This is a genomic window from Acetonema longum DSM 6540 (genome assembly GCF_000219125.1).
In the GTDB taxonomy this organism is placed as follows: domain Bacteria; phylum Bacillota; class Negativicutes; order Sporomusales; family Acetonemataceae; genus Acetonema; species Acetonema longum.
In genome coordinates this window covers 1-57,671 of record NZ_AFGF01000119.1, presented here as the reverse complement: position 1 = coordinate 57,671, position 57,671 = coordinate 1, and the positions used below count along the sequence as shown (strand labels likewise).

Below are 57,671 nucleotides of genomic sequence, written 5' to 3'. Positions count from 1 at the left end.
CTGGCCCGGCCCCGGGCTTCTGAGGCTGAACTGGCTGCGGCGGTAAGCCTGGCGTCTCTTGACGGCCTGGTGGCCCGTCTGCCCCGGGGATTGGACACCGTGCCGGGGCAAAATGGCCGGACCCTGTCAGGCGGCGAGAGGCAGAGAGTGGCTATTGCCCGGGCTTATCTGAAGGCGGCGCCGGTCTGGCTCCTGGATGAGCCGACGAACGGCCTGGATGCCGCTACGGCGGCTGCGATTATGCACTCCATTCTGACTCTGGCCGGCGATAAAACCGTATTAATGGCCACCCATCGCCTGGTTGAGACCAAATTGATGGATGAGATCCTGGTTCTGGACGGGGGAAGAGTGGCCGAGAAGGGAAATTTTCAAAGCCTGACGGCCACAGGCGGCCTGTTTGGCCGACTGTGGCGGCTGGAACAGGATCGTCTGCAGTGATAAGCGGCGTTTGAATAGAAAGGTATGGCGAAGTTACCGCTAAAATGCTCTTGTTAGGCTTCAATAAATTCAATTAACTCCTGATTGAATTTATCACGCTGATCATAGAGCAAGCCGTGGCCGCTGTATTTGAAAGGCACCAGCCTGGAATTTCTGATCCCCTCGTTTTGGGCAATGGCCAGCGGGAACAGGCAAACCCGATCATGATGACCATGGAGAATCAGGGTGGGAACGTGTATTTCCGCTAAATCAGAGAATAATTTTTCCTCGTCCAACCAGGAATTTGCCACGGCTGCCGTAGCCCAGCCCGCAGCCTGCAGGCCCATTTGAAAAAACCAGTCTGAGAAAGGCTGAGTTATATACTGAAAGAAAAACATCTCGGAAAATCCCCGCAGCATTTTAGGCCGGTCGGTCAAGGTCTCCTGAATAATGTTTTCTACAGCTTCCGCCGGCAAGCCATAGGGAAAATAGGGCCGCTGAATCAGGCTGGGAGCGGCGGCGGCAAACAGGGCGAGTTTGGATACTCCGTAGCCTTTATGGCGTGCCATATAGCGAATGGCAATCGCCCCTCCGGTGGAATGCCCTCCTAGTGTGACATCTTCTAAACCCATTGCCTCCATCACGCAGCGGATATCGTCGGCCAGCCGGTCATAGTCATACCCTTCCCAGGGCTTATCCGAATTCCCGAATCCTCTGACGTCAATGCCGACACAGCGGTATCCCCGGCAGGGAAACTGATTGAACTGATACTCAAACATACGATGGCTGGCCGGCCAGCCGTGTATGAATACAATAGTCTTACAGCCTTGTGGATTCACATCTTCCACGTAAAGATTTACGTTGGGCTGTACGCTGATATAGTATCCCATGGGAATCACTCCTGCTCATAAAGTCTCTCTAGTGGCAATATATTCACCGGAAAGCAAAAAGGAAAATAAGTCAGATTTCCGGCCCCGTTATACGGCGGCTTGCACAGCTTTACCATCGGCTCCAAGCAATATGATCCGCTAAATGTGAATCCAGCCGGAATCCCTGTACTGGACATCCGCTGCCATAACCGGGAAATCCAGAAAAGCTGCTTCGCGCTGCCCAATTTGTACAAGATTTGCTGAAATAAAACGGAGGAGTGTGCCGCAGGCATTTATAAAAGCAGGTGGCACGCTCCTTTTTCATGCAACGAATATTAGCTGTAGACGAACATGGAGTCTACAGTCTTTTATGGTTAGCAACTTTTAAAGCCGTATTTGCGGTAAAATAAATGTGGTTGAAGGCTTCCCGCTGCCGTCGCTCAGAGTCTGCCGCTTGCGGTCAAAGCAGGAGAGCGTATTGCAGCGCATAAGCTTCTAGGTCTATGAGACGGCCTGGCAAGCGGGACGGAGCCTTCGCGGTTGTGATTACACGCGCGGATGTCTTTGTTTTACAGCCCTCAAATCCTGTCAGCCATTGCCGTAGAGCGATATCTGGACTTGTCTGTTGTCGTCCACGGCGGCAAAGAAAACCGTTGTGGTGTTATTGATTCCTTGGCTTTTTAACTGAACAGAGAGCCAGTCTTCGGTTAAGCCGAGGCCATTTAACGTATGCTGTACTATCTTACCTTCCACAATGACCGGATGAGCAATGCCGCTGCTTGTTTTGGCGATTTCTAAATCCTGCGGACTTACCGGCGCCGTTTCCGGTTTTTTGTAAACCGATAATCGTCCATTGGCTTCTATAAGCGCCAAGCCCACTTCGTTTATATTAAAGATCCCTTCTTCTCTTAAAAATTCCAGGATATTTTCCAATGAATATTTAACTTTTTTAATATTTTTTACAATAAAGACCCCATCTTTGATCACAATTACAGGCTCGAAGGTTGTTAGCTTTTTAAATTGCTGATTTCTAATCGTCAGTTCGGAGAAAAGTTTCTGCAGGACTCCGATCGCTATAATAGCAAATGCAATATAGATGTGGTTTACTTCCGGCTCGGCGATATCTGCGCCCACGACCGACCCTAAGGTTAAAACGATGAGAAAGTCAAAAACAGGCAATTCTCCGACTGCCCGCCTCCCCATAAACAGGGCTACTAATAGCATCAACGGCAGAATCGTTAAAACCCGCCCCAGTATCTTGAGCAAATCCGCTGCAATTTCCATCGCTATGGCTTCCTTCCCGGCAGTAAGTATCACAAGCCAAATTATAGTTCTGGAATTATTATGTCCTGTATTTCAGGCTCGCTATGCGGCGGCGGGCCGATAAACGGCAAAGGATGGTGGCGTATTCGATTCCGCGAGGTTGTCGGCGGGTAAAAAAGAAGAAGGAGGAAACTGAGTATTTTGTATTCTTGTATTATAAACCAATAGTGGCTGTAATGGATCATCTGCTGATCGCCACCTTGCAAATAGACAGGAAATCATCTGCCTGTTTACGAAAAATGCTGTTGCGTACGGGATCAATAGTTTTGTGCAACAGCATTTTTCTATTTGTCTCACCAATAATGTAGTTCCATGTTTTTCCCTTTCATCGTGGGAGGCGCTGGCGGCATCGGCGGCTGCAGATTATTTGTCGGCCGGCTGCAGGATTTGCGGGGCATTTAAGCAAATTTATCAACTAATCAGACTGTTGGAACGGATCTTTCACAGTCATTTCGTTTAGGTGGTGCGGGAGTGAGGGGTGACTTAGTTGCAGATTTAACGGGAGATATGGCGATCCTGGCTCTGGTCGCCTATTTGTTCGGCCGCAGCGGCCTGATTGCCAAATGCGTCAATCAACCGTTGACCGGGCGCAATTGGCTTTTTTTGACGCTGATTTTTTCCGTTTTGTCCATTTATGGAACCTATGACGGGATTCCGGTGGAAGGTGCGCTGGCCAATACCCGCCTGATCGGCACCATCATGAGCGGCATTCTGGGAGGACCTTCCGTGGGTTTGAGCGTAGGGGTCATCAGCGGGTTGCATCGCTATGGAATCGGCGGGTTCACAGCCGAGGCCTGCGGCATAGCCAGCGTCCTGGGAGGTCTGTTGGCAGGCCTCGTCCGGGAAAGGGTAGGGCTGGCTAATATGACCTGGAAGACGGCCGGGACTACGGCTATTCTGGCGGAATTGATGCAAAAGGGAATGGTATTCCTTCTAGCCCGGCCCTTTGAGGCTGTCTGGGCCTTGGAAAGCGCCATTGCCATACCTACAGCTGTTGTGTCGGTGCTGGGTACGGTGGTGTTTATGTTTATCCTTAAGGACATCCAGATCCAGCAGGAGGTGCACGGGGCCAAGGCGGCGGACCTGGCCCTGGCGATTGCTAGCAGGACTCTGCCTTATCTGCGGCATGGCCTGAATCTCACGTCCGCCGGGGAAACGGCCAAGATCATCTACCAATTGACTAAAGTCGATGCGGTTTCGATTACGGATACAGAAAAAGTACTGGCCTTTGTGGGCAAAGGGAATGACCACCACAAAGCCGGCGAGCCGATCCTCACTCGCTCGACCCAAGGAACCATCGCCAATGCCTGCCTGTCGATTATTCGCACCGCCGAGGACAGGGGCTGTCCGGTACCGGGCTGCCCCCTGCAGTCAGGGGTGGTGGCGCCTCTGGTGGCTCACGGGACCGTGGTGGGGACAGTCAAGATTTCCCGCTCGGCAGAATCCGGGATCAGCGAGATGGATGTGCAGATTGCCCGGGGAATTGCCCAGCTTCTGTCGGTGCAAATTGAACTGGCTGAGATCGATGAACAGAAAAAAATGCGGGAGAAGGCAGAATTTAAAGCCTTAAGCGCCCAGATCAATCCCCATTTCCTGTTTAATACTCTCAACATTATTATGTCCTTTTGCCGCACCAACCCGGAAGTGGCGCGGGAACTTCTGGGCCATCTGGGGACGACGCTGCGATACAGTTTTGCCAAACACGGCGATTTTGTCACTATCGCCGAGGAAATGGAGGAGATCAAGGCGTATTTGGAAATTGTCAAATCCCGCTTTGGCTCCCGGCTGACCATTAGCATGGATGTGGATGATACCGTGTTAAATACGGCTATTCCGGTTTTGGCCGTACAGCCTTTGGTGGAAAATGCCATCCAGCATGGACTGTTTCCCAAACTGTCCGAGTGCCATCTGGCCATTACCGCCCTGAAAGAAGAGGACACCGTGCGCATTTCCGTGTTTGACAACGGTATTGGCATAGCCAAGGAAAAACTGGATCAGCTATTCTCCGAGACAGTGGACGGCATCGGCGTGCAGAATGTATACAAGCGTCTGAAGGGAATTTATGGCGCTGATTACGGGTTGACCCTGGACAGCCGTCCCGGCTTTGGCACCTGGGCCACCATCCGAATTCCCGCAGGGATAGAGGTGAGCTGCTATGAAAATTGGGACGATAATTGTGGATGATGAACCGCCGATTGGCGATGAGATTGAGTTTTTGCTAAAAACCGAAGCCGATATCACTGTTGTCGGGAAATATACCAACTCACTGGAGGCCTGGGAAGCTATCCGAGAGAATTCCTGCGATCTGGTTTTTCTGGATATTAACATGCCGGGGCTGACCGGGCTGGACCTGGCCCAAAAGTTGTCCTATCAACCTCATCCGCCCTTTGTCGTGTTTATTACCGCCTTTCCTGAACATGCCCTGGAAGCCTTTAATACGCCTGCAGTAGGCTACATCACCAAGCCGGTTACCTCCGCCAGCCTCACCCGGACCCTGGGCAAAATCCGCACCCTTGCGAAACGCACCATCAACCTGGAAAAACCTCTACCGAGCAAAATTTGCGTGTTGCAGAACGGCAAAATTATTCCATTGAACCGCCAGGACATCGTATTTGTCTATGTGAAAGATAAAGATGTTTTTGTCCGTACCCAGGCAGGCGAATACGCCACTTCCCTGGCCATGCAGGAAGTGGAGCAGCTTTTGGGCGGTCAGAATTTCTTGCGGGTGCACCGCCAGTATCTGGTGAATCTGGACCAGGTCGGCGAGATAATTCCCTGGTTTCACGGTTCCTACCTCCTGCGGATGAAGGACAGTGGCTCGCAAGAAGTGCCGGTCAGCCGGAACAAAATCAAAGAGTTAAAAAGTATGATGGGGCTGAAATAAAAAGAGGGTCGTTTCACTAATATAATTTGGTAAAACGATCCTCTTTCTTTTAACAGACTCCACTGCTAACTCATCTGCGGCCTCGAAACTGGAAGCGTTCAAAAAGGTCCAGATGTTAGGAAGGACGAGAAAGCCACGCGCAGACAGTACGTTAGGGAGGGTGGGTGCGACAATGCTGGAAAGATGCGCAGCATCGTGAAATCTGGAAAAAGTATGCAATTTTTGGGGTGGTCAGTACGAAAAAACTATTGAGATAAAACCCGAAAAGGGATACTTTCTGAACAGCGTGCTCCCGCAGGACTGACAACGCAGATGGGTCTTTTTCAACGCTTCCCTAAACGAGATCCAGCCATTTCCAGTAGGTTGCCCCTAGCAGCAGGATCAGCACGAAAGCGATGATGGTAAGAGGAATGCCGGTGCGAATGAAATCTCTAACTTCAAAGGTTTCCGTGCCGTAAGCAATCATGTTCTGGGGTGCATTTACCGGCAGGATGAAGCCGAAGCTGACTACGTACTGCAGAATCATGGTCATGCCGATGATATTAATGCCAGGCGTGGTTACGCTTTGCAGCACGGAAATGACGATCGGAATCATCGCCGAGGCCAAAGCGGTGGCACTGGCAAATCCCAGGTGGATGATGATCAGGAAGGCGGCGAGAACGGCCAGGATGACCAGCGCGGGCATGCTCTGCAGGCCGAAGGCGCTGACGATGATTTTAGCCAGCCAGGGGGCGGCTTTGGTGGACAAGAGAGCCGAACCCAGGCTGATACCCACGCCGAACAGGATAATGGTGCCCCAGTTGATTCGGGGCGAAGCCTGCTTCCAGTCCATGACACCCACCCGGGGCAGAAACATCAGGGCAATGGCCACAATGGTGGTAGTGGAAGTATCAAAGTTATGGAGGACCTTCTCGGTGGCCCAGAGGAACAGGAGCGTCAAAGAAATGCCCAGCAGTTTCTTTTCATTGAAGGTCATAGGGCCCATTTCGGACAGGAGACGCTGCACTGCGGCTTTGCCGCCTTCGATCTCATCTTTTTCCGGCGGCATGAGTTTCATTAAAACATAGTATAATACGACCGACATAATGGCGGAAAAGGGAGCGGCGGCGACAAACCATTCAATCCAGGTGATGTCCACGCCCAGCTGGGATTTGATAAAGCCCACGGCAATCATGTTTTGAGCGGCGGCGGTCTTGATGCCTACGTTCCAGAGACTGTCAGCCTGAGCGGTGGCGATCATCATCACGGCCGCAAACCGACTTTTAATGTCCACACCGAACGCCAGAATAATGCCCATGACGATGGGAACCATGCAGGATACCCGGGCGGTGGTGCTGGGCACGAAGAAGCTGAGGACAAAACCCACGATAATGACGCCGATTAAGACCCGGTTGGTTTTGGCGCCGATTTTGGACAGAATAAATAAGGCGATGCGCTTGTCTAGGCCAGTCTGGCTCATGGCTGCGGCCAGGAACAGGGCGGCGGCCACCAGGGCGAAGGCGGTATTGCTGAAGCCCCCCAGGGCGATTCCCAAGGCCTTGCTGGTACCCATCAGGACTTTGGGATTGGCGATATCCGGCGAAATTCCCAGCAAAATAGCCATCAAGCTCATGATGACAGCAGCGCTGACCGGATAAGAAATAGAATCGCTCATCCAGACGATAACCGAAAAAATCAGAATGCCGATCATGCGCTGGCCGGCTATAGGCAGGCCTGCCGGCGTCGGCGCCAGGATGATGCCGAGAAGGACGATGAAGCCGAAGATGAGGCCATAGCGTTTGAACAAAGGCTCTCGAGCCGTTTGCTGTAATACTGTTTGCACCACTTACACCCCTTTATTTAATGATAATTTTTTGATAATTGAATTATAATGAAACCGGCAGGGGTAAGGCGAAACAATTTTACTCAGATGCCAAACTTATAGCCCCAAAAGATGAAAATCGGGCCTGAGCGGCGGCTTGGTTAAGAGAAAATTCTGATATTATGATCTAAAATGATGACGGCTCCGAAACACTTAACAATAAAATGCAGTGCTGTTTCTGATACCATTAAATCCAATTAGACATGATTATAAATAAAATTCATTGATCGTCGGGATTCAAGGACCAGACATAGAAGCAGGAGACCGGAAATCGGTCTCCTGCTTCTATGGATTTATCTGTTTTTTCAATGGGGTCTTAAACCAGTCTGGCTCTCAGCTCCTTTATCCTGGCCCCGATATCCGCCGCTCCTACAATATCTGTTATCAAGGCGAAACAGTCTGCTCCCGCTTGCCTGACAGATGCGATATTGTCAGTCTTTATGCCGCCAATGGCTACAGAGGGCAGGGGGATATGCTCGGCAACATATTTTACATAGTCAAGTCCTGTGGCAGCGCTGACATCCTTTTTGGTCCGGGTGGCAAACACCGGACCCACCCCGATATAATCGGCGCCCCGTTTTACCGCTTCCTGAGCCTGCTGGGGAGAGTGGGTGGACAGGCCGATGATCATTTCCTCTCCCACCAGTTGGCGGACTTCCTCGATGGGCAAATCCTCCTGGCCGATATGCACTCCGTCAGGTTTGACAAGCAGCGCCAGATCAATATCATCATTGATGATAAAGGTCACGCCGGCTTTTTGGGTCATCTCCCGAATCCGGATGCATTCCTGATATTTATAAAGCTTTTTTTTCTCTTTTTCCCGGTATTGGATTACTTTTACACCGGCATCGATCATCGCCCGGACTACCTCAATATTGCTGCGCCCGTTAGAGTATTCCTCGGCGGTAATGCCGTAAATATCGGCGGCTGGCCACTTGCCCCGCCGGGTTGAAGCGTGATTCATATACAATCATCCTCCTCTTTACTAATCCATGCGATAACTCATCTGCGGCCTCGCCCCTGGGCCTTTTTCAACGGTCCCCTATTGGCTGCCAGTCTTGGTATAACGGCTGGTACCCCATTTGGCGAAGGGCGGCGCTCATTTCGGCTACATTCCGTGGGTCGGAGATTTCAAACTGCCCGGCATTTTCCTCCTTATCGATCTGGGCCCCTACGGCGGTATGAGATCCGGCCGACATTTTAGTTACGCCCAAAGAGAGGAGATTGTCGCGAAAACGGGCATTTTCACGGGTGGATATGGTAATGCCCGCCCGGGGCAAGAACAGCCGCAAGGCCAGCAGGAACTGCACCATTTGTTTATCGGTGACCGGACAGCGGGGCTGAAACTCGCCGGCATGGGGCCTGATGCGGGGCAGAGACAGGCTGATTTCAACGGCCGGATACTGATTCTGCAGGTAGTGGGCGTGAAGGCCGGTGAAAAAGCCATCCCGTCTCCAGTCATCCAGCCCCAGCAAGGCGCCGATATTGACCGAGCGCATGCCTGCCCGGCAGGCCCGTTCCGGCGCGTCCAGGCGAAAGCGGTAATCTTTTTTCGGACCGCTCACATGAATCAGGTCATAATACTCCTCATTGTACGTCTCCTGATAGATGGTGAAGCCGTCCACGCCTGCGTTAACCAGCTGTCCGTATTCTTCCTGGGTCATGGCATACACTTCGATGGCGATAGAGGTAAAATATTTTCTCAGCACTCCGGCGCAGTCGGCGATGTAGTCCGGGCTGGAAATGGCCCTGGCGTCGCCGGTCAGAATCAGGATGTGCTTGAGGCCGGTGGCGGCAATCCTCCTGGCGGCCTCCTCCACTTCCTCCAGGGACAACTGCTTGCGCTTCAAGGGGTTGCGGACGTTAAAGCCGCAGTACTGGCACTGGTTGCTGCAGTAATCCGACAGATAAAGCGGTGTATATAAAAGAATAGTCTTGCCGAAATGCTGGACCGTCAAGCGCCGGGCTTTTTGAGCCATGGCCTCCAGATAGGGTTGGGCCGCCGGGGACAAAAGCGCCAGAAAATCCGTCGGCAGCAGCCGGTCCTGGCCCAAAATCCGCTCGATCGTTTTGCTGCCCGGGTTACAGCCGGCCGAATCATAATCCCGGTATTTTAGATACTGTTCATAAAAACTCATGCCATCCCTTCTTTACTAAAAAATCATTCATGTAGAAAGCCGGTCAAAGGCGACGACGCCTGAGCATATTCCTGCCTGCCGCCCAGTCCGGCCCAATAGGCCTGCCGTCCTGCGCTGACCGCCTTGCCGAAAGCCTCGGCCATTAAACCCGGGTCAGCGGCGCTGGCGATGGCGGTGTTCAACAGACAGGCCGCTGCCCCCATTTCCATGGCCTCGCAGGCATGGGAGGGCCTGCCGATGCCTGCGTCTACGATCACCGGCAAAGGAATCTCATCAATGAGGATGCGAAGCAATTCCCGCGTCTTTAATCCCCGGTTGGTTCCAATCGGCGCTCCCAGGGGCATCACGGCGGCGGCGCCGGCCTCTACCAGGCGTTTGGCCACCATCAGGTCGGGGCTGATATAGGGCAGCGCCACAAACCCCTCCCGGGCCAGTATCTCGGTGGCCTTCACCGTCTCATAGCCGTCGGGCAGCAGGTATTTATTGTCGGATATGACTTCGATCTTGATCCAGTTGCCGCAGCCGGCGGCTTTGGCCAGCCTGGCAATCCGCACCGCCTCCTCGGCGTTGCGGGCCCCCGAGGTATTAGGCAGCAGCTGCACTCCGGAAGGAATATAGTCCGTCACATTGCCCACCTGGGAATGAAAATCCATCCGCCGCAAGGCTACTGTGATGACCTGGGCGCCTGACCGCTTCAGCACCTCAGAAATAAGAGAATCGGAAGAATATTTGCCTGTACCCACAAACAGGCGGCTGGAGAGCGTTGTCTGGCCGATAACCAGCGGATCGGTATTGCTGTCCATTGCTTACCCTCCTCCCACAAACCTCAAGACTTCCAGTTGATCATTTTCCTTTAGCCCGATACTGCCCCACTGATCCCGTTCCACAACCTGCTGATTGTACTCTACTACTGCCTGGCCCGGGTCCAGGCCTTTGTTGCGAAGGTATTCCAGCAGCGTCATCCCGGCGATAGCTTCCTCTTGCCGGCCGTTTACCCTGATGAGCATTTTTTTGCCTCCTATCATGATTTTTTGGCGCTAATGAAAAAGGCTTACCTGACGGTAAGCCTTTTTATGCAAACACTACAGAGGCTTCCCTACGATGGCATTAACCATATCAGGTTCAAAGGGTTGGAGCCGCAAGCTCCTCTCAGCCCCCTGCCGGGGCACCCCCACCAAAATTATTCAATTTCTTTTATTATAGACCCGGATCGGTGATTTGTAAAGAAAATCCAAATTCTAATTCGCCGTTTGCTGCTTTTTGATGCTCAGCGTTTCTCTCTCTTTTCCTTCAGCAGGGCCATGGGTATAACCGATTACATCAAAATACTCGCTGAGGCGTTTGGCCAATACCTCGTAGTTCGGGTCTTTTCCGCGCAGGCAGGAGGATAAGTGTACTACGTCCACCCCGTTTTTGCGCATCATTTCGATTTTATGCTCCATATCGCCGCCGGCATGGGAAAAGGTGATGAGTTCGACGTCACCTTTATAGCCGGCAAAGGCGTCTTTACGTTGAAAAAAGGCCTGCAAACAGCCTTTGCCGGTACAACGCCGCATGGTTTCTTCCCTGACCAGAATTGCGATTTTCATAAAAATTTCCTTTCGAGCTGTAATGTTGGCTGATCAACATCTACCTGCCGGATACTCTGCCCCTTTTATCCACCCTTGCCAATAGAAGATGGGATCTACTTAGACAGCCGGTATTGCGACGGTATTGCCTGCGAAACAAGATGATCCAACCCGAGGCGGTTGATGGTTTGCCCCAGCCGTTCTTTATTTTTGGCGTTGTTCCGGTAATAATCCACGATGCGGCGGATAAGAGCCGCTGTTTCCTCCGCCGGTACATTACCGGCTGCAATGCTTCCTACCTGAGCCTGCCTGCCGGAACTGCCGCCGAGGATCACAGTAAAACCGGCAGCCGTCCCAAACAGGCCGATATCCTTGACAAACACTTCGGCGCAACAGTTGGGGCAGCCGCTTACGCCGATGCGCAGCTTGCCGGGAGTTTGCTGATCAAAGAATTCTTCATCCAGGGCCAGACCCAGGGCGGTGCTGTCCTGCTGGGCTCTGGGGCAGTCAGGCTTGCCGGCGCACATCGTCACGCCCCGGATGGTATTGCTGAGGAACGACTCCGGTCTCATGCCCAGCTCGTTCATCGCCGCTTCGCCGTCTGCCAGGGTTAACCCGATAATCACGATATTGCCGCCGGCAATCTTGAGCGTGCCGCCGTACTTTTCGGCGACAGCGGCAATCCTGCAGAGGTCCGCCGGGGTTGCCAGGCCGCCGGGAATATGCGGCGACACAGGAAACCGGACCCGTTTATTCAGAATCGGTATTTTCGCTAACGGTATATTCATGGGCTCCTCCTGCTCCTTCTGCGAGATGTTTCTTTTCATTATATACCAGCAGCAAAACGTATGGATGTGATTTGGGTCACATGCCGGTTTGCCGTTCCCTGTCCTGTTCGGCTATGGTAGAGCGAAATACTGCTGTTAAATCACTCAGAAGGCGGCCGGCAAGCTGCAGCTCTTCCTTACTGTATTGATTTAAAATAGCCGTGAATTTTTCTGCTGCCTTCTCATGCAGGATTTTATGCACCTGAAAGATTTTTCTGCCTAGCGGCTTCAATGAATAATAGGTTTCTTTCTGATTATTTTCCAGGCGCCGGAGTTCGATCAGGTCCTTTTTTATTAATTTAGCCGTTATTTTGGAGATGCCGCCCTTCGTTATGTTTAATTTTTTGGCAATGGCCGTGGCATTGATCTGTTCATTGCGTTCGATGCAGTCTATGACGTGACACTCCGCTAAGGATATACTTACATGCTGCAGTTCCGCCCAGCACGGATCGCTTAAAATCGCCTGCAGTATCCTTTTCTCGTGGTCTTCCATATTGTTAAAGTTATAGATCAACGTCTCAATCTTCTGTATTACTTTCTTGACTTCCCATTCTTTATTCTGCATGCTATCAACCTAACTTTATAAAATACTGTTCAGCCGGAAACACCACTATTATACATGATATCAGGCTAAAAAAAAACTTGATCAAATGATTTACAAGGAAACAATATTTTGCTATAATCAGATTGTTTCCCGGGAAACAATCTGATTAGGAGTGATGAATGATGAAAATCGATTTGTCAGTAGCAGTTACAGAAGAAATCGTCAATACCCTTTCTAATCTTGGCGCGGATAAGCAGATACCGCCTGTGGCGAAATTCGGCCATATTGGAACCCATTTTGACATTATGGATAAAGAATTCCATCTGGAAAATACCGAGAGAACGGGCAAGGTGTTTGATGTCAGCCATGTAAAAGGCCGGGATATCGAGGCAACGGACATCGATGCCGCTAAAATTGCCGAAAACGATTTTGTCATGTTTCATACCGGCTGCCTGAAAGAAAAAAAATACGGCAGTCCGGAATATTTTACGGCCCATCCCGAATTATCCCAGGCATTGATCACCTATTTGGTAAATAAAAAAGTAAGCCTGATTGGCATTGATACCGCCGGCATCCGCAAACCGGCGGAACATCCGCAGGCCGATAGGTATTGCGCCGACCATGGAATCTTTGTTATTGAAAACCTGAATAACCTGGATATCCTGTTGCAGGAAAGCAAGGGACGCAGCTTCATGGTACACACTTACCCCGTCAATTATCTGGGTTTGACAGGTCTGCCCTGCAGAATCGTTGCGGAGATTTAACCGGCTGTTTTGTTTTAGAACCCTAAAGGTGAATAGTCCTGCCCTGTTATACGAATAAGCCTGCTCCCAAAAGGACGGGCTTATTCTTGTTCGCCCGTAGTCTAAAAGACAAGTATGAGCGAAAACGATAATCAATTTCGATTATTTATATCGTTGCTTTCATTGACGTAAAATGACTGCTGTCATACAATAAAATTACAGGAGCCGCTTGTAATAAATAATAATTCCTGGTGCAGATTCGGCTGGTCATTATTCCGGAGATTATATCTTCCCTCCGACCGCCTGGAGCTGCCTTTTCCGGGCGGTTTCTGATATCAGAACGGCTTTGCCGAAGGAGGGTTTTCATATGCAAACGGTTAAAGCGTGGCAGGGGTTTACACAGGGAACGTGGCAGACAGGCATAGACGTGCGTGATTTCATCCAGAAAAACTACACGCCCTATGCCGGCAGTGCCGGTTTTCTGGCTGCGGCGACATTCCGCACCAAGCGTTTATGGGAAGAGTGCCTGAAACTGCTGGAAGCCGAACAGAAAAACGGCGGGGTGCTGGATGTAGACGTGACGGTTGTCTCGACCATTACTTCGCACCAGCCCGGCTATATTGCCCGGGACCTGGAGGCTGTCGTCGGCCTGCAGACAGATGCGCCGCTTAAACGCAGCGTCATTGTCAACGGCGGCATCCGTATGGCCGAACAAGCCTGTGAAGCCTATGGCTATAAACTAGACCCGGATATTAGCGAGATTTATCATCACCATGCGACAACGCATAATACGGCCGTGTTTCAGGCCTACACCGACGAGATGAAACTGGTCCGCCGCCTCGGGATTATCACCGGCTTGCCGGATGCTTACGGCCGGGGCCGGATTATCGGCGATTACCGGCGGGTGGCTTTGTATGGGACGCAGCGGCTGATCGGGGAGAAACAGAACGATCTGCGGGCACTGGCTGGGCAGCCAATGTCAGAAGAGGTGATCCGCAGCCGCGAAGAAATCGCGCAGCAGATTCAGGCGCTGCACGACCTCGAAACAATGGCGTCCACGTACGGCTTTGACATCAGCCGGCCCGCCGAAACCGCGGCTGAAGCTGTACAATGGCTGTATTTCGCCTATCTGGGCGCGATCAAGGAACAGAACGGCGCGGCAATGTCGCTGGGGCGGGTGTCCACCTTCCTCGATATCTATTTTGAACGCGACATCAGGAACGGCGTTCTCAGCGAGGCTGAGGCGCAGGAACTGATGGACCACTTTATTATTAAGCTGCGGCTGGCAAGGCATTTGCGGACGCCGGACTATAACGAGCTGTTCGCCGGGGACCCGCTGTGGGTAACGGAAGCCATTGGCGGCATGGGGCTGGATGGACGCACGCTGGTGACCAAATCTTCTTACCGCGTGCTGCATACATTATACAATCTCGGACCTGCCCCTGAGCCAAACCTGACGGTGCTCTGGTCACAGCAGCTTCCGCAGGGCTTTAAGGACTTTTGCGCCAGAGTATCGATCGATACCAGCGCTATTCAGTATGAAAGCGATGACATCATGCGGCCGTCTTACGGCGATGATTACGGCATTGCCTGCTGCGTGTCCGCGATGCAGATTGGCAGGCAGATGCAGTTCTTCGGCGCCCGCGCCAATCTCGGCAAGGCGCTGCTGCTGGCGATCAACGGCGGGCGGGATGAAATCAGCGGCGAGCAGGCCGGCCCGGAACTGCCGGTGCTTGACGGCGACTATCTGGATTATGAGACGGTGCGCCGCCAATACTCTGTGGTTTTGGACTGGCTGGCCGGCTTATATGTGAATACGATGAACGTTATTCACTACATGCATGACAAATATGCCTATGAACGCCTGCAAATGTCGCTGCACGACTCGAATGTGGGCCGGCTGATGGCCTTTGGCGTTGCCGGGCTGTCGGTAGTGGCCGATTCGCTGAGCGCGATCAAGTACGGTAACGTGAAGGTCGTCAGAGATGAACGGGGCATTGCCGTTGGCTTCGAAAACAAGAACGAGTTCCCCCTATATGGGAATAATGACGACCGGGTAGATGCGCTGGCGGCCGAGGTCTGCAATGAATTCAGCAATAACCTCCGCCGGCATCCAGCCTACCGCCAGGCGGAGCATACGCTGTCGATCCTGACCATTACCTCTAATGTCATGTATGGCAAGAAAACCGGCGCTACGCCCGATGGCCGCAGCAAGGGCGAGGCCTATGCCCCCGGCGCCAATCCGATGCACGGGCGCGACAGCAAGGGAGCGCTGGCGGCTGTGGCGTCTGTCACCAAGCTGTCCTACGATGACTGCCGTGACGGCATTTCCTACACCTTCTCCGCCGTGCCGGCGTCGCTCGGCAAAACATCAGAGGCGCAGGTGCGCAACATGGTCGCCGTTCTTGACGGTTATGCCGCCAAGGGCGGGCATCATATCAACGTCAACGTACTGGACCGCAGCGTTCTTGAAGACGCCATGGCGCATCCGGAAAAATATCCGCAGCTGACGATCCGGGTGTCGGGGTATGCGGTCAACTTTGTTAAACTGTCGCCCCTGCACCAGCAGGAAGTCGTTCATCGCACCTTTTATAACACGCTGTAGAGGCTGTCATGCGCGCTTATTACCATTCGGTCGAGACATTTGGCACGGTGGATGGCCCGGGCATTCGCTATGTCCTGTTTTTAGCAGGCTGCTCCATGGGCTGCACGTTTTGCCATAACCCGGATACCTGGCAGACTGGCGATAAACAGATCACCGTCGACGAGGTCCTGGCCGATATGGAGCGCTACCGGCCGTTTTATGAGAATTCGGGCGGCGGGTTGACGGTATCGGGCGGCGAACCGCTGCAGCAGGCCGCCTTTGTCGCCGCCTTGTTCGCCGCCGTCCGGCAGGCCGGTTTCTCCACGGTGCTGGATACTTCCGGCTGTGGAACGCAGCAGGACTGGGACGCCGTGCTGCCGGTCACCGACATTGTCCAGTTTTCTTTAAAGGCTGTCAACCCGGCCACTCATCGGCGGCTGACCCGGACCGACGGCGCGGCGATCAGGAAAAATTTCGCCTATGTGGCGTCGCAGCCGGTGCGGCTGGTTATCCGGTTTGTGGTGATTCCCGGCCTGACCGATACCAGGGAGGAAATTGAGGCGCTGGGGCGCCTGCTGCAGGAACTGCCGGCATCGGTCGGCGTCGAATTCCTGCCTTATCACGCGCTGGGTAAGGAAAAATGGCGGCGGCTCGGCCTTCCTTATGTGTTGGAAGCCGTGAGAGAAGCTGATGCCGCCGATATCGAACGCGTGAAGGCGTATTTATCCCCCTGGCGCTGAGTGGTGATTAACAGGCAGAGTCGTTTCTGCCTGTTCTTTTTCATTTGAGGGTATCGCAAACGTTTTTATATAGAAACGCATGCGATACCCCTTTTTGCGTTGACGGGGTTGTAAGGGTGGGGGCGATGCGGGGCTTTTAACAGGGTTTTAGCAAAAACAAATGATATTGATTTTCATTATCAATAATGCTATGATAATAAAGAATGGATTTTGCCACATCAGTTTGTAAAGGAAGGATGAACACTATGGCAACAAGCAGAGGCCCCCGCTTCAAATTATGCCGCAGGCTGGGCGTCAATATTTTTGGCCATCCCAAGGCGATGAACCGGGCCCGGAAAGAGAACAGCCGGGCGGGGCGGAAACTCTCGGAATATGGTCTGCAGCTTTTGGAAAAACAGAAGATCAAGGCTTATTACGGCATCCTGGAAAAGCAGTTTGTCCGCTATCTCGAGCAAGCCAAAAAGAGCCGTGAAATTACCGGGGTCGCTCTGCTAAAGTCTCTGGAGTGCCGCCTGGACAACATAGTATACCGCTTCGGGTTCGCTAATTCCATCCGACAGGCGCGGCAAATGGTCACTCACGGCCATATCCTGGTTAACGGCAAACGGGTGGATATACCTTCCTGCGCCGTCAAAGTCAACGACGTCATTTCACTCCGGGAAAAATACCGGAACAATGTGCTGTTCGCCGCCAATTTCCAGGAACTCCAGTCCTTTAACCTGCCTTACCTTGAGAGAGATCTGGACAATTTCAGCGGCAAATTGCTCCGGTTGCCGGAAAGATCGGAAATCCCCATCGAAGTCAATGAAATTCTGGCTATCGAACTGTACTCCAAATAGCATGTGCAAATATAGCCGACATTTTTACTGGGAACATCTGCTGTCCACGCCGCGGGATCCCTGGCAGACTTCTTTCATTACGGCCGGCAGCGCCGGCAGGGCCCTCTTTGTCAATACTGTTATCATCGATTACCGGCGAAACACCCTGGACAACAACTGGGCCGGATATCCGGATGTCAAGGCGCTGCTGGGCTTTTTGCAGTACCTGCATCTGCCGCTGGTTTTTTACCATACCCTCCGTCAGAATGAGGAGGAACTTTACTTTCCGGTTTGCTCCAGCGATGAATTCCTGAATATGATTGCGGACTCGGAATCCCGCTACGCGCCGGTCATGCGGGAGGCAGTCCTGGAACTGAACGGCTTGTGGAAACTGGATGAGGAGCAGTGCCTGGCCCGGCTCCGGGATTTTTGCCGCTGCTTTAACGCTTTCTGGCGTCAGAATGACTATATTCTGAATATCAGCCTCTTTGCCAATACCCGGGACATTGCTCATTATGTCCTGGATCAGAGTGAATTTCCCGAAGTATTGGAGGAGGACATCGGCCTGACGGCCGACCAGTTATTTCATCTGTGCGATAATTTCTACCGTGAGCCGCTGGTACGCAGAAACTTCGTCAAACTGCTCAACCATAAAATCGGCTGCGTGATCTGAACGCTGGCGCCGATGGGAACAGTACTCTCTTGCTCATGTTCTGGCATGGATTGAGGGAAGTACTGTTCCCGTTTTGGTAAAAGGATAATTCGATTTTCGAATGTATACTGTATACATTCGAAAATCGAATTTACATTAGCGACTGAAGTGACTATACTGAAAATATGAAAAATTATAATTTGAAATCCCACTTGGCAGATTCCTATCGTACGTTGCCCAGTCTGATCACCGGAGTATTGCGGGAAAAAATTCTGTCGGGGGAACTTGGCGGCGGCACGCCGCTGAAACAGGAAGAGCTTGCTTCACAGTTCAACGTCAGCATGAGCGCTTTACGGGAAGCATTAAAAAGCCTGGAAGCGGAAGGCCTGGTTCGATTTTATCCCAATCGCGGGGCGATAGTCAGTGAATTGTCGGCAGCGGAGGCAAAGGAGATATTTGAGATTCGTCTGTTTTTGGAATTGGGCGCTCTGGAATTGGCCATTCCCAATTTGAAACAGACGGAGTTGGATGCGGCGGATGGGTTTTTGCAGGAAGCGGACGCCCAACTGCAAAATGACCGCTGCAGCGAGCTGAACTGGCGATTCCACGAGGTGCTATACCGCCCTGGCGGCAACGACAAACTGCTGTCGCTGATTCAAACCATGCATAACAATGTGGAACGCTACATGCGCCTTTATCTGTCTACATTGCATTATCATGCGAAATCGCAGGCCGAGCACAGGAGCTTACTGGAAGCCTGCGCCCGAAGTGATATCAAAGGAGCGCAAGAAGTGCTGCGGCGGCATATGACCGATGCCTGCGCCAGCTTAAGCGGCTACCTGCGGCAGGCGAATAAAGGGGAGGTATAAGAAGTGTCAACTAAACGCATTGAGGCATTCAAAAAGTCCTATGTTTACTCTAAGCCGTCCATCAGCGCCAAACGGGCGGTGGTTTTCACCGAGTCGCATAAACAGACTGAGGGAGAGCCGGTGATTATCCGCCGGGCCAAGGCTTTCGCTTCTGTGTGTGAAAGCATACCGGTCACGATCTTCGACGATGAATTGATTGTCGGCTCGATCAGCGAGTTCCGCAAATCCGGCATCGTTTGCCCGGAGTACTCCTGGAAGTGGGTCAATGAAGAGATGGATTCGTTTGCCAGCCGCAATCAGGACCCTTACTGCATTGACGAACAAACCAAAGCAACCCTGCGCCAGGAGATTTTCCCCTATTGGCAGGGTAAGTCGCTGGAGGAAACCTTTTTAGCGAGAATTAATCCGACCACGGCGAAAGTGCTGGTAGATACGGGCATTATCGATAATGATTCCAAATGGCGCAATGCAGTCGGCGAGGTAACCGCCGATTACCAGGATGTCGTATTTCAATACGGCTTTGGCGGGCTGAAGCGGCAAGCCGAGCAGCATCTGCAGTCGCTGGAGCCGGTCAGCGCCGAGGCGCTGGAAAAGATAAACTTCTACAGCGCCGCCGTATTGGTCTGCGGAGGCATTGTTACCCTGGCCCGCCGTTACGCCGCCCAGGCCGAGACTTTGGCGGCAGCGCAGAAGGATGCCGGCCGCAAGGCGGAATTGCTGGAGATTGCCCGGATTTGCCGCGCCGTGCCGGAAAATCCTCCCCAGTCATTCGCCGAGGCGATTCAAATGGTCTGGTTTACCCAGCTTGGCTCCATCCTTTCAGAAAACTCCCTGGCGCTCAATCTGGGCCGATTCGACCAGTACATGTATCCCTATTTTTCCAAAGACAAAGCCAACGGCGCCATTACTGACGATAAAGCGCAGGAATTGATCGAAGCGCTTTGGATCAAGCTGTCGGAGTGGGTGTGGGCCATTTCCAGCAATACCGCCAAGTTCTTCGCCGGCTACAACTCGTTCCAGAACCTCACTGTCGGCGGCCGGACCCGCGACGGCCGGGACGCTACCAATGAGCTTTCCTACATGTGCCTGCAGGCCACGGAGAATGTAAAGACCCATCAGCCCGGTCTCAGCGTGCGGATTCATCCCGACACGCCGGAAGAATTTTTGCTGGCTGTGTGCAAACTGGTCAGTGTGGGCACGGGTTTCCCCGCCATTCATAACGACCGGGTCGGCTCGGCGATGCTGCTGGCCGCCGGCGTAGCGCCGGAAGATGCGAGGGACTGGAATAACTGCGGCTGCGTTGTGCCGCATTTCCGCAAGATCGGCGAGTGGACGTCAGCCGTTAATATCAATTTCGCGGCGGCGGTCGAATTCGTGTTCAACGGCGGCAAACACCGCATCAGCGGTGAGATGATGGGGCTGCCCGGACAAGGCATTGATGCACTTGATACCTATGAAGCGGTAGAAGCCGCCTTCTGCGAACAACTGGCCTATCTGGTCAAACATGCGGTGATCGGATCGGTTACCGCTCAGCAGATTCATGCGGAAATGGTGCCCCGGCCTTATCTTTCCATGCTGGTTGACGGCTGCATGGAAAAAGGCCGCGATTTGAGCAAGGGCGGAGCCAAATACAATTTAGGACCGGTGCTGACCGGTATTGGCGTTGCCGATTCGGCGAATTCACTGGCGGTCATTAAAAAGCTGGTGTTTGAAGAGAAAAAATATACGCTGCAGGAAATCTGCCGGGCTCTGGAAGCTGACTGGACTGGCTATGAAGAACTGCGGCAGGCGGCGCTTGCCTGCCCCAAATACGGCAATGACGACGATTATGTTGACTCTATTGCCGTTAGAATTACTGATTTTTACAACAAGGAAGTTATCGCCTATAACGATTATTTCGGCTCGCGCTTCAATTCGGCGTTCATGGGCATTTCCAACTATATTCCGGCCGGCAGCGTAGTCGGCGCCACCCCCGACGGCCGGAAAGCGAAGAGTCCGCTGACCGAAGGCGTTTCGCCCCACGCCGGCACCGACCTGACCAGCCCGACGGCGGCGATGCGTTCGGCCGCCAAAATCAATCACGATGTCCATTCCGGCGGCACGCTGCTGAACGTGAAGTTTGCGCCCGAACTGCTGCAGTCGGCAAGGAACCAGCGCAATCTGGCCTCGGTGATCCGGGCGTATTTCGCGCTGGGCGCCTTCCATGTCCAATTCAATGTCATTTCCACGGAAACGCTGCGCAAAGCGCAGGAGCATCCCGAGGACTACCGCGATCTCCTGGTGCGGGTGGCCGGCTACAGCACGCAGTTCGTCAACCTGTCGCGGGAGGCCCAGGACGCGATTATTGCCCGTACCACGTACGAATCCTTATAGTTAGTTGGTGATGGCCATGCAATCTGTTTCCGGTACAATCTTTCAAATACAGCGCTGGTCGATTAACGACGGTGAAGGCATTCGCAGCACGGTTTTCCTCAAGGGCTGCCCTCTGCGCTGCCAGTGGTGCGCCAATCCGGAATCCTGGCATGGCAATCCTGAAGTCTTGTTCCTGCAGGAAAAATGCACGGGATGCGGGCAGTGCGCTGTTGTCTGCGACGCTGCCGCTGTCCGCATTGATCCCGTGTCCCGCAAGGCGGTTACCAGCGGAGCCTGTCTGGGATGCGGCAAATGCTGCCAGGTATGCGCCGGCGGCGCCAGAAAGCAAATCGGCATGCGCGTAACAGTTGACGATGTGATGAAAATCATTCAGCGCGATGCCGTGTTTTACCGGGAGTCAGGCGGCGGCGTAACCTTTTCCGGCGGCGAGCCATTCCTGCAGGCGGAGTTTCTGCGGCAGCTGGTGCTGGCCTGCGGCCGTATCGGCCTTGATACCGCCGTTGAGACCTGCGGCTTTTACGACTGGCAGCAGGTAGCAGATATTTTTGCCCATTTGAACTGTGTGTTTATTGACTGCAAGCATATGGACGACGCCATTCACCGAAAATGGACAGGGGTCGGTAACCAGCGGATACTGGAAAACATCCAACGGATCTCCCAGCTGCCGCTGCGCACGATTGTCCGGGTGCCTCTGATCCGGGAAGTCAATGCCAATGAACAGAATATTCGTGAGATGTGCCGGTTCCTGGTGCAGAAAACAGGGGTGCGGGAAGTGGAATTGCTGGCATACCATGACTACGGCAAATCGAAGCATCACGCCGCCGGCTTGCCGGACATCACCTTTTCCGCGCTCGGCGAGGCGGAGACGGACCGGCTGAAGCAGATCATCGCAGACTACGGGATCACACTGGCTGATTTCAAGTAATAAAGCCTGTGAGCTATTTTAAGACTTTTCTCCTAATGGCGAGGAGTCTGTTGCAAAATTCATCTGTGGCCTAGAATCAGGGACCGTTCAAAAAGGTTCAGATGCTAGGTAAGAGAAACGCTTGCGTTTCCGTAGTAGTAAAGAATTCAAGTGATTTTTCGGCTTATGAGAGATCACCGACTATCGCCACTCTTCCGAAAAGTCACGAATTCCGATACAGCGCGACGAGGACGCGCGTGAGACTGTACGTTTGGAGGGTACGTCGAACGCGCGCCCGCAGGAGGCTGAAGTGACGCAGATGAGCCTTTTTCAACGGTCTCCTGGGACAAATAGCCAAGGGCCTGCGCCCTGCCAGAGCTTGCCGGGATTTGACCGGCTGCAGCAAGGGCGCCCCCTTGTTCATTATATTGTCGCAATTGCCGAATAAATTAAAGCGAAAACTGAGGAGGAGACTATGCAAAACAAACAAGCGGCATTTGACTTTATTGACAAGCATCAGGAGGAAATGATTTCTCTCTGGCGGGAAGTCGTCAGCATCGAGAGCGGCCCCCATGAAAAGCCTGGCATTGATATCGTAGCAGATCATTTTCGCAATTTTCTGGAAAAAACTGGCGCAGCATGCCGTTCCGTGGACTTTTCCGAAGCCGGCAATATGCTGATCGCTGAGATTGGCGCCGAACGTTCCCTCCCGGGTGTGCTATTCCTGGGGCATATGGATACCGCCATTCCTGCCGGCGCGATCAAAGAACGGCCCTTTACCATAAAGGAAGGCATCGCCTACGGACCTGGAGTCCTGGATATGAAGGGCGGCATTGTCGCTGCTTTGTACGCGATCAAGGCACTGAACAGCATCGGCTATGACAGCCGGCCGCTCAAGGTGCTGCTGGCAGGCGATGAAGAAGTGCTGCACGCCCGTTCCACCGCTCCCGATGTGTTTATCAACGAAGCCAAAGGCTATGCAGCCGCTTTCAACGTAGAAACCGGCTTCACCGATAACGGCATTGTTGTCGGGCGCAAAGGCGTGGCGCAATTCATGATCGAGGTAAAAGGCGTGGCGGCTCATGCGGGCAATGACCCGGAAAATGGCCGCAATGCGATTCTGGCCATGTCCCATAAGATCATCGAGGTTCAGGACCGCAGCAGCTGGGGCGCCAACACGACCTATAACGTCGGCGTGATCCAGGGAGGGACAACCTCTACCGCGGTTCCCGATTATGCAAAGGTTCTGATTGATGTGCGCTATATGGACCCGGATGATCTGCCGGCGATTACCGGCCGCCTGGAAAAGATTGCGGCGAAGACCCATCTCGAAGGAACTACCGGCACCTGTAAATATATGCACGGCATCAAACCGATGAAAACCACCGACGGGGTTAAGCAGCTATTTGAAATTGTAAAGCAAGCCTCCGAAGAAAACGGCTTTGGCGCGCCATATGCGAAGTTTGTCGGCGGCGCTTCCGATTCCGCCTATTCAGTGCTGGCCGGCGTGCCGACCGTATGCGCCATCGGCGTGAAAGGCGGCCGCAACCACAGCCCTGAGGAATTCGCGGTTGTCGATTCCTTGTTTGAACGGGCGAAATTGCTGATCGCCAGCGTGCTTAAACTGGACAATTAGACGATTTTCTGATCGCTGTTGCCATAAATACAAGGAGGAGTGCAAAATGACAGAAAAAAAACAGGAAGAGTACAAGGTTACCTGGAAGGGATGGCTGGCGCTGATTATTCTGCTGATATCCTTTTCCGGCATCTTTGCCCAGTCGACGGGCCCGTGGCGGGCGCTTGACTTTCAGGTTCTCACCGGTCAGTTTGGGAAGATCGCCGACGGAGCAATCTTTACCGGCAAAGGCGGCATCGGCGCGCGTGACGGCTTTATGTTCGCTTTGACCTTGTTTCCGACGCTGATGTTTGCCCTGGGCTGCGTACAAGTCGCAGAGTCTCTGGGCGCTCTGCGGGCGGCGGAAAAATTATTCCGTCCGATTCTGCGCCCGCTGATGGGTCTGCCGGGAGCCGCCGGGCTGGCGTTTGTCAGCAGTGTGACCAGCTCTGACGTGGGAGCGGTTATGACTAAGGGCTTGGTAGAGGACAAAATGATGACTGACGATGAACGAACGATCTTTGTCGCTTATCAGTATGCCGGCTCCGCGCCGGTCGTCAACACCTTTGGAACCGGTGCGGCGCTGCTGCCGATCAGTGTGCTGCCGGTAGGCGTGATTATTGCGATCATCATGTTTGTCAAAATTTTAGGCGCCAATCTGGTCCGGATGTATCTGTACTGGCAAGCTAAACGGGAACTAACAACAGGAGGTGCCGCTAATGGCTGAGTCGACTTCCGCCGTCAATTTGCAGAAAGTAAAACCAAGCATCGTTGAAGAATTCGTTGCCGGCGCTAAAAAAGGCTTTTATATCGGCGCCGAAATGATCGCGCCGGCCATGGTGCTGGCTTATGTCCTGATTCAGTTTCTGGAAATCACCGGGCTGATGCAGGGGGTGGGCAAACTGCTCGGACCGGTGATGGCTGTATTTGGCCTGCCCGGCGAAGCGATTATTGCCCTGGTCGCGGCATTTTTTGCCAAAGCGGCCGGCTGCGCCACTGCGGCCACTCTGTATGCAAAAGGCGTCATCACTGCGACCCAGGCGACCATTTTGTTTCCCGCCTGTGTTACTATGGGCACGCTGATCGGCCACTTCGTTCGCATTGTTATTGTGGCCAACACCAATCAAAAAAGGCACCCGCTGCTTTTATGCGTGCCGCTTGTCGACGCTGCTGTAGCCATGATTATAACCCGGGTTATTTTGAGCGTCTGGGGAATCAACTAATTCGCGGCAATGTCGCCGCAAACTGAAAACAACAGCATGAACCAAGGCAGGAGTGGTAAGACAGTCCTGCCTCTCACATTATGATATGGGAAAGGGAATGAAATCATTATTATGACCAAAAGAGCGATGAAAACCATGGACGGCAATATGGCCGCAGCCTATATTTCTTATGCGTTTACCGATGTCGCAGCCATTTTTCCGATCACGCCGTCGTCCAATATGGCGGAGAGTGCAGATGAGTGGGCGGCGCAAGGGAAAAAGAACATTTTCGGACAGACGGTGGAAGTGGTGGAAATGCAGTCGGAGGGGGGCGCTGCCGGCGCGGTTCACGGTTCCCTGCAGGCCGGGGCATTGACCACTACCTACACGGCGTCCCAGGGCCTGCTGCTGATGATCCCGAATATGTACAAAATCGCCGGTGAACTGCTGCCGGGCGTATTTCACGTCAGCTCGCGGGTCATTGGAGCCAACGCCATTAACATTTTCGGCGATCATTCCGACGTCATGGCTACCCGTCAGACCGGCTTTGCCCTTCTGGCGGAAAGCAGCGTGCAGCAGGTGATGGACCTGGCGGCGGTGGCGCATTTGTCCGCTATCAAAGGCAGGGTTCCCTTTCTTAACTTCTTTGACGGCTTCCGGACTTCTCACGAGATCCAGAAAGTCGAAGTGCTCGATTATGATGAGCTGGCCGGCCTGTTTGACCGGGATGCGCTGGACGCTTTTCGGCGCCGGGCGCTGAATCCCGACCATCCTCTTTTGAAAGGCACGGTCCAAAACGGGGATATCCATTTTCAGCAGCGCGAGGTATCCAACCGTTTCTATCAGGCGCTGCCCGAGATTGTTGAAGCGTACATGGCCGAGATCAGCAAGCTCACCGGCCGGGAGTATCACCTCTTTAATTACTACGGCGCAACCGATGCCGACCGGATGATTATCGCCATGGGGTCGATGTGCGAAACAGTTGCCGAGGTCGTTGATTACCTCAACGCCAGAGGCGAGAAAACCGGCCTGTTGACCGTGCATTTATACCGTCCCTTTTCAGTGGAGCATTTTCTCAAATATATCCCCCGCACTGTCAAGCGGATTGCCGTACTCGACCGCACCAAGGAAATGGGCGCTCCGGCCGAACCTCTCTATCTGGATGTCAAGGCGGCGTTTTACGGCGGGGAATGGCAGCCGCTTATTGTCGGCGGCCGCTGCGGCGTAGGCGGCAAGGACATCATTCCTTCCCATATCCAGGGCGTCTTTGAAAACCTGAAAGCAGTGCAGCCGAAAGATCATTTTACCGTCGGCATTATCGACGATGTCAACCATTCGTCGCTGCCGCTGGGCGAGGACATCGAAACGACCGCCCGTGGCACCAAGGCCTGCAAGTTCTGGGGACTCGGCTCCGACGGCACGGTCGGCGCCAATAAGAGCGCTATTAAGATTATTGGCGATCACACCGATATGTACGCCCAGGCTTACTTCGCCTATGATTCCAAAAAATCCGGCGGCGTGACGATTTCGCACCTGCGGTTCGGACAGCAGCCGATCCGTTCGCCGTACCTGATTAATAAGGCGGATTTTATCGCCTGTCATAACCAGTCTTATGTTTACAACTACGATGTGCTGGCAGGGTTGAAGCCCGGCGGCAGCTTCCTTTTAAACTGCCGCTGGAACAGGGAGGAACTGGAGCAAAATCTGCCGGCGGCCATGAAGCGGTACATTCATGCCAGCAAAATCCGGTTCTATACGATTGATGCCGTGAAAATCGCCCGGGAGATCGGCCTTGGCGGCCGGATCAACATGATTATGCAGTCGGCATTTTTCAAGATCGCCGATATTATCCCGGCCAATGATGCAGCCCAGTATCTGAAGCAGGCGGTAGAGAAGTCATACGGGCGCAAGGGCGAACAGATTGTCGCTATGAATCATGCTGCTATTGACAAAGGCATGGAGGCCATTGTAAAAATCGACGTCCCTGTCCATTGGCAGTCGGCTGCTGCTGAACAGGCAGCGCCAAAAGCGGCGCCGCAGTTTATCGAAAAGATCCTGATGCCGGTGAACCGTCAGGAAGGCGATACGCTGCCTGTCAGCCGGTTTATCGGCCTGGAAGACGGCGCTTTCCCGCTGGGAACGGCGGCGTATGAGAAGCGCGGCATTGCCATTGATGTGCCCGAGTGGCTGCCTGACAACTGTATCCAATGCAATCAGTGCGCCTATGTCTGCCCCCACGCCGCCATCCGGCCGGTATTGCTCACCGGGGACGAGGCCGGCAAAGCGCCGGCAGGCTTTGCGGCTAAGCCCTGCACCGGACAAAAGGACCTTCAGTTTGCCATCGCCATATCGGCGTTTGACTGCACCGGCTGCGGCAATTGCGCTCAGGTATGCCCGGCCCGGGAAAAAGCGCTGGCCATGCAGCCTTTGGCTACTCAGGCCGCTAAGGAAGCCCATTGGGACTATGCGATGGCTCTGCCGCCCAAAGCCAATCCTTTTGCGCCGTTTTCTGTTAAAGGCAGTCAGTTTGAGCAGCCCTTGCTCGAATTCTCGGGCGCTTGCGCCGGCTGCGGCGAAACTCCCTATGCCAAACTGGTCACCCAGCTGTTTGGCGACAGGATGATGGTCGCCAATGCCACCGGCTGCTCGTCGGTTTGGGCCGGCAGCGCCCCTGCCATTCCCTATACCGTGAATCACCGCGGCCATGGCCCGGCCTGGGGCAATTCCCTGTTTGAAGATAACGCCGAATTCGGATTGGGCATGCTGGTAGGCGTGAAGCAAATCCGCCGCCAGCTGGCCATGAAAATCAAGCAGGCGGCCCTGCTGCGGCCGGACGGCGAGTTCGCCGCGGCCTGCGAGGATTGGCTGGCTCACAAAGACAGCAGCGACGGCAGCCGCGCCAGGGCTGACAAGCTGATCAAAGCTCTGGAACCGATTAAAGACAGCGATGCTTTGCTGCAGGATATTTACGCCAACCGCGATTTTCTGGTGCAGCGGTCCCAGTGGATTTTCGGCGGCGACGGCTGGGCTTACGACATTGGCTTCGGCGGCCTGGACCATGTCCTGGCATCCGGCGAAAATGTCAACGTCCTGGTATTTGACACCGAGGTTTACTCCAATACCGGCGGCCAGTCTTCCAAAGCCACGCCGACGGCGGCGATTGCGAAGTTTGCCGCCAGCGGCAAGAAAACTAAGAAAAAAGATCTGGGCATGATCGCCATGAGCTACGGTTATGTCTACGTGGCGCAAATTTCCATGGGAGCGGATAAGAATCAAACGCTGAAGGCTATTGCCGAGGCGGAAGCTTATCCCGGCCCTTCGCTGATTATCGCTTATGCCCCCTGCATCAACCACGGCTTAAAAAGCGGCATGGGCTGCAGCCAGCTTGAGGCCAAACGCGCCGTTGACAGCGGCTACTGGGCAATGTACCGCTATAATCCGCAATTAAAGCAGACCGGAAAAAATCCGTTTGTCCTCGACTCGAAAGAACCCACCATGGACTTCCAGGAATTTCTGATGGGCGAAGTGCGTTATGCATCGCTGAAAAAGCAGTTCCCGGAGCTGGCGCAGGATTTGTTTGCCAAGACCGAAGCCGACGCCAGGGAAAGGCTGGAAACGTACCGGCAGCTGGCCGGGCAAAGCAAAGCAGAATAGAACACCTTGCCGCGCCGGGTATCTTACAGGAGGGATATGGAATGGACAAAGTTATAGCGAATAAAATCGTCGAAACTGTCTATGGTGAAACCGGCTTGGTCACAACTGTCTGCGATCAGAATGGGACCATCATCGCGGCCAGCAATGCGTCGCGGATCGGCACAGTTCACAGCGGCTCGAAACAAGTGCTGGGTGAGAGGTTATCCCATCGCACGGTGACGGTGGAAGATGAGGAGAAATCGGGCGGTATCCTGAAAATGGGTGTGCATATGCCGATTGTTTTTAACGACGAATGGATCGGCAGCTTCGGCATTGGCGGCGATCCCGTATATACCAAGCCCATCGCCCAGGTTGTCACAGGGATTATCCGCAAGGAATTGCAGGAAGCGCACAATAAAAAGGTCCTACTGGGACAGGCCCAGCAGGTTAATGATTCGATTATGACCATCGCCGCCACCATTCAGCAGCTCAATGCGTCCCAGGAAGACCTGTCGGCTACCATGCAGGATGTAGCCAGCTTGTCGGACCAGGCTTCCGCCGATGTGGAAAAAACCGACGACGTGATCGCCACGATTCACCAGATTGCCAGTCAAACCAACCTGCTCGGTCTCAACGCGGCTATCGAAGCCGCCCGGGCCGGCGAACAAGGCAGGGGTTTTGCCGTGGTGGCCCAGGAAGTTCGCAAGTTGTCGGATCAAAGCAGCCATTCGGCGAAAGATATTCAAACCACGCTGCAGCACCTGAAAATATCCATGGAGAGAGTGATCAACCATACCCAGCAGACAGCCCACATTACCCAGGAACAGTCTAAAGCCACCCAGTCCATTACTGAGATGGTCATGACGCTCAAGGACGTGGGCGAAAAGCTGCTGGCTATGGCCAAAGCGGAATAGCGCCAGAAAAGAGCAAGCCTCTCCTGTTTTTAGGAAGGCTTGCTCTTTTTTCAGCCGCTCGCCGGGGAAGTACGGGAAAATAGCCTTACCGCAAGTCATATAAATATAAATCGGCTGCTGAAAAGGACTGAATTTTTGGCAAGTAATTTAAAAAGCAAAATAATAATAATGATTATGAAGTGGAAGGAAGCGGCCTTGTTTCAGGCGAATTTTGTACTGGAAACAGTCAAATAAATCAATGTGAATATGGTTATTTTAGCAATAACAAGGAGGGGTGTTTTTTGAAAAGTGATTTTAGCTGCCTGTTCGCCGGCGAAGCCGGCTACGGGGTCATGAGCGCGGGCTCGACCGTGGCTAAGGCGGCCGGGCGCAATAATCTCTGGGCGTTTGTCGTCAACGAATACCCGTCGCTGATTAAAGGCGGCCTGAACACCTGTCTGGTCCGTCTGGCTGCCGCGCCGCTGCAGGCGCATGAGGAGGCAATTGATTGCCTGGCTGTTCTGTCACAGGAAGGGCTGGAGCAGAACTATTCCCGCCTTCAGCCGGGCGGCTGCCTGATTGCCGACGTCTCGCTCGCTGTCGACAGCAGCCGGCTGGCGGAGGGGGTGCGGGTTTACCAGCAGCCGCTGCTGCAAAAGGGAAGCGGCGATGTAGCTAAAATAATGTCCAACAGCGCCATGCTGGGGGCGTTTTGCGCGGTCAGCGGCTTTCCCGTTGATCTGATCGAAGCGGTTCTGGCCGGCGAATTTAAGCCGGAGGTATTTGAGAAAAATCGTCTCTTATTGCGCGCAGCCTATGAGACGGCGTCGCAGCAAACGGCTGCGGCCGCATTTTCTCTGCCCTTTGCACCGCCGCCGGCGAAGCGGATGCTGCTCAACGGCAATGACGCGATCGCTATGGGCGCGCTGCAAGCTGGCTGCAAATTCTCTGCCGGCTACCCGATGACACCTGGCTCCAGCGTACTGACCTATCTTGCGGACAACGGACCTGCTTTTGGATTGGTCTTTAAACAGGCGGAAGATGAAATCGCGGCGATCAACATGCTGATCGGCGCCGGCTTTGCCGGCGTTCGGGCGATCGGTTCCACCAGCGGCGGCGGTTTTGCTTTGATGGCGGAGGCGCTCGGCTTTGCTGCGCTGGCGGAAGTGCCGCTGGTCATGGTCAATGCCCAGCGGGGCGGGCCCAGCACCGGCCAGCCGACGCGTACAGCCCAGGCCGACCTGGCGTTTGTGCTGAACGCGTCGCAAGGCGAGTTTTTGCGCATCGTGGTTGCTCCCGGCGATATTGAGGAGTGCTTTCAGGAAACTTTCCGCGCCTTTAACCTGGCGGAGAAATATCAATTGCCGGTCATTATTCTGACCGATAAATATCTGGCCGATTCGGCGGCGACTCATCCCTTTTTCCAGACGGAGGGGCTGGCGGTCGAACGCGGCAAGCTGGCCGACGCAGCCTGGCTGGCGGCGCATCAGCCATACAAGCGCTATGAATTCACTCCTGACGGCGTGTCGGCGCGCGCTTTGCCGGGGACAGGCGGCGGCCGCCATATCGCCACCAGCTACACTCACGGCGAGGACGGCTTCTACAGTTCCGGCAACCGCGAATACGCCGGCTGCGAACCGGAAGTCACCGTCAGGGCCCTGGACAAGCTGTTTGCCAAAGAGCCGCCTATCCTGGAGGAACTTGAGGCTGTCAGACTGTACGGACCGGAAACGGCCGATCTGACGATGGTCGTCTGGGGCTCAACCAAAGGGGCGGCGCTGGAAGCGATGGAACTGGCAAAGGGGGCAGGCATCAGCGTCAATGTCCTGCAGGTACTCTATCTGTCGCCCTTTCCGGCGGCGGCGGTGGCGGAGATCCTCGGCCGGAGCACGCAGACGCTGCTGGTGGAGGGCAATAAAACGGCGCAGCTTGGCGGGCTGGTCCGCATGCACACCGGCATCCATCTCGCCAATCGCTACTTGAAATACGATTCGCGGGCCTTTACGCCCTCTCAGATACTCTTGAAAATCAAGGAGGTGCTGGCATGAGCGCCCATGATGCCAATCTCGCCTATGTTCCCACCTGGTGTCCCGGCTGCGGCAATTTCGGTATTTTTAATGCCCTGAAAAAAGCGTTTGCTGCACTGGAACTCGACCTTGAGCAGACCGTTCTGGTTAACGGCATCGGCTGCTCCAGCAAAATCGGCCAGTATATTAACTGCTACCGCATTGAGACCCTGCACGGCCGCAGCCTGCCGGTGGCCACCGGCGTCAAACTGGCGAACCACGGACTGACCGTCATTGCCGAAGGCGGCGACGGCGACGGCATGGGCCTGGGGATGGGCCATTTTGTCCATACCGCCAGGCGTAATCTTGATATCAGTTATTTTATCCATAACAATCAGGTTTACGGCCTGACCAAGGGACAAACATCGCCGACCAGCGAGCCGGGCATGTTTACCAAGTTCACGCCGCCGCCGGTGGGCAATGTCGAGCGGCCGGTCAATATCGTAGACATGGCGATCAGCCTGGGCGCAAGCTTTGTCGCCCGCGCCTATACCGGCAATATGGACCATCTGGCTGATATGATGGCCCAGGCCATTCGTCACCGCGGCTTTGCGGTGGTCGATATCCTGCAGCCCTGCGTATCCTTTAACGCCGTCAATACCTATGCCTGGTATCAGCAGCGGGTTCGCAGCATCCCCAGCAGCCATGATCCGTCAGACCGTGAGAAGGCCAAGGCGCTGGCCGGATTATGGGGCGATGAAATCCCTGTCGGCGTGTTTTTGCGAGAGAAAAGGCCGACCTTCGCCGACTCGCTGCCGCAGCTTACAGACGGGCCCCTTACTGCACAGCCGCTGACCGGCATCGATATCAGCGAGCTGATGGAGGACCTGGCGTAAACAGCGGCGGCAGAACGAAACGCAACCCATGCGGCTAGGCCGATCGCTTGTATGGAGACGGTGGTTCGCCATACGCAGCAGACGGCTCACAGTATCAGGAGCAGGCCAGCCACCCGGTCTATTACCGGGATGGTCATGACGCTCAAGGCGGTTGGCGAAAGGGTGCTGGCTATGGCCAAAGCGGAATAGTGTCAAGGTGAAGGCGCCACTCATTCCGGTGCTGGCGAAAGGGACGAATTCTCTTATTGTTAAGAGCGTTCGTCCCTTTCAATTATTACCCGATCAAACAATGATTGTTCCGATCTGACGGTAATATTAAACCTCGGCTTTAGTGGCTTTTCACGCCAGGCACTTCAGGGAATTCTGAGCTCAACAATCCGGCTTGGTCTGCCCGCTTGGGTCAGCACTCGCTTCCCCACTTCGAAGCAATATCCATGCTCTTCTAATTTTGCCAACAGCCGGTTCGTGGTTCTGAGAGAAACGTTCAGCAGGGCTGCCAGCTCAGAGGCGGTAAACCGCCTCTTGCCGTGAGACTCGAGTATGCTGCACAAGCGGAATATCGTATTCGTACTGATGCCCGACCGTTCGGAGACTGCCAGAAACTTTTGATCGATTTTTTGCTTTATATCGGTTTGTTGTTTATTGTCATTGGTGCGAACCGGGCCGATGATCTCCGCAGCATTATACACGATAAAGGCCGCATGGCCACCCTGTCTGCTCGCCCTATCCATGCCCAGGCTGGCGTGGGACTTTGCTTCCCGGGCGGTTTGGCCATAGCCTACTCCGATGCTGACCGTACTTGCACTATTTTCCTTTACTGTCTGGAGCAAATGGATATTCTCAAAGGAATTTGTCACGCTTTCTACCAGATGCTTGGTTGAGAAAAGAAGAAAGTCGCGGGCTCCTACCTCGATAACAGCAGCCTGTATGCGCTGGGCAAACAGATAGATTTGCCTGGCGACGTTTGTTTTGTCAATAATATATTGATATTCATTGTCATTGAACAAGGAATATTCGCTGGGGGAATCTATCCGAATCGATAAAGCGACAATCTGGCTTTGCTGACTCACTTGCAGCAGATGATTCAATTGCATTTTGTGCAAGGTTTGACGGATGACATTGGCGCTGGGATCAACACGAAAACTGGGAATATTCTTCGCAGTTAACGCCTCATGCACGTTATATAACGCCGTGATGCAGCAGGATATCTGCCGGCGGCGGTAATGCTGCTCATGAAAAGCGCACACATACTCAATATAATGATCGTCGCAAGGAGCTTTAGTGGTTGTAAATACTTGAAACTGATCTCCGGCAACGCCTATTTCTTGATACGTTTCAGATAATTGGTTCAGGTCGTATAAATCGGAGCTAAGGCGATGAATACTGTATTTTGGGGACAAGGCAATCTGCAGCAGCACCTGCAGCAGGGAGCTGCCGCTGCGCGGAATAAACTCCCAGGCTATTACCGGTTTCACATACTTTTCCGCATAAAACAGCGGAGTCGAACCTGCAAACAGAACGGCATCCAAATATGGCTGTTGATTTTGCAGCAATTTGGGGGCCTCAGTGTACATTTTATAGACATATGCGGTTGGTTTGATCTGATGAAATTCACACTTTATTATCCGCAGGATTTTATCGACAATTTCCGGCGGTCCGACAATGCCGATTTTCATGCTCCACCTTCTTTGCGAAGTATTATGGACAATATAAAGACAATATTAAGTCGCGCTTCTACTTTGTATAATAGCATCAAATATAAAGGAAAGTCCATTATAAATAAACATTGGTTTACAATTGTCTTTGGAATTATGAGGAGGAGATCGGCTAAATGAAAATAACCAAGGTCGTGCTGCGCAAAATGAAAATGGACTTAAAGGTTCCATTTGTCGTCAGTTTCGGCGCTTTGAAGGACAAACATTTCATGGCGGTTGAAGTTCATACGAAAGATCACGTCGGCTATGGTGATTGCTCGGCTTTTAGTCATCCTTATTACAATGAAGAAACCATTTCCACTGCATGGCATATCATTCAGGATTTTTTAGTTCCCCTGTTGTTCAGCAAAGAAGAAATTTCCCGGCCGGAAGAAGTCAGTGAACTGTTTTCTCATATCCGGCGCAATAAAATGGCGAAAGCGGCCCTTGACTGCGCCATCTGGGATTTATACGCCAAGGAAAACAACATTTCTGTAGCCAGAGCCTTAGGCGGAACCAGAGATAAAATTGAAACCGGGATCAGTATCGGCATTCAAGAAAGCCCGGACGATCTGGTGCGGGTAGTGGAAAATTTCATGGGAGAAGGCTATCGCCGCGTCAAAGTGAAAATTGAACCCGGCCGGGACATTAAATATTTGGAAGCGGTACGCAAGCGGTTTGGCAATATCATGCTGATGGCGGATGCCAATTCGGCCTATACCTTGAAGGATATCGACCTGTTTAAAGAACTTGACCATTTGGATCTTATTATGATTGAGCAGCCGTTATCGCATGACGACATTGTCGATCACGCCAAACTGCAGGGGGCACTGAAGACTAGAATCTGCCTGGATGAGAGCATCCATTCAGTGGATGACGCGCGACATGCGATTGAACTGGGCAGCGCCAGGACGATCAATATCAAAGTAGCCAGAGTCGGCGGCCTGACGGAAGCCAGAAAGATTCATGACCTTTGCGCCTCGCACGATATCCCTGTCTGGTGCGGCGGCATGCTGGACACCGGTATCGCCAGGGCTCACAATGTAGCCATCGCTTCTTTGCCGAATTATAGATTCCCGGGGGATGTGCCGGCTTCCGACCGCTACTGGCATCAGGACGTCATTTCACCGGCAATGACGATTGACCGGAATGCCATGATCCAGGTTCCCGACAAGCCCGGTATCGGTTTTGAACCTGTCCCCGGGCTGATGGAGGCATTTTCCTACGAGAGAAAAGAAATTTTACACTGATAATCAAGCTAAAATGGAGGGGTTTTTATGGATCTGCAACCGGTGATAAACAGCCCCGGCATGTGGCTGGCATCCAGCATCATGGTTATTGTGGTTGTCGCTCAGAGCTTCCTGTACCTGCGGGAGGGATTCAGGGGGGCCGCCGCGCTTGGCATTCCCCGGAGCGAATGCGTAAAGGGTCTGAGGGCGGCCATGATTACCGCTATCGGACCATCCCTGGCGCCGGTTGTCATCCTGTTGGCGTTGCTGGCGGTCTTGGGCGCACCTACGACCTGGATGCGGATGAACGATATCGGCGCTGCCCGCACCGAGCTAGCCATGTCGGCTCTGGCCACCAAAGTGTATGGCGTGGAAATACGGTCGGCCGGCTTCGACCTTAAAACCTTCAGCTATGCAATTTGGGGGATGGCCCTGAACAACGCGGGCTGGATGGTAGTGGCCCTGATATTTGTAAAACGGATGAACAACGCCATCAAGAAAATGAACGAAAAATACGACCCGCGCTGGATTAAATTACTGATGACCGGCGCTGCGATCGGCCTTTTCGCCTATTTGTGGAGCGGGAGCCTTATCCGGGGCGGAGGAAACCTGTTTGCGGGCATAGTCTCCTTTATTGCAATGTTTCTCCTTTCAAAATATGCCGGGAAGTATCCCCGCTTACAGGAACCGGCTTTAGGCATCGCTATGCTGATCGGGATGTTTGCGGCCGCCGCCTTTTTCTGAACCGGCAGCTTGACGGGAAAATAGCGAAAAGGAGGAGTTTTATATGTTGGGAAATTACGATTTTCAGGCACAGGTAATCCGTCTGGGAACATTCACATTAGTTGCGGGAATTATCGCTAACTTCATACCAGCCCTCTACTTGGCCGCGGTGCTGGGTGTAATGCCCCAGTGGGGCGATTTAATCCAGGTATGGGTGGTGGCCTTCGGCGCCTTCGGCGCCAGCTGGATTGTGCAGCCTCTGTCGTTTTATCCCATGCTGGGGACCGGCGGCTCCTATATCGGCTGGCTATGCGGCAACGTAGCCGACCTGCGTGTCCCGGCGGCGACGATGGCCCAGAAGGTGACCGGCTCCGAGCATGGCACCCCCCGCGGGGACGTTATGGCTACGATCGGCATTGCCGGTTCCGTTTTTGTCTCGGTATTCATATTGACCTTTTTTACTTTTACCGGAGCGGCGGTTATGCCCCTGGTCCCGTCCTTCGTCAAAAAGGCTTTTGGCTTCATTTTACCGGCCGTAGTCGGCGCAGTGTATGCCGAGCTCTCCGGCAAGCACCTTAAAATCGGCCTTGGAACCATCTTGGTGGCTCTGGTTATTACCTATCTGGCTCCTAAATTCGGCATAGCGCCCTGGCTGCTTTCATTATGCGTCATTGCCGGCGGGATGCTCGTCGCCCGCTGGCAGTTCTTAATCAATAAATAGCGGTGGGAAGTCCTGCCTGACTACATTCTGAAGGGTGATTACACACAATGAGGATTGACCGTATTGACATTATTCGGGTAAAGAATCCGTTCACGCATCCGTTTGAAACCAGCTTTGTCCGCTTTGTCGAGAGAGACGCCTTGCTGGTGAAGATCTATTCCGAAGGCCTGGTGGGCTATGGCGAATGCAAAGCGTTCCATGCCCCTCTGTACAATCCTGAGGATAACGGGACCTGCCTGCACATTATTAAAAACTTCCTCGCACCGCTGCTGCTGCATCAAGAAATTGAAGGTCCGGTGGAATTCATGCAGAGGGTGGCGTTTATCCGCGGCAACCGCCTGGCGATCGCCAGCGTTGAAAACGCGCTTTGGGAGCTAAAGCGACAGCGCGAAGGGAAATCGCTGAAGACATTAATCGGCGGCACCCGTGATGAAGTTGAGGTGGGCGTAAGTCTGGGCATTGAAGCCGATATTTCCACCTTGCTCAAGAAAATTGAGAAATACCTGGCTGAAGGGTATCACCGGACGAAGATCAAGATCAAGCCAGGCAAGGATATTACGGTGCTGCGCGAAATTCGACGGCACTATCCGGATATTACCTTGACGGTAGATGCGAATTCTGACTACACGCTGGATGACATTGAACTCTTCAAAGCCATGGATGACTTGAACCTGGCGTATATTGAACAACCCTTGGGCGAAAACGATATTATTGATCATGCCGTGCTGCAAAAAGCGATCAACACGCCTATCTGCCTCGATGAAAGCATCATATCGGTCGAATCGGCCAGGCAGGCCATTGAAATCGGCAGCTGCAGAATCATTAACGTCAAATCCAGCCGGGTTGGCGGCATCTGTGAATCGATCAGGATTCACGATCTTTGCCGGAAGCATGATATTCCGCTTTGGGTTGGCGGCATGACCGAGCTTGGCATCGGCAGAGTACAGAATATTTCCCTGGCCAGCCTGCCGCACTTTACCCTGGCCCATGACATTGCGGCAAGCAACCGGTATTTTGCCGAAGACATTACCATTCCGGTTGTCAATATCACCGACAGGTGCACGCTCATCGTACCTGATGAAACAAACGGCGTTCACTACGAGGTGGATGAAAAGGCCATTGACCGGATGATGGTCAGCCGGGATGTAATGAAATAGAGCGAGACAAAAGTAAGTAATGAATGCAATATGATCATAACAACGCCGGTTATCAAAATGATGATATCCGGCAGTTGTGTTTATCTTAAGAAAGGGTGGTCAGGGCATGCAAAAACAGGCGATTTTCCAATATATCGATGAACATAGAGGAGAGATGATGGCTTTATGGCAGGAGCTTGTCAACCGGGAAAGCGGTTCAGCCGATAAAGCGGGGGTCGATAAAGTCCAGGACAGAATAAAAAATATCCTGGAAGCGGAGGGCGCCCTTGTCCGCATGGTCGAGTATGAGCAGGCAGGCAATATGCTCATTGCCGAGATCGGCGGCGATCGGGCGAAAGCCCCCGTCCTGTTTTCAGGCCATGTCGACACCGTATTCAAAACCGGCACGGTCGAAAAACGGCCCTTTACCGTCCGCGACGGCAAGGCTTACGGCCCCGGCGTGCTGGACATGAAGGGCGGTGTGGTAGCTTTCCTCTATGCCGTTAAAGCGCTCAGGGCCGCCGGCTTTTCGGAACGTCCCATCAAGATGCTGCTTGCCGGCGATGAAGAGACGGGTCACCTCGCTTCAAACGCTGCCGAAGTGTTTGTGGAGGAAGCACGTGGCTGCGCCGCCGCGTTTAACTGTGAAACAGGTTTTGTCGATGACGCTATTGTTGTCGGCCGTAAAGGAGTTGCCGGGTTTACCATGGAAGTCCGCGGCGTCGCCGCCCATGTCGGGAATGATCCGGAGAACGGCCGCAGCGCCATTGTCGAGATTGCCCATAAGCTGCTTGAAGTTGAGAAGCTGACCGACTGGCAGGAAGGAACATCCTTCAACGTCGGCGTCATCGAAGGCGGTACGGTGCCGAATGCAACTCCCGACTATGCGAAGATCAGGATCGATGTCCGCTTTGTAGACGAAAATGCCATCCCCAAATTCACCAGACAAATCGAGGCTATTGCTGCAAAAACATACGTGCCCGGCACAACGACAACCCTGACTGCTGGAGCCAGCTTTAAGCCGATGACGACAACCGAGGGGGTAAAGCGCCTGTTCCGTCTTGTTAAGGAGACCTATGCCGAAAACGGCTTTGGCGCACCGTATGAGAAAGCCGTCGGCGGCGGCGCGGATTCAGCCTATACTGTCATCGCCGGCGTTCCTACCGTCTGCGCTATGGGAGTCAAAGGCGGACGGAATCATAGCCCGGAAGAATATGCGATTGTTGAAAGTCTGTTCGAACGTGCGAAACTTTTGGCTGCCTGCGTCCTTAAGCTCAACAGCCTGTAAGCTAAGACAGCATTCGCGCGATACCTAAAAAATTAGCCGCTGCGGAATCACCGACTGAGTACAAAAAAGCTTCCAGGAGAGAATGGGTCAATTTGCGATGTGAATAATATAAAAACTTAGAAACATGTTCTAAATATCTAGAACATGTTTCTGATTTTAATATGTGGGGATTCAGTACGGCGGATTGGATCAGTTCTTTTCCAGATTTTTAGAAGGAATTCGATCCAAGTGGTGGATTTAGCGCCATTAAATATGTTGGCATGAAACTTGCTCATAAATTGGGTACGTAATCGACAAATTCCGAGAAGAAGGTGCATGCTGTGAACCCATGATATATCGGGTCTGGGATTGGTTGTTTGGGTGACAGGATCAGGCCGTCCGGAGAATGCGGCAAAAGGGATTATTGCCTGGCACGACTCAAGAGATTGTCACAGTGAATTGCAATGCAAAAAAGCCTTACGCGGCTGGAAAAGGATTTTAGGCATAAAATTTTTGCGAGCCGCAGTCAGGTATATTTTCGGAGGGTTTCATGAAAAAACGCTTAATCACTGTACTTTTGTTGGTAAGCTCTATTCCATTACTTATTGCGTCGGTGCTTTCCTATTTTATGTTTGAATCCAAAGTGATTGACGACTACAATAAAGCGAGCCTGGAAAAAGCGGCATCCATTCAAAATGATGTGCATTATTTTATCAACCGGAATATGGATGCGCTGCGCATACTGTCCAAGCACCGGACCGTTATCGGTATGGACCCGGCGGCTATCAGACCTGTTTTGGTGCAGGTGGCGCAAGATTATACGGACATGATTTTCCTCGTCGATAATCTGGGCGGTCAGCAGATTGCCCGCAGCGACGATTTGAAATTCGCTAACGTGGCGGACAGGGCTTTTTTTAAAAAAGCGGTCAGCGGGCAGGAAGCCATCTCGGAAATCGTCATCAGCCGGACGACAAAATTGCCGACTATCGCCCCTGCCGTTCCGATCAAAAATGACGCCGGAACAGTGGTCGGGGTTATTCAGGGATCTCTGGGGCTTCATAAGATAGATGCCTTTGTAAAGGAACGTTCTGTTAACGGCAGCGTCGTATTCATTGTTGCCCAGGACGGCCGGATTCTCGCCCATCCGGACAGCAATCTCAAACCGGAAGAGAAAGATCTGAGCAGCATCGATTATATCCGTCAGGGCCTTGCCGGCCAAAGCGGCACTGTCGAGACGGAAAACCGCAATGGCCAGAAAGTGCTGGTCCACTATGTGTTTGACCGGGACAACGGCTGGCTGATTTGTATCGAGACGCCGTATGAAGTTCTGCTGGCCCAAACCAGAGGAATCCTGTACAACATGTTGCTGTTGCTGGCTGTGACAATGCTGTTAGCGGCAATAGCGGGTTATTGTATTGCCGGCAGAATTGTTAACCCGGTAACGGCTCTGGTCAGCCGGTTTAAAGAAGTAGCCGGCGGCAACCTGACCGTGGACGAGGTCAGAGTGAACTCACAGGATGAAATCGGTCAACTGGGCGCGGCTTTCAATGCGATGCTGGTCAATTTAAGAAATATTGTGCGGCAGGTTGCCAGGTCCGCCGAGCAGGTCGCCGCTTCCAGCCAGCAGCTGACAGCCAGTGCCAATGAGTCGGCTCAGGCAACAAACCAGGTGGCGGGAATTGTGACGGATCTTGCTCAGAGACTGGATGCCCAAATAGATTCGGTGCGGAACACTTCCCATGTGGCGGATGCCATTGGTTCGGAAGTGCGGCAAGTTGCCCGGGATACTGCCTCAGTGGCCGACAGTTCGGATAAAACGGCAAAAGCTTCCATCGACGGAGAGACGGCCGTCGATGCTGCCATCAGTCAGATGGACAATATTAAAACGGTTGTTACGGATTCAGCCCGGGCGGTGGGCAAGTTGGGAGAGCGTTCCAAAGAAATCGGGCAAATCATTGATACGATTTCCAATATAGCCGGTCAAACCAACCTGCTTGCTTTAAACGCCGCGATTGAGGCGGCCAGAGCAGGCGAGCAGGGAAAAGGGTTTGCCGTAGTAGCGGAAGAAGTCCGGAAATTAGCGGAGCAGTCACAGGAAGCAGCCAAGAAGATCGGATCTTTGGTCGGAGAAATTCAAAGCGAGACAGATGCTGCCGTCGATGTTATGACCGCAGGGGTGCAGGCCGTGCAGGTGGGCACGGAGGTGGTGTCCAGGGCTGGTTCTGCCTTTTCCGAAATATCGGGGCTCATTCAAGAGGTTTCCCGTCAGGTTACCGCAACGACCGGGGTCGTACAGCAGACGGCTCAGGGCAGTGAAAAGATCGTTGCCTCCGTGCAGAATATCGAGGAAATTTGCCGGGCGATTCACGATCAGTCCCAGATGGTTTCCGCGACAACGGAAGAACAGTCGGCTGCCGCGGAGGAAATTGCTGCATCCAGCCAGTCACTGGCCAAGCTGGCCGAGGAACTGCGGCAGGCTGTCGGCAAATTTAGAATGTAGCAGAAGGCAGTGACCCCCAAACCAAAATAAAACCATAAGAAAAATAAAAAGCCAGACAACAGGGCAACAGATAATCTGCGCGCTCCCCGCTGTCTGGCTTTTTTATCAGTCGAATTTACAATGCCCTGAGTGGCCTGAAACCGGCATGTATCATATATCGGTCATGGCGGATCACAATCCTTGCAGAAGCCAAATATCTCAAGATTATGACCCATTACACGAAAGTCCTCATCTGCGAGCTGGGGTATAAATTTCTCCATCGGGCAGTTGTCTATGGCTATGATCTTGCGGCAATTCATGCAGACGGCATAATGTTTATGCTTAAAACGATTGAGTTCGTACACCGCCATTTCATGATTCATCACGTTGGTTTTAATCACTACGCCTTTTTTCACGAAAAGCTCCAATGTGCGGTAGACGGTGGACAACCAGGCGGAACCGCCGCTTCTTTCCATCTTTGTGCATATATCCGCTGCGCTTAGCGGTTTTTCAGAGTTGTTCAATATCGAGAGCATACTTTCCCGCTGCCTGGTTCGCTTTATTCCCGCAGGCCAGTTGTTCTGCCCCTCTTTCATGGGTTTACCTCCTCAAAAGGGCTTTGCCGCTTTTCTCTCTATCCGGCGGATATTGGCTGTAAATATCATTATATAGAAGTTTGGATTTAGCCGATCTTTTTTGGAAGAATATACAATTTTCGTATTGTACAGATGCATATTATTCGCATTTACATTTATTATAGAATGGCGATGCCGCAAAGTCAATCTTCCGAAAAGCGCCGGCCTGGACGCCTCATTTACTGCTGCTGCGGATGGCGGCGCTGATCCCGGACGGCACTTTCCTTGCCAGCAGAACCAAAACAAGGACAGCGACCGAAATAAGGGCGGTAAAGCCGCCGGGAGCGACATTGAGATAATAGGAAATAAACAATCCCAGCATGATGTCTATGACACTGAAAACAATGGAAAGCAGCAGCGTGAGTTTAAATCCCTTTCCCAGCTGCAGCGCCGTGGCAACGGGAAGGGCAATCATGGAGCTGAGCACCAGTACGCCCACGATCCGTATGGATACGGCGATGGCGGCGGCCACCAGGATGGAAAAAACGTAATTGATCAGCTTGACTCTGACGCCTGCTATCTTGGCAGCCTCCTCGTCATAGGCGATATAGATCATCTGATGGTATAGAAAGACAAGAGTCAAAACGGAAACCGCGCTGAGGATCAGTACCATCATCATGTCAAAGCGGGTTACAGTCAGAATGCTGCCGAACAGAAAGGAATCGGCATTGGCGCGGAGTTTGCCGGAACTGATAATGGTAATGGCAGTGCCTACGCTCAGCGAAAACACAATGGTGAGAATCAAATCGGTGTACTTTTTGAAATAACTGCGCAGGAATTCAATCAGCATGCCGCAGAGAGAGGTAAAGAGGAATGCGCCCAGAATCGGGTTTTGGCTGGACAGCAGCCCGAGGGTGATGCCGGCCAGTGAGGCGTGAGACAAGGTGTCCCCGATCATGGAATAGCGGCGGAGGACCAAAAAGATACCGATGCAGGGACATAAAATCGAAATAAATACGGAAACGAAAATGGCGTTTTGCATGAAGCTGTAACTAAGCATGGATATCATTCTTATCATCCCTATCATCTTTTGCCTTGTTTTTCAAAAACTCATCGGCATATTGCCGCGGAGTGCAGAGATGCCCCTGCCCGCCCGTCAGATGGTAAATCAGTGTGGAGTTGGCAATGGCGGCGGCCAGATTGTGCTCCACGGAAACAATGGTGATGCCATTTTCCTGGTTTATTTTTTTTAAGAAAGCATAAATCTCTTTTTGACTGGTTACATCCACCCCGGTCGACGGCTCGTCCAGAATCAGCAAATCCGGGTTTCCCATCAATGCTCTCGCAATGAGTATTTTTTGGCTCTGACCTCCGGAGAGGGTGCCCATCAGTGCATCCCTAAAGCCGGACATTCCGACCTGTTCCAGATTTTCCGCGATCGTAGCCTTGCTTTTGATCTTCAATAATCGACGGTAAGAATCCAGCGCCTCATAAACCGTAATGGGGAAATCGGAGTTGGAGAAATCATTCTTTTGCGGGACATAGCCGATTCTCTTCGCCTGAGATACGATGCTGCCGCTGCCGGGTTTTATGAATTTCAGCAGCAGCCGCATCAGCGTGCTCTTACCGCTGCCGTTTTCACCCACTACCGATACATATTCGCCGTCACGTATCTCCAGATTGATGCCGTCCAGCACATACGGCGGCGAACCCGTATAAGAAAAGAATAATTTTTCGGCTTTAATCATGAGCAACACCCTTTCACACCGCGAGCCATAAATGAGTCCTGTCAAGTGCAAATGCCTATCATTTGCACTTGACAGGAATATCCTGACAGGCTATTATATATTATAGATGCAAATGGGAAGCATTTGCAAGTACAATTTGGAGGTTGGTAAAATGTTGAAAAGGTGGGCGGCAGTGCTGCTGTGCCTGATTTCTGCTGTGAGCTTTTCGGCCTGCAGCCGCAATAATAACCCGGTGACCCAGCCGGAACAAGGCAAGATCAAGGTTACCGTCAGTTTTAACGCCATGAAGGAGTTCGCTGAGGCTGTCGGCAAGGATAAGGTGGAGATCACGGCGATGATCCCCGCCGGTACGGAACCCCATGATTTTGAGCCAAAGGCCCAGGATCTCGTTGCCCTCAGCAGCGCCAAGGTCTTTGTGTACAGCGGGATGGGAATGGAACCATGGGCGGAGAAAGCGGTTCAAGCCGCCAACAATGCGAATCTGATCAGCGTGGAAGCGTCCAGGGGCGCCGATGCAATTAAGAATACCGAACCTGAGGAAATCGAAGAACACGGGCAATATGACCCCCATATCTGGCTCAGCCTGAAGGGGGCTGAACTCGCCGTCAAAAACATCAAGGACGCTTTGGTCAAGGCAGACCCCGCCAATAGAGACTTTTATGAAAAAAACTGCAATGACTACGTCTCCCAACTGGAGGGCCTTTATAAAGAATATAACGAGAAATTCCAGGCTGTGGGGAAAAAGAGTTTTGTAACAGGGCACGCCGCCTTTGCCTATCTCTGCCGGGATTTTGGCTTAGAGCAAAACAGCGTGGAAGACACCTTTGCCGAGGGGGAGCCCACGGCAAAGCAATTGGCCGAGCTCGTAGAATATTGCAAGAAAAATAAAGTAACGACTATTTTTGCCGAAGAAATGGCAAGCCCCGATGTTTCCAAAACGCTGGCCAATGAAGTCGGGGCGAAGGTGGAAACCATCTACACAATGGAGAGCAACGAGGATGATTTGACCTATCTGCAGCGGATGAGGCATAATCTGTCCAAGATTTATGACAGCCTGACCAAGTAATCATATCCTTACTTAAGCCAAAAGGGCCTGAAATGGTGTTCTGAACACGCATTTCAGGCCCTTTTTATTCTTCGGAGCTTTCCCGGGTCATTGCTTCAGTATTTGTGATTGATTTTTTGCTGATTACATGCCGGGTGAAGCAAGTTAAGCAAGGATATTGGATCCTGCCTGTGCAATATAATCATAAAAAGCTCTGATAATAGAAGAGCGGAAGCATGTATACCATTTACTTATTCTTAAAGGAGTAATTAGGATGGATTTAAAAGCATTGCGCAAGGCTTGTGAAGCGGAACATTATGTTTTTGACGAAAATTTACTGACGACTGTTTTTGTAGCGATAAAACTGGGAAAACCACTGCTCATCGAGGGGGCGGCCGGCGTGGGGAAAACGGAGGTCGCCAAGGTTCTGGCGGCGGCTTTCGGCGTTGAACTCATACGGCTGCAATGCTATGCCGGCCTGGACGAGGCCAAGGCGTTATACGAATGGAATTACCAGAAGCAGCTGCTGAGCATTCAGCTTGATTTGCAGCAGAATACCGCATACAGCAGCGAACAGAAGCTGGAAAGCCTTTTCAGCCGGGATTTTCTCCTGGAACGGCCGCTTCTGAGGGCGATCGGCAGTGACGCCGCCCAAGTGCTGCTCATCGACGAGATCGATAAGTCGGATGAAGAATTTGAAGCCTTTCTCCTGGAACTGCTGTCGGATTTTCAGGTGTCCATCCCGGAACTGGGAACGATACGGGCCCAAAACAAGCCTGTCATCGTCCTTACGAGCAATAATACGCGGCAGCTTTCCGACGCATTGCGGCGGAGATGCGCCTATCTGTTCATCGATTATCCCTCCGCCGAAAAGGAAATTGCCATCATCCATGCCAAGGTCGCAGGCGTGCCGGCAAAGCTTGCTTCCGATATCGCGGCGGCGGTAGCCTGTCTGCGGCAAAACGAGAAAATATTCAAAAAGCCTTCCATCGCCGAGACCCTTGACTGGGTAGCGGCGCTGACCGCCCTTGACAAAAAGCGGCTGGATGAGGAGAGTGCCATGAAAACGCTGGGTTTTGTATTGAAAAACCAGGAGGATATCCTGGAATTTACGGAGGCCGGCGGCTTTGGAAAATGCATTGCTGAGCAACTTCGTTAAATTTATTCATATTCTGCGCCTTGCCGGCGTAAGAGTGAGCCTGTCGGAATCCATGGACGCCGCCCGCGCCCTTTCCTGCATCGACGTTCTGGACAGGAGCCGCGTCAAGGCGGCGTTGTCGGCGTGCCTGGCCAAGAGCGAGGCGGAACGCAATCTTTTTTCCGAATCCTTTGACCGGTTTTTCATCGATCCGGCAGATAAGAACGCATATGTGGAACATAAATCGCAAGCCAGAAAGAAAGAGCGGCAGGAGATACTGCAAGGGGCGTCGGAGCTGCAATATCAGGGTCAGGGACTGGACATCAGCGACGAGTTGAAAGAGGTCTATGCAAGGATTACCGCGGAAGACCGCAAGAGCATCCTGGATTTTCTGGACAGAAGCTCCACCGGCAAAAATATGCCGCCTCGATTCAAGCCCATCGCGGAAAACGTGATCAAGGGAAGGCTGAATCACCTGAAAAATAAATATGGAAGGTCCCCTGACCATGACAGCGTTTTTAACCGTGCGGTTTCCGAAGCCGGGATCATTGCCGAGGATGTGCTGGAAGCCGTCCGCGGGGAAAACAGCCTGATGCATCAAAATTTAAGCACCATTAATGATAAGGATATGCCGGCTGTCATCCAGCTGATCAGGGCGATGGCGGAAAAACTGAGAAAAAGCCCGCGCAGCAGGCAGCGGATTTTGAAGCGGGCAGGGCTTGACTTCAAAAGAACGATCAGCTCCGGCATCGCGGCGGGAGGGATCCCGTTCAAGCTGAAATACAAGACCAAGCGCGGACAAAAACAGCGGCTTCTCACTCTTTGCGACGTTTCTTCCTCCATGTACCGGTTTTCGGGCTTTGTGCTGAATTTTATCGCCTATCTTCACTTTGAGGTTTCCAATGCCGACCATTATATTTTCTCCACGGATGTCGAGCACCTCAATATCCGTAAATTCACCACCTCTGCGAATATTGAGCGGGAGATCACCGAAAGCAGGGTATGGAAGCAAGGGACCGACATCAGCCGCGCCATCCGTCATATCCTGAGGGACCGGTTCGTAGTTTTGAATTCTTCCACCAGCGTAATCATTGTCAGTGATGCGAAAACGCTAAATGCAGCCGATGCGGCGGAAGGAATGCAGCAGCTTGGCGCCAAGGTAAAAAAAATCTACTGGCTCAACCCTGTTCAGGAGTCGGATTGGGCCTCCATCGCCGGCATTGAAGGACTGAGGCCGCATTGTACCATGCTGGACTGCAGCACCTTAGAAAAGCTGAGCAAAGCCTGCGAAAGATTCGGCCATAGGTTTTAGCTGCCTTCCTTTTTCTTACCCCGTTTCGATCTGGACCTGGATTTCCGTTAAAAATTCTGCTGTCAGCATGGTTTCGTGGTTATCAATTCTATAAAGTTCGAAAGGGTTTCCTAAAATTGTATAGTTATTCTCCTTAGCATGGGAGAGAACGTCCCTTATCCGCTCCGCGCTCTGTCGGTAGTCTCCCCGGTAAAAAAGCGAGAGGTACTGGCCTGCCGGAAAAACAAAGTCGCAATCCTTCATTTTTTGCTCCAGGATAAAGAATACCGAGCGGAACAGGCCCGAACGCCCCTGGGTGAGGTCCTCCATAGACTGAAAAGCGCCCAGCGGCTGATTGCCAAAAAGGTGCATCTTATCTTCATACTTCCGGTGGAGCTTCTTGAAGGCGAAGTCCATTTCCTCGTCCCTGGTAATGTCGGCATTCAATTGCAAACAGAAGCGCTCCGGAAATGATTTAACCGTAAAGACACCGGCAGGGGTGTGCGATAAGCTTTCTAAATAAACCATTCGTTTCCGGATGGATTGCAGTGAGGCGTTGAGGGTTTTCAACTGCTTTTGGATAAGCAGCTCCTCGTCCCGCAGCAGGGTCATCGTGTTGCCGATGCTCTGGCGGTCCAGGTACTCCTTGATCTGCGCCATGGAGAAACCCAGTTGACGCAGGTCGCGGATGATATTCAGCTTGTAGATATCCTTGAGAATATAAAGCCGGTAACCATTCCGCCCCCGCCGGGGAGTCAGCACCCCGATCTTTTCATAGTAACGCAGGGAATCGACCCCGATCCCATAAAGCTTTGAAATCTCGCTGATTGTATAATTATCCTTCATAATGACTCACCAACCTTTCATAGCGGGAACCAGGCGCTTGACATTGGCACTGTACCAGGGTTTACGCTATATATGCGGCTGCTTGCAGGCGGCTGCATAGAACCATATCAAAGGTTGGTATTATTATGGCAGTAAAAAGGAAAAATTTCAACTTTGAAGAAGGGCGCCAAAAGCTGTTTACTCCCGGCCGGGTCGCGGCCATTCTGGCCGGCGCCGCTATTCTTTCGTTCGGAATATATAATATTCATCAACGGACGGATATTACCGAAGGCGGCGTGCTGGGAATGATTCTGCTGCTCAATCACTGGTTCGGCATTTCCCCGGCCGTCACCACGCCGGTGCTGGATGTCCTCTGTTATGCTTTCGCGTTCCGGCATCTCGGCAAGAACTTCCTCAAGGTCTCACTCATATCCACCCTCAGCTTCGCCGGCTTCTTTCATCTGTGGGAGCAGTTTCCCCCGCTGCTGCCCGACCTCTCGTCCTATTCTTTGGCTGCGGCCATTTTGGGAGGTGTCTTGGTTGGAAGCGGCGTCGGCCTGGTAGTACGGCAGGGGGCCTCCTGCGGCGGCGACGACGCCCTGGCGCTGACCATCTCAAAACTCACCGGCTGCCGTATTTCCCGGGCCTATTTAGTCGCCGACATCTCTGTTCTGCTGCTTTCGCTTACCTATATTCCGGCTCAACATATCGCATTCTCTCTGCTAACAGTCACCATCTCGTCGCTATTGGTCGACTTCATGCAAAATTTTAGCTATAGGACCAAGCCGGAAAAAGAGACCCGGTCCGAACGCCGCGCAGCCGTGAGCGAGCCGGCGAAAGAGCACAGTCATGCGCCGGGAAATCTGCGATCAGATGGGCATCAAAAAGGATACCCTACCAAGCTCTGAGTTCTGGACACACTGATCATTATAGTGCCCGAAGAGAGAGTTAAAAGGCGGTGTTGCCGGCGATAAATTTATATCGCCGGCAACACCGCCTTTTTATTTGCAGTAAAAACAACCGTTAGAAACTTGGCGGAGTTACGGCAAAGATAACAGTTGCTTCGGTTTCATCACGGTTTTCCCACATATGCGGCAGGCTGGGGGGGATTTTTACACTATCGCCTTCACCCAGCTCCTCGACCGAGTCGCCCAGATATAATGTGAGCGTCCCTGACATTACATAGGCGATTTCTTCCCCTATATGGGATAAAGGGATTTGCGCCGTCTGGGAGTGCGGGGGAACGGTCATTAAAACCATTTCGATGGCCCCGTTTAGGTCCGGGGAAAGCAGCGTGTATTCCCAATTGCTATGAGGAAAGATGATTTTTTTCCGGTTGTCAGCGCGGGTAATCAAGTTATTAACAGCTGCAGGCTCGATAAACAGGCTGAAAAGCGGCACATCCAATGAGACTGCAATCATGCGAAGTGTATTGAGTGAGGGGTTGGCAAGTCCGCGTTCAATTTGGCTTAACAAGGAAGGGGTAACGTTAAGTTTTTCCGCCAGCTGGCGAAGACTGAGATTTTTGGCAGCCCGCGCAGCGGCAATTCGCTGTCCCAGCTCTACGCTGTCATCAGTATTGTGCATTACCAGATTCTCCTAACCAGAGTATTTTATATTTAATACAATTTAATATTAGCAGAACCAATGCCACTTCACAACCCATTCACTCTGTTTGCGGTTCGTTCTGATTCCTGCAGACTAGATTCGAATAAAATTTTTAATATTTCAAATCAGTAGTCCTTTAAAAGTATTGCAAATATTATGGACATGATGTATATTAAATGTAATTGAACAATTAAATATTATTTAAGTAAAATGCATTTAATTAAATAATATTTAAAGAAATTACTCAAAGACCAACCCTTGTACAAAAAAATTTAGAAAGAAGGTACAAAATGAAAAAAGTAGTGTACACAGAGCAAGCACCACCGGCAATTGGTCCATATTCCCAGGCAATTGCCGCCAACGGCCTTTTGTTTGTATCCGGACAAATTCCGGTAAACCCGGCTAACGGCGAAATCAGTACTGACGTTAAAAGACAAGCGGAACAGTCATTGTCCAATCTAAAAGCTATTTTAGCCGCCGCCGGAAGAACAACGGCGGATGTAGTTAAAACAACCATCTTTATTAAAAACATGAATGATTTTGCCGCCATTAATGAAGTATATGCCGGTGTGTTTGCCGAAAATCCCCCGGCCCGCTCGTGTGTCGAAGTCGCCCGGCTGCCCAAGGACGTGCTGGTGGAGATCGAAGCCATTGCTGCATTAAATTAAAATAAATGGGGAGGTTTAGCTGTGGACTTAAATACAATTATTAACAGCCCGGGAATGTGGCTTGCTTCCAGCGTTATGGTGATTGTTATACTGGTTCAGAGCATTGTTTTTCTGCGGGAAGCCTTTCAAGCGGCGGACAGGTTAAATATGCCACGGAAACAGTGCTATGCCGGCATGAGGTCGGCGATGATTACGGCTCTGGGGCCGGCTTTTGCCCCCGTTATTGTTTTGCTGGCCCTGATCGCTGTCGTAGGTGCGCCTACCGCCTGGATGCGGCTGAACGATATCGGAGCCGCCCGGACAGAATTGGCAATCGTTACGTTAGCTTCAAAAGTGATTGGGGTTGACCCCCAATCGGCGGCGTTTAATTTAAAAGCCTATACCTATTCTTTATGGGGAATGGCGCTCAACAATATGGGCTGGATGCTGGTGGCCCTGTTGTTTACCCACAAAATGAGCGGTATGGTAACCAAACTGAATCAAAAATATGATCCAAAATGGATGAAATATTTAATGACCGGAGCGACGGTGGGCCTGTTTGCATTTCTGCTGTCGGGACAGTTGATCGGCGCCAAGGCGGATAAATGGTATGCGGCCTTTATTGCAGCCGCCTGCATGCTGTGTATTTCCAAACTGTTTAGGAAGCATCAACGCCTGCAGGAGCTGGCGCTCGGGATATCCATGCTGGTAGGGATGATGCTGGCAACGGCGATAGTGTAAAAGGCTGAAAGGAGATGTTACCATGAATAGCGACCAGTTCAATTTAAATTCACGCTTGATAAAAATCGGGGTCATAACCTTGACTGTAGGCATTGTCGCCAATTTTATTCCGGTTGCCTACCTGTGGATGGCTTATGGCGAGATTCCACCGTTTCAGGATATTTTAAAAATATGGACGATAGCCCTTGTAACCTTTGGGGTTTCCTGGCTGGTGCAGCCCATTACGTTTTTTAGCTTACTGGGAACCAGCGGTTCGTATATTGGCTGGCTGGCGGGAAGCGTTGCCGACATAAGATGCCCGGCGGTCACTATGGCGCAAAAAGTCACCGGCTATGAGGCAGGTACACCCGAAGGAGAAGTTATATCTACGATGGGCATTGCCGGGTCCATACTGGTGTCCTTATCCCTGATCACCGTTTTTACCATTATCGGCGCCAATATCATCGATATCCTGCCGCCCTTTATCAAGGAATCCTTTAAAGTCATTTTACCGGCGGTATTCGGTGCGGTTTATGTGGAGCTGGCCAGTAAGCATCTTAAGATGGGGGCGGCAACCATTTTAGCGGCGCTGGGGCTGAGCTTTCTGGCTATCCAATGGGGCGTGCCCGGTTGGGTGCTGAATATAGCCATCATCGGCGCCGGCATTGTAATTGCCAGGATTCAATATCTAAGCGAAGTGAAGAGGAGTGAGAGTGGGACCAATGCTTGATCTGAAAATTATTAACGGCAAGATCATTGATGGCAGCGGTAAGGCGGCTTATGCCGGCGATATCGGGATTATGAAGGATAAGATCGCGGCAATTGGCGACCTCAGTGAACAGGAGAGCGTTAAGACGGTCAATGCCAATGGCAACGTTGTGGCGCCTGGTTTTATCGATATGCATACTCATTCCGATCTGTCCTTTAAATATGACAGGCAGGCCAGCAGCAAGCTTTACAGCGGCGTAACCACAGAGGTAATCGGCAACTGCGGCATCGGGGTAGCGCCGGTGCGGGAAGAAAACAGAAAGCTGTTGATCGACTATCTGGGCACCCGTCTTATTGGCTCAATCCCGGTTAACCTGGAACTGCCCTGGACGAGCTTCAGCGAATATTTAAGCTGGTTTGCCAGCAATCCCCCGTCGATCAATCTTGCGCCCCTTTTAGGGCAGGGCGTAGTACGCATTGCGGTCATGGGATTTGCCAAAGGCATGCCCAATGCCGGCGAATTGAAAGACATGCAGCAGGTTACCGATACGGCGATGTCTGAGGGAGCTTTAGGGTTAAGCACCGGACTGGTGTATCTTCCCGGCGAATATTCTTCCAAGGAAGAAATTGCTGAATTGTGTAAAATGATGATACCTTACCGGGGTATTTATTGCACCCATATGCGCACCGAAAGCGACGGTATTATGGATGCGATTGACGAAGCCCTTTGGATCGGCGGGACGGGCGGTGTGCCTGTTCACATTTCCCATCTAAAACTTTTGAGTCAAAACATGCTGGGTAAAACCGACCTCGTGCTGGAGCGCATGGAAAAAGCGGAGCGTTCGGGTATCGAAGTATCTTATGATATTTATCCTTATACTGCGGGTTTGACTTCTCTCTCTGCCTGCCTGCCACCGTGGATCTTTGAGGGCGGTGTGGACAAAATGATCGCCCGTCTGAAGGATCAGTCAGTACGGGACAGAATACGCCAAGAAATCGCACAGGGGTTGCCGGGCTGGCAGAATTTCGTCAAATCGGCGGGGGGCTGGGAAAAATTCTTTGTCTCATCTGTGCGCAGTGAAGAAAATAAAAAGCTGGAAGGTAAATTTATTACTGAAATCGGTGAGATGCAAGGCAAAGATCCTTACGATGCGGCGTTTGATTTGCTGATCGCCGAAAACGGCCGGGTGCAGATGAATTATTACGCCATGGCCGAAGAGGATGTCATGACCTTCCTGCGCCAGCCGCGGGCTATGATCGGCTCTGATGCGATGAGCTTATCCACCGAAGGGATTTTATCCTTTGGCAAGCCGCATCCCCGTGCTTTTGGCACCCCGACCAGGCTTTTAGGCCGCTATGTACGGGAAAAGAAAGTGCTTTCCCTGGAGGAAGCCATCAGGAAAATGACCAGCCTGCCGGCCCAGAGACTGGGGCTGAATTCCCGGGGACTCATCCAGGAAGGCTATTATGCCGATGTTGTGATCTTCAACCCCGATACGGTTGAGGACAGGGCGACTTATATAGACCCTAAGCAGCATTCTCGAGGCATTGAGGCTGTCATTGTCAACGGACAGGTTATATTGGAAAATGGTTCCCAAAGGAAAGTCTTTGCAGGAAGAATTTTGGGAAGATAAGCATCTCTTAGATAACTTTTCTATCAGAATAGAAAAAGATGAAGCCTGGTACTAGGCTTCATCTTTTCCCTGAAAAATGGAGGTACTTTACTGTGATAAAGACGCATCAACTTACTACGCCCAGCTTTTTAGTCGATTTGGAAAAATTCGAACAGAATATTAAAGAAACGGCGGAGTTATGCCAATCGAACGGGAAAAAACTCTGCCCGATGGTGAAAACGCATAAAAGCGTCGAGATTGCCGCCATACAACAGGCGCATGGCGCTGCCAGCTTTCTGGCAGGAACGCTGGATGAAGCGGAACAATTAGTGGAGCATGGTTTTCAGGAAATCGTACTGGCTTATCCCGTTGCGGCTGCTGAAAATATTACACGAGTCATAGGCCTGGCCAAAAAGGCTCATGTTATGATAAGTTTCGATGGCTTTGAGGCGGCTTTACAGATGCAAAACCGGCTTGCCGCAGAAAAGCTGCGGATGGATTATTTGGTGATTATCGACTGCGGCTTGCGCCGGTTTGGGGTACGGCCGGAAAAGGTTCTGGAACTTGCCCGGGCCCTGAGCAAGTTATCCGCTTTAAATTTTAAGGGAATTGCAACGCACCCGGGGCACGTTTATGGCGTAAGCTGCTTATCGGAGATTGCCAAAGTGGCCCAAGAAGAGATTTCTGCGCTGGAGACGGCAAAGAACCTGTTGTCTCAGGCCGGATTTGCTGTAGAGATTGTTGCCACAGGCAGTACGCCGACCCTGCCGTTTGCCGCTCAAAATAACACAGTTACCACGCTGCGGCCGGGAAACTATATCTTCTATGATGGGATACAAATAGCCTTAGGTGTCGTGCCGCATGACCGGTGCTCTTTGACTGTTTTGGCAACCGTTATTGCCAATCCCAGCGAAAATCTCTTTATTATAGACGCCGGCAGCAAGTGCTTCGGCCTGGACAAGGGGGCGCACAGCGCAGCTTTGTTGCAAGGGTACGGCATGATAAAAAATCACCCTGAATTGATGGTGGAAGGGCTGTCCGAAGAGGTAGGAAAAATCAAAGCGACAAAAGCCACGGATTTAAAAGTCGGAGACAAAATTGAGGTGATTCCGAACCACGCCTGCGCCGCCGCGAATATGACCAGCTTTTTAGTCGGCCATCGCAATGGCGTAATTGAGAGAATTATAAAAATTGATGCCAGAGGCGGTTCCGCTCTGAACGGAGCGTTAAAAGAATGAGGCGGGGAATCTTATGAAAAGTATCCAGACCAAACTGACACTCACCGTTTTGACTATTTTCTTTGTTGCGCTCAGCTTGCTGGGAGGAATCAATTACTGGAAAGCACGGGGCATCATTACCGAAAATATTACCAAGGATATAACGCGCCAGACTGAAATCTCGGCCGGCGGCCTGGGAGACTGGCTGGAAGCGCGTAAGACCGAACTGGCAATTATGGCCCTGACCCCGGCGGTAAAAAGCGGCGACCGGGAGCTGATTAGACCGCTGATCGCCAACGTCGTCAAAGAAAAAACGATCTATTCTATTATTGGCTATATTTATCCCGACGGGACTGTTGTAAATACGCTGGGGACTTCCGTCAATCTCAGGGAGCGAGAGTACTTCAAGAAGGCGATGCAAGGGGAAAGTTTTATTGCGGATCCTTTTCCGTCCAAAACTTCCGGTCATTTGAACATCGTCGTGTCCGTCCCTGTGAAAGTGAACGGTATGGTAGCAGGGGTGCTTTATGGCGCCATTGATGTGGAGGGACTGACGGAAAGAGTTTTAGACATCAAGGCCGGACGAACCGGATATGGTTATGTGGTACAGGGAGATGGCCTGACTATTTTTCATCCCGACCAGGAAATCGCAATGCAATTCAATCCTCTGCAAGACAGTGATGCGTCGGCTGAACTTCAAACTGCAACCGCGCGGATGATAACCCAGGAGACGGGGTTAATAGAATACGACGAGAAGGGCGTAAATAAAATGATGACTTTTGCGCCTATTCCCGGGGTGAACTGGTCCTTGGCGCTGACCGTGCCGACAGCAGAGATAACAGAGGGGGTATCGTCACTTACCGTCATTTCCTTTATAATCATAGCCGCGGTATTAATCATAGCCGGTTTATTGATCATCTGGTTTGCGCGGCGTATTGCCAAGCCTATTCAAAAACTGGAGATATCGGCTAACCGGATTGCCACGGGCGATTTGTCGCAACAAAAAGTGGATGTCAAGTCCAATGATGAAATTGGCCGGCTGGGCCGGAGTTTTGAACAAATGGCTCTGAACTTGCGGGGACTTATCCAGAAGGTCCAGGGAGCCACCGAGCAAGTTTCAGCTTCGTCAGAACAGCTGACTGCCAGTTCTGCCCAGGCTGCTCAGGCGGCAAACCAGGTGGCCGGCGCGATCAACGATGTGGCGACAGGGGCGGTCAATCAGTTGAAAGCTGTAGATCATACGATTCATATTGTGGAGCAGCTATCCGCAGAGATACAGGAAGCTGCCGCCAACGCCGGCAATGTGACCGCAACAGCGCAGCAGACGCTGACTGCCGCGCAGGAAGGCGGGAAGGCTGTGCAGCAAGCGACCAGCCAAATGGCCAACATTGAAAAATCAGTGGATGATTCCGCAAAAATGGTGGACAAATTAGGGGAACGATCTCAGGAAATAGGCAAGATTGTCGATACCATTGCAGGCATAGCCGGACAAACGAATCTTTTAGCGCTTAACGCCGCCATTGAAGCGGCCCGTGCCGGTGAACAGGGACGCGGATTTGCGGTAGTGGCCGAAGAAGTAAGAAAGCTGGCCGAACAGTCACAGGCTGCCGCTAAACAAATCGCTGAATTGATCACTGAAATCCAAAATGATACGGATAAGACAATAGAGGCTATGAATGAAGGAACGCGTGAAGTAAGGACTGGTACTGAGGTGGTTGATAATGCGGGCCGGAATTTTGGCAGAATCGTGGATCTTATTGGGCGGCTGTCAGGACAGGTTAATGATATTTCAACGGCTATGGAACAAATGGCTGCCAGCAGCCGGAACATTGTAGTTTCGGTTAAAGAAATTGATGATACCAGCAAGCAGTCATCGGCTCATACCCAGACTGTCTCTGCTGCTACGGAGGAGCAACTTGCCTCCATGGAGGAAATTGCATCATCCAGCCAGGCATTGGCTGGTTTAGCCCAAGACCTGCAGACCGCGGCAGCCAGATTCCGGGTGTAGCGGGATATTGCCGCCTCCAGCCTGAGCAACCCTTCCGGTTGGAGTAAAATAGAGATACCTGAAAAATCCTGCGAGTTAACGATGGAACTCGCAGGATTTTGATTTATAGCGGAAAGACAATGCAGTGCAAAATCAACCGGAAGTTGCTGAAGCGGGGCGTGGTATCCGGCGCAGACCCTGTTGGCCGCTTTTTCTATGCCCGGGAGATTTTCGACTTTAGCGCGATGATGCCCATGCGGCTGCCGTGTGCTTCCAGCAGCCCGGCGAATGGACAGAACACCGTCGACGGTTCATGTGCGAAAGCTGTATTTGTGAGGTGGCTTTTATTTATGTTGCTTTGCCTCTTGCGGTTCCTGGATTTGTAAAGAAGCAATAGGCAAGGTGCCTGTCCCTAAACTTTTTTAGAAAAATAGGACAAAAGACCCAAACAAATAGAGTCGATATATATTGCTTATTTTCCATACTTGATCATATAATGAAAACAAGCAAATGAACATACAAAATTATACAAATTTGGCTTAAGCAATTCCAGCCGTCAAACAACTACTCCAGCACACTGATATAACAGGAAGACTTCTTACGCTAACCTACCCTAAACAAACCGGACGGATTTGAAACCGCCGATCAGACCTACGGCTTTCAACTCCTCCTGCAGCTCTAAACCATTGAACCGAGGTGACCCCATGGCAATCAGAAAGCCCCTTTTAGCGCGAAAAATCATGGCCCACCTGGCCCTGTGCACCTTCACCTTCCACCAAACCGTCGCCTTCGCCGGCACCGCCGCCGACCCCAACGCCCAGGCCGGTCAAAGGCCTATAGTCAATCAAGTCAATAACGTCACCGTCGTCGACATCGCCGCCGCCAACAACAAAGGCCTCTCCCACAACAAATATGGCCAATTCAACATATCGCCAAACGGT

General features: G+C 52.3%; 52 protein-coding genes, 1 pseudogene and 1 riboswitch (1 of these 54 running past the window's edge). Of the genes and pseudogenes, 36 read left to right on the top strand and 17 right to left on the bottom strand.

Annotated elements, in window-relative coordinates:
• Window positions 1–438 carry the 3' portion of a thiol reductant ABC exporter subunit CydC gene (gene cydC, locus ALO_RS12835; RefSeq protein ID WP_004096605.1) on the top strand. The gene continues 1,305 nt to the left of window position 1, outside the view, so only the last 438 of its 1,743 coding nucleotides appear in the window; the start codon falls outside the window, past its left edge; its stop codon occupies window positions 436–438.
• Window positions 439–491: 53 nt separating this feature from the next.
• Here the strand turns inward: cydC and ALO_RS12830 are convergent, their stop codons facing one another.
• Complete coding sequence (locus tag ALO_RS12830) at window positions 492–1,307, bottom strand: alpha/beta fold hydrolase (protein WP_004096603.1); 816 nt, start codon at window positions 1,305–1,307, stop codon at window positions 492–494.
• Between the two features lie 567 nt (window positions 1,308–1,874).
• A complete protein-coding gene (locus ALO_RS12820; RefSeq protein WP_004096600.1) occupies window positions 1,875–2,570 on the bottom strand; it encodes a DUF421 domain-containing protein in 696 nt (231 codons plus the stop codon).
• 510 nt (window positions 2,571–3,080) lie between these two features.
• Here ALO_RS12820 and ALO_RS12815 point away from each other — a divergent pair.
• Entirely contained in the window at window positions 3,081–4,793 is a 1,713-nt protein-coding gene (locus ALO_RS12815) for a LytS/YhcK type 5TM receptor domain-containing protein (RefSeq protein WP_085944949.1), read from the top strand.
• A complete protein-coding gene (locus ALO_RS12810; RefSeq protein ID WP_004096595.1) occupies window positions 4,765–5,493 on the top strand; it encodes a LytR/AlgR family response regulator transcription factor in 729 nt (242 codons plus the stop codon). Before ALO_RS12815 ends, ALO_RS12810 begins: the two co-directional genes overlap by 29 nt.
• 334 nt (window positions 5,494–5,827) lie before the next feature.
• On the opposite strand, the gene ALO_RS12805 is transcribed toward ALO_RS12810, so the two are convergent.
• The 8 genes from ALO_RS12805 to ALO_RS12770 form a co-directional block, all read right to left on the bottom strand.
• A complete protein-coding gene (locus tag ALO_RS12805) occupies window positions 5,828–7,315 on the bottom strand; it encodes a DASS family sodium-coupled anion symporter (RefSeq protein WP_004096594.1) in 1,488 nt (495 codons plus the stop codon).
• A 355-nt stretch (window positions 7,316–7,670) separates the two neighbouring features.
• Window positions 7,671–8,318 (bottom strand): thiamine phosphate synthase, encoded by a 648-nt coding sequence (thiE, locus tag ALO_RS12800; RefSeq protein ID WP_004096593.1) that lies wholly within the window; start codon window positions 8,316–8,318, stop codon window positions 7,671–7,673.
• 67 nt (window positions 8,319–8,385) lie between these two features.
• Window positions 8,386–9,492, bottom strand: coding sequence for a 2-iminoacetate synthase ThiH (gene thiH / locus ALO_RS12795; protein ID WP_004096592.1), 1,107 nt, complete (start codon window positions 9,490–9,492; stop codon window positions 8,386–8,388).
• 23 nt (window positions 9,493–9,515) lie between these two features.
• The gene (locus ALO_RS12790; protein WP_004096590.1) at window positions 9,516–10,295 is read right to left on the bottom strand and encodes a thiazole synthase; all 780 of its coding nucleotides are present in this window, start codon (window positions 10,293–10,295) and stop codon (window positions 9,516–9,518) included.
• 3 nt (window positions 10,296–10,298) lie between these two features.
• The gene (gene thiS / locus ALO_RS12785) at window positions 10,299–10,499 is read right to left on the bottom strand and encodes a sulfur carrier protein ThiS (protein ID WP_004096587.1); all 201 of its coding nucleotides are present in this window, start codon (window positions 10,497–10,499) and stop codon (window positions 10,299–10,301) included.
• A 69-nt stretch (window positions 10,500–10,568) separates the two neighbouring features.
• Window positions 10,569–10,675, bottom strand: a riboswitch (TPP riboswitch).
• Between the two features lie 55 nt (window positions 10,676–10,730).
• Window positions 10,731–11,081, bottom strand: coding sequence for a CGGC domain-containing protein (locus tag ALO_RS12780; RefSeq protein ID WP_004096586.1), 351 nt, complete (start codon window positions 11,079–11,081; stop codon window positions 10,731–10,733).
• 95 nt (window positions 11,082–11,176) lie between these two features.
• Window positions 11,177–11,848, bottom strand: a complete 672-nt coding sequence (locus ALO_RS12775) for a nitrite/sulfite reductase domain-containing protein (RefSeq protein ID WP_004096584.1) — start codon at window positions 11,846–11,848, stop codon at window positions 11,177–11,179.
• Window positions 11,849–11,924: 76 nt separating this feature from the next.
• A complete protein-coding gene (locus ALO_RS12770; RefSeq protein ID WP_004096582.1) occupies window positions 11,925–12,452 on the bottom strand; it encodes a MarR family winged helix-turn-helix transcriptional regulator in 528 nt (175 codons plus the stop codon).
• Window positions 12,453–12,610: 158 nt separating this feature from the next.
• Between ALO_RS12770 and ALO_RS12765 the strand changes: the two genes are divergently transcribed.
• The 16 genes from ALO_RS12765 (at window position 12,611) to ALO_RS22505 (ending at window position 32,548) form a co-directional block, all read left to right on the top strand.
• Window positions 12,611–13,195, top strand: a complete 585-nt coding sequence (locus tag ALO_RS12765; protein ID WP_202945780.1) for a cyclase family protein — start codon at window positions 12,611–12,613, stop codon at window positions 13,193–13,195.
• Between the two features lie 346 nt (window positions 13,196–13,541).
• A complete protein-coding gene (gene pflB, locus ALO_RS12760) occupies window positions 13,542–15,779 on the top strand; it encodes a formate C-acetyltransferase (RefSeq protein WP_004096577.1) in 2,238 nt (745 codons plus the stop codon).
• 8 nt (window positions 15,780–15,787) lie between these two features.
• Complete coding sequence (pflA, locus tag ALO_RS12755) at window positions 15,788–16,498, top strand: pyruvate formate-lyase-activating protein (protein WP_004096575.1); 711 nt, start codon at window positions 15,788–15,790, stop codon at window positions 16,496–16,498.
• A 245-nt stretch (window positions 16,499–16,743) separates the two neighbouring features.
• On the top strand, window positions 16,744–17,337 hold the full coding sequence (gene rpsD, locus ALO_RS12750) for a 30S ribosomal protein S4 (protein ID WP_004096573.1): 594 nt from the start codon (window positions 16,744–16,746) through the stop codon (window positions 17,335–17,337).
• Window position 17,338: 1 nt separating this feature from the next.
• Window positions 17,339–17,989 (top strand): hypothetical protein, encoded by a 651-nt coding sequence (locus ALO_RS12745; protein WP_004096571.1) that lies wholly within the window; start codon window positions 17,339–17,341, stop codon window positions 17,987–17,989.
• Between the two features lie 164 nt (window positions 17,990–18,153).
• On the top strand, window positions 18,154–18,837 hold the full coding sequence (locus ALO_RS12740) for a GntR family transcriptional regulator (protein WP_004096569.1): 684 nt from the start codon (window positions 18,154–18,156) through the stop codon (window positions 18,835–18,837).
• Window positions 18,838–18,840: 3 nt separating this feature from the next.
• Entirely contained in the window at window positions 18,841–21,210 is a 2,370-nt protein-coding gene (locus ALO_RS12735; protein WP_004096568.1) for a glycyl radical protein, read from the top strand.
• 16 nt (window positions 21,211–21,226) lie between these two features.
• Window positions 21,227–22,135: a glycyl-radical enzyme activating protein gene (locus ALO_RS12730; protein ID WP_004096567.1), complete on the top strand. Its 909-nt coding sequence runs from the start codon at window positions 21,227–21,229 to the stop codon at window positions 22,133–22,135.
• A 454-nt stretch (window positions 22,136–22,589) separates the two neighbouring features.
• Window positions 22,590–23,750, top strand: coding sequence for a M20 family metallopeptidase (locus tag ALO_RS12725; protein WP_004096566.1), 1,161 nt, complete (start codon window positions 22,590–22,592; stop codon window positions 23,748–23,750).
• Window positions 23,751–23,796: 46 nt separating this feature from the next.
• Window positions 23,797–24,456 carry a nucleoside recognition domain-containing protein gene (locus ALO_RS12720; protein ID WP_004096565.1) on the top strand — a complete coding sequence of 220 codons (660 nt, stop codon included), beginning with the start codon at window positions 23,797–23,799 and terminating at the stop codon, window positions 24,454–24,456.
• A complete protein-coding gene (locus ALO_RS12715; protein ID WP_004096564.1) occupies window positions 24,449–24,952 on the top strand; it encodes a nucleoside recognition domain-containing protein in 504 nt (167 codons plus the stop codon). Before ALO_RS12720 ends, ALO_RS12715 begins: the two co-directional genes overlap by 8 nt.
• Window positions 24,953–25,063: 111 nt before the next feature.
• Window positions 25,064–28,585 (top strand): pyruvate:ferredoxin (flavodoxin) oxidoreductase, encoded by a 3,522-nt coding sequence (gene nifJ, locus ALO_RS12710; protein WP_004096563.1) that lies wholly within the window; start codon window positions 25,064–25,066, stop codon window positions 28,583–28,585.
• 41 nt (window positions 28,586–28,626) lie between these two features.
• The gene (locus ALO_RS23535; protein WP_004096562.1) at window positions 28,627–29,478 is read left to right on the top strand and encodes a methyl-accepting chemotaxis protein; all 852 of its coding nucleotides are present in this window, start codon (window positions 28,627–28,629) and stop codon (window positions 29,476–29,478) included.
• Window positions 29,479–29,759: 281 nt separating this feature from the next.
• On the top strand, window positions 29,760–31,505 hold the full coding sequence (locus ALO_RS12695) for a 2-oxoacid:acceptor oxidoreductase subunit alpha (RefSeq protein ID WP_004096560.1): 1,746 nt from the start codon (window positions 29,760–29,762) through the stop codon (window positions 31,503–31,505).
• Entirely contained in the window at window positions 31,502–32,359 is an 858-nt protein-coding gene (locus tag ALO_RS12690) for a thiamine pyrophosphate-dependent enzyme (protein ID WP_004096559.1), read from the top strand. The genes ALO_RS12695 and ALO_RS12690 overlap by 4 nt, the downstream gene beginning before the upstream one ends.
• A 51-nt stretch (window positions 32,360–32,410) precedes the next feature.
• The gene (locus ALO_RS22505; RefSeq protein WP_004096558.1) at window positions 32,411–32,548 is read left to right on the top strand and encodes a hypothetical protein; all 138 of its coding nucleotides are present in this window, start codon (window positions 32,411–32,413) and stop codon (window positions 32,546–32,548) included.
• 164 nt (window positions 32,549–32,712) lie between these two features.
• On the opposite strand, the gene ALO_RS12685 is transcribed toward ALO_RS22505, so the two are convergent.
• Window positions 32,713–34,035, bottom strand: a complete 1,323-nt coding sequence (locus ALO_RS12685) for a hypothetical protein (RefSeq protein ID WP_004096557.1) — start codon at window positions 34,033–34,035, stop codon at window positions 32,713–32,715.
• A 155-nt stretch (window positions 34,036–34,190) separates the two neighbouring features.
• On the opposite strand from ALO_RS12685, the gene menC (ALO_RS12680) reads away from it, so the two are divergent.
• From menC (ALO_RS12680) to ALO_RS12655, 6 genes are all read left to right on the top strand, one after another.
• Window positions 34,191–35,303 (top strand): o-succinylbenzoate synthase, encoded by a 1,113-nt coding sequence (gene menC, locus ALO_RS12680; RefSeq protein WP_004096555.1) that lies wholly within the window; start codon window positions 34,191–34,193, stop codon window positions 35,301–35,303.
• 27 nt (window positions 35,304–35,330) lie between these two features.
• Window positions 35,331–36,026, top strand: coding sequence for a DUF5058 family protein (locus ALO_RS12675; RefSeq protein ID WP_004096553.1), 696 nt, complete (start codon window positions 35,331–35,333; stop codon window positions 36,024–36,026).
• A gap of 43 nt (window positions 36,027–36,069) precedes the next feature.
• Window positions 36,070–36,726 (top strand): hypothetical protein, encoded by a 657-nt coding sequence (locus ALO_RS12670; RefSeq protein WP_004096551.1) that lies wholly within the window; start codon window positions 36,070–36,072, stop codon window positions 36,724–36,726.
• 47 nt (window positions 36,727–36,773) lie between these two features.
• Complete coding sequence (gene menC, locus ALO_RS12665; protein ID WP_004096549.1) at window positions 36,774–37,883, top strand: o-succinylbenzoate synthase; 1,110 nt, start codon at window positions 36,774–36,776, stop codon at window positions 37,881–37,883.
• 106 nt (window positions 37,884–37,989) lie between these two features.
• On the top strand, window positions 37,990–39,150 hold the full coding sequence (locus ALO_RS12660; RefSeq protein ID WP_004096546.1) for a M20 family metallopeptidase: 1,161 nt from the start codon (window positions 37,990–37,992) through the stop codon (window positions 39,148–39,150).
• Between the two features lie 529 nt (window positions 39,151–39,679).
• A complete protein-coding gene (locus tag ALO_RS12655; protein WP_004096545.1) occupies window positions 39,680–41,629 on the top strand; it encodes a methyl-accepting chemotaxis protein in 1,950 nt (649 codons plus the stop codon).
• Window positions 41,630–41,790: 161 nt separating this feature from the next.
• Here the strand turns inward: ALO_RS12655 and ALO_RS12650 are convergent, their stop codons facing one another.
• The 3 genes from ALO_RS12650 to ALO_RS12640 form a co-directional block, all read right to left on the bottom strand.
• The gene (locus ALO_RS12650) at window positions 41,791–42,204 is read right to left on the bottom strand and encodes a Fur family transcriptional regulator (protein WP_004096542.1); all 414 of its coding nucleotides are present in this window, start codon (window positions 42,202–42,204) and stop codon (window positions 41,791–41,793) included.
• A gap of 214 nt (window positions 42,205–42,418) precedes the next feature.
• Window positions 42,419–43,243: a metal ABC transporter permease gene (locus tag ALO_RS12645; RefSeq protein ID WP_040293396.1), complete on the bottom strand. Its 825-nt coding sequence runs from the start codon at window positions 43,241–43,243 to the stop codon at window positions 42,419–42,421.
• Window positions 43,236–43,931 carry a metal ABC transporter ATP-binding protein gene (locus tag ALO_RS12640; protein WP_004096537.1) on the bottom strand — a complete coding sequence of 232 codons (696 nt, stop codon included), beginning with the start codon at window positions 43,929–43,931 and terminating at the stop codon, window positions 43,236–43,238. The genes ALO_RS12645 and ALO_RS12640 overlap by 8 nt, the downstream gene beginning before the upstream one ends.
• 151 nt (window positions 43,932–44,082) lie before the next feature.
• Between ALO_RS12640 and ALO_RS12635 the strand changes: the two genes are divergently transcribed.
• From ALO_RS12635 to ALO_RS12625, 3 genes are all read left to right on the top strand, one after another.
• Complete coding sequence (locus ALO_RS12635; protein ID WP_004096534.1) at window positions 44,083–44,997, top strand: metal ABC transporter substrate-binding protein; 915 nt, start codon at window positions 44,083–44,085, stop codon at window positions 44,995–44,997.
• Window positions 44,998–45,250: 253 nt separating this feature from the next.
• Complete coding sequence (locus ALO_RS12630; protein ID WP_004096531.1) at window positions 45,251–46,135, top strand: AAA family ATPase; 885 nt, start codon at window positions 45,251–45,253, stop codon at window positions 46,133–46,135.
• The gene (locus tag ALO_RS12625) at window positions 46,104–47,426 is read left to right on the top strand and encodes a VWA domain-containing protein (protein WP_004096527.1); all 1,323 of its coding nucleotides are present in this window, start codon (window positions 46,104–46,106) and stop codon (window positions 47,424–47,426) included. Before ALO_RS12630 ends, ALO_RS12625 begins: the two co-directional genes overlap by 32 nt.
• 15 nt (window positions 47,427–47,441) lie before the next feature.
• Here ALO_RS12625 and ALO_RS12620 read toward each other — a convergent pair whose 3' ends face one another.
• Entirely contained in the window at window positions 47,442–48,251 is an 810-nt protein-coding gene (locus ALO_RS12620; RefSeq protein WP_004096526.1) for a MerR family transcriptional regulator, read from the bottom strand.
• Between the two features lie 125 nt (window positions 48,252–48,376).
• On the opposite strand from ALO_RS12620, the gene ALO_RS12615 reads away from it, so the two are divergent.
• The gene (locus tag ALO_RS12615) at window positions 48,377–49,138 is read left to right on the top strand and encodes a YitT family protein (protein WP_004096525.1); all 762 of its coding nucleotides are present in this window, start codon (window positions 48,377–48,379) and stop codon (window positions 49,136–49,138) included.
• A 115-nt stretch (window positions 49,139–49,253) separates the two neighbouring features.
• Here the strand turns inward: ALO_RS12615 and ALO_RS12610 are convergent, their stop codons facing one another.
• Entirely contained in the window at window positions 49,254–49,817 is a 564-nt protein-coding gene (locus tag ALO_RS12610) for a helix-turn-helix domain-containing protein (protein WP_004096523.1), read from the bottom strand.
• Window positions 49,818–50,128: 311 nt separating this feature from the next.
• Here ALO_RS12610 and ALO_RS12605 point away from each other — a divergent pair, with 311 nt between their 5' ends.
• From ALO_RS12605 to ALO_RS12575, 7 genes are all read left to right on the top strand, one after another.
• Window positions 50,129–50,506 carry a RidA family protein gene (locus tag ALO_RS12605; RefSeq protein WP_004096522.1) on the top strand — a complete coding sequence of 126 codons (378 nt, stop codon included), beginning with the start codon at window positions 50,129–50,131 and terminating at the stop codon, window positions 50,504–50,506.
• 21 nt (window positions 50,507–50,527) lie between these two features.
• A complete protein-coding gene (locus ALO_RS12600) occupies window positions 50,528–51,226 on the top strand; it encodes a DUF5058 family protein (RefSeq protein WP_004096520.1) in 699 nt (232 codons plus the stop codon).
• Window positions 51,227–51,248: 22 nt separating this feature from the next.
• On the top strand, window positions 51,249–51,935 hold the full coding sequence (locus ALO_RS12595) for a hypothetical protein (RefSeq protein ID WP_004096519.1): 687 nt from the start codon (window positions 51,249–51,251) through the stop codon (window positions 51,933–51,935).
• Complete coding sequence (locus ALO_RS12590) at window positions 51,928–53,547, top strand: N-acyl-D-amino-acid deacylase family protein (RefSeq protein ID WP_004096518.1); 1,620 nt, start codon at window positions 51,928–51,930, stop codon at window positions 53,545–53,547. Before ALO_RS12595 ends, ALO_RS12590 begins: the two co-directional genes overlap by 8 nt.
• A gap of 92 nt (window positions 53,548–53,639) precedes the next feature.
• The gene (locus ALO_RS12585) at window positions 53,640–54,764 is read left to right on the top strand and encodes an alanine racemase (RefSeq protein WP_004096517.1); all 1,125 of its coding nucleotides are present in this window, start codon (window positions 53,640–53,642) and stop codon (window positions 54,762–54,764) included.
• A gap of 13 nt (window positions 54,765–54,777) precedes the next feature.
• Complete coding sequence (locus ALO_RS12580; RefSeq protein ID WP_004096516.1) at window positions 54,778–56,751, top strand: methyl-accepting chemotaxis protein; 1,974 nt, start codon at window positions 54,778–54,780, stop codon at window positions 56,749–56,751.
• 119 nt (window positions 56,752–56,870) lie between these two features.
• Window positions 56,871–57,116, top strand: coding sequence for a hypothetical protein (locus ALO_RS12575; protein WP_004096515.1), 246 nt, complete (start codon window positions 56,871–56,873; stop codon window positions 57,114–57,116).
• Window positions 57,117–57,455: 339 nt separating this feature from the next.
• Here the strand turns inward: ALO_RS12575 and ALO_RS23190 are convergent.
• Window positions 57,456–57,671, bottom strand: a pseudogene (locus tag ALO_RS23190) (hypothetical protein); the annotation flags it as partial.

Excerpts from the sequence above, each read along its gene's own strand:
- ALO_RS12830 (WP_004096603.1), bottom strand. The coding sequence starts at position 1,307 with ATGGGATACTATATCAGCGTACAGCCCAACGTAAATCTTTACGTGGAA.
- ALO_RS12820 (WP_004096600.1), bottom strand. The coding sequence starts at position 2,570 with ATGGAAATTGCAGCGGATTTGCTCAAGATACTGGGGCGGGTTTTAACG.
- ALO_RS12810 (WP_004096595.1), top strand. The coding sequence starts at position 4,765 with ATGAAAATTGGGACGATAATTGTGGATGATGAACCGCCGATTGGCGAT.
- thiE (WP_004096593.1), bottom strand. The coding sequence starts at position 8,318 with ATGAATCACGCTTCAACCCGGCGGGGCAAGTGGCCAGCCGCCGATATT.
- thiH (WP_004096592.1), bottom strand. The coding sequence starts at position 9,492 with ATGAGTTTTTATGAACAGTATCTAAAATACCGGGATTATGATTCGGCC.
- ALO_RS12790 (WP_004096590.1), bottom strand. The coding sequence starts at position 10,295 with ATGGACAGCAATACCGATCCGCTGGTTATCGGCCAGACAACGCTCTCC.
- thiS (WP_004096587.1), bottom strand. The coding sequence starts at position 10,499 with ATGCTCATCAGGGTAAACGGCCGGCAAGAGGAAGCTATCGCCGGGATG.
- ALO_RS12780 (WP_004096586.1), bottom strand. The coding sequence starts at position 11,081 with ATGAAAATCGCAATTCTGGTCAGGGAAGAAACCATGCGGCGTTGTACC.
- ALO_RS12775 (WP_004096584.1), bottom strand. The coding sequence starts at position 11,848 with ATGAATATACCGTTAGCGAAAATACCGATTCTGAATAAACGGGTCCGG.
- ALO_RS12770 (WP_004096582.1), bottom strand. The coding sequence starts at position 12,452 with ATGCAGAATAAAGAATGGGAAGTCAAGAAAGTAATACAGAAGATTGAG.
- ALO_RS12765 (WP_202945780.1), top strand. The coding sequence starts at position 12,611 with ATGATGAAAATCGATTTGTCAGTAGCAGTTACAGAAGAAATCGTCAAT.
- pflB (WP_004096577.1), top strand. The coding sequence starts at position 13,542 with ATGCAAACGGTTAAAGCGTGGCAGGGGTTTACACAGGGAACGTGGCAG.
- pflA (WP_004096575.1), top strand. The coding sequence starts at position 15,788 with ATGCGCGCTTATTACCATTCGGTCGAGACATTTGGCACGGTGGATGGC.
- rpsD (WP_004096573.1), top strand. The coding sequence starts at position 16,744 with ATGGCAACAAGCAGAGGCCCCCGCTTCAAATTATGCCGCAGGCTGGGC.
- ALO_RS12745 (WP_004096571.1), top strand. The coding sequence starts at position 17,339 with ATGTGCAAATATAGCCGACATTTTTACTGGGAACATCTGCTGTCCACG.
- ALO_RS12740 (WP_004096569.1), top strand. The coding sequence starts at position 18,154 with ATGAAAAATTATAATTTGAAATCCCACTTGGCAGATTCCTATCGTACG.
- ALO_RS12730 (WP_004096567.1), top strand. The coding sequence starts at position 21,227 with ATGCAATCTGTTTCCGGTACAATCTTTCAAATACAGCGCTGGTCGATT.
- ALO_RS12725 (WP_004096566.1), top strand. The coding sequence starts at position 22,590 with ATGCAAAACAAACAAGCGGCATTTGACTTTATTGACAAGCATCAGGAG.
- ALO_RS12720 (WP_004096565.1), top strand. The coding sequence starts at position 23,797 with ATGACAGAAAAAAAACAGGAAGAGTACAAGGTTACCTGGAAGGGATGG.
- ALO_RS12715 (WP_004096564.1), top strand. The coding sequence starts at position 24,449 with ATGGCTGAGTCGACTTCCGCCGTCAATTTGCAGAAAGTAAAACCAAGC.
- nifJ (WP_004096563.1), top strand. The coding sequence starts at position 25,064 with ATGACCAAAAGAGCGATGAAAACCATGGACGGCAATATGGCCGCAGCC.
- ALO_RS23535 (WP_004096562.1), top strand. The coding sequence starts at position 28,627 with ATGGACAAAGTTATAGCGAATAAAATCGTCGAAACTGTCTATGGTGAA.
- ALO_RS12690 (WP_004096559.1), top strand. The coding sequence starts at position 31,502 with ATGAGCGCCCATGATGCCAATCTCGCCTATGTTCCCACCTGGTGTCCC.
- ALO_RS22505 (WP_004096558.1), top strand. The coding sequence starts at position 32,411 with ATGGAGACGGTGGTTCGCCATACGCAGCAGACGGCTCACAGTATCAGG.
- ALO_RS12685 (WP_004096557.1), bottom strand. The coding sequence starts at position 34,035 with ATGAAAATCGGCATTGTCGGACCGCCGGAAATTGTCGATAAAATCCTG.
- menC (WP_004096555.1), top strand. The coding sequence starts at position 34,191 with ATGAAAATAACCAAGGTCGTGCTGCGCAAAATGAAAATGGACTTAAAG.
- ALO_RS12675 (WP_004096553.1), top strand. The coding sequence starts at position 35,331 with ATGGATCTGCAACCGGTGATAAACAGCCCCGGCATGTGGCTGGCATCC.
- ALO_RS12670 (WP_004096551.1), top strand. The coding sequence starts at position 36,070 with ATGTTGGGAAATTACGATTTTCAGGCACAGGTAATCCGTCTGGGAACA.
- menC (WP_004096549.1), top strand. The coding sequence starts at position 36,774 with ATGAGGATTGACCGTATTGACATTATTCGGGTAAAGAATCCGTTCACG.
- ALO_RS12660 (WP_004096546.1), top strand. The coding sequence starts at position 37,990 with ATGCAAAAACAGGCGATTTTCCAATATATCGATGAACATAGAGGAGAG.
- ALO_RS12655 (WP_004096545.1), top strand. The coding sequence starts at position 39,680 with ATGAAAAAACGCTTAATCACTGTACTTTTGTTGGTAAGCTCTATTCCA.
- ALO_RS12650 (WP_004096542.1), bottom strand. The coding sequence starts at position 42,204 with ATGAAAGAGGGGCAGAACAACTGGCCTGCGGGAATAAAGCGAACCAGG.
- ALO_RS12645 (WP_040293396.1), bottom strand. The coding sequence starts at position 43,243 with ATGCTTAGTTACAGCTTCATGCAAAACGCCATTTTCGTTTCCGTATTT.
- ALO_RS12640 (WP_004096537.1), bottom strand. The coding sequence starts at position 43,931 with ATGATTAAAGCCGAAAAATTATTCTTTTCTTATACGGGTTCGCCGCCG.
- ALO_RS12635 (WP_004096534.1), top strand. The coding sequence starts at position 44,083 with ATGTTGAAAAGGTGGGCGGCAGTGCTGCTGTGCCTGATTTCTGCTGTG.
- ALO_RS12630 (WP_004096531.1), top strand. The coding sequence starts at position 45,251 with ATGGATTTAAAAGCATTGCGCAAGGCTTGTGAAGCGGAACATTATGTT.
- ALO_RS12620 (WP_004096526.1), bottom strand. The coding sequence starts at position 48,251 with ATGAAGGATAATTATACAATCAGCGAGATTTCAAAGCTTTATGGGATC.
- ALO_RS12615 (WP_004096525.1), top strand. The coding sequence starts at position 48,377 with ATGGCAGTAAAAAGGAAAAATTTCAACTTTGAAGAAGGGCGCCAAAAG.
- ALO_RS12610 (WP_004096523.1), bottom strand. The coding sequence starts at position 49,817 with ATGCACAATACTGATGACAGCGTAGAGCTGGGACAGCGAATTGCCGCT.
- ALO_RS12605 (WP_004096522.1), top strand. The coding sequence starts at position 50,129 with ATGAAAAAAGTAGTGTACACAGAGCAAGCACCACCGGCAATTGGTCCA.
- ALO_RS12595 (WP_004096519.1), top strand. The coding sequence starts at position 51,249 with ATGAATAGCGACCAGTTCAATTTAAATTCACGCTTGATAAAAATCGGG.
- ALO_RS12590 (WP_004096518.1), top strand. The coding sequence starts at position 51,928 with ATGCTTGATCTGAAAATTATTAACGGCAAGATCATTGATGGCAGCGGT.
- ALO_RS12580 (WP_004096516.1), top strand. The coding sequence starts at position 54,778 with ATGAAAAGTATCCAGACCAAACTGACACTCACCGTTTTGACTATTTTC.
- ALO_RS12575 (WP_004096515.1), top strand. The coding sequence starts at position 56,871 with ATGCAGTGCAAAATCAACCGGAAGTTGCTGAAGCGGGGCGTGGTATCC.